This window comes from Streptomyces caelestis, from assembly GCF_001279005.1.
Lineage (GTDB): Bacteria > Actinomycetota > Actinomycetes > Streptomycetales > Streptomycetaceae > Streptomyces > Streptomyces heliomycini.
Genome location: NZ_LGCN01000210.1, coordinates 283,526 through 341,196, shown reverse-complemented (window position 1 = coordinate 341,196; position 57,671 = coordinate 283,526). Strand labels below are relative to the sequence as shown.

The window sequence follows — 57,671 nt, the reverse complement described above, 5'->3', positions numbered from 1 at the left end:
AGCGGCTCTACGACGACGAGCTGATCTACCGCGCCGAGCGCATCATCAACTGGTGCCCGCGCTGTCTGACCGCGATCTCCGACATCGAGGTCGACTACCAGGAGGACGACGGCGAGCTCGTCTCCATGAAGTACGGCGACGGGGACGACGCCATCGTCGTCGCCACGACCCGCGCCGAGACGATGCTCGGTGACACCGCCGTCGCCGTCCATCCCGAGGACGAGCGCTACAAGCACCTGGTCGGCACGCTCGTCAAGCTGCCGCTGACCGACCGCTCCATCCCGGTCGTCGCCGACGAGCACGTCGACCCCGAGTTCGGCACGGGCGCCGTCAAGGTGACCCCGGCGCACGACCCGAACGACTTCGAGATCGGCCGGCGCCACGGCCTGCCGTCCATCGCCGTGATGGACGAGCACGCGGTCATCACCGCCCACGGCCCCTTCCAGGGCCTGGACCGGCTCGAGGCCCGCTCCGCCATCGTCGCCGCGCTGCGCGCCGAGGGCCGGATCGTCGCCGAGAAGCGGCCGTACGTCCACTCGGTCGGCCACTGCTCGCGTTGCAAGACCACCATCGAGCCGCGGCTGTCCATGCAGTGGTGGGTCAAGGTCGGCCCGCTGGCGAAGGCGGCCGGTGACGCCGTCCGCGAGGGCAAGGTCAAGATCCATCCGCAGGAGATGGAGAAGCGGTACTTCGACTGGGTCGACAACCTCCACGACTGGTGCATCTCGCGGCAGTTGTGGTGGGGCCACCGCATCCCGGTCTGGTACGGGCCGAACGGCGAGGTCGTCTGCGTCGGACCGGACGAGGAGGCCCCGAGCGGCGAGGGCTGGCACCAGGACACCGACGTCCTCGACACCTGGTTCTCCTCGGGCCTGTGGCCGTTCTCCACGCTCGGCTGGCCCGAGCGGACCGAGTCGCTCGCGAAGTTCTATCCCAACTCCGTCCTGGTCACCGGCTACGACATCCTCTTCTTCTGGGTCGCCCGGATGATGATGTTCGGCCTGTACGCGATGGACGGCACCCCGCCGTTCCACACCATCGCCCTGCACGGCATGGTCCGCGACCAGTTCGGCAAGAAGATGTCGAAGTCCTTCGGCAACGCGGTCAACCCGCTGGACTGGATGGACACGTACGGGTCCGACGCCCTGCGCTTCACGCTCGCGCGCGGCGCCAACCCGGGCGTCGACGTGCCGATCGGCGAGGACTGGGTCCAGGGCTCGCGCAACTTCGCCAACAAGATCTGGAACGCGACGCGCTTCGCGATGATGAACGGTGCGACGGTCGAGGGTCCGCTGCCGGACGCGTCGAGGATGTCGCCGACCGACCGCTGGATCCTGTCCCGGCTGAACTCGGTCGTCGCCGAGGTCGACGCGTACTACGACGACTTCCAGTTCGCCAAGCTGTCGGACGCGCTGTTCCACTTCGCGTGGGACGAGGTCTTCGACTGGTACGTCGAGCTGTCCAAGACGACGTTCCAGGCGGGCGGGGAGCCGGCCGAGGTCAGCAAGCGGGTCCTCGGCGAGGTCCTCGACGTCACGCTGAAGCTCCTCCACCCGGTCGTCCCGTTCGTCACGGAGACGCTGTGGACGACGCTGACGGGGGGCGAGTCGGTCGTCATCGCCGACTGGCCGTCCGACAGCGGTTTCCGGGACGCGGACGCCGAGCGGGAGATCGGGACGCTCCAGTCGGTGATCACCGAGGTCCGCCGCTTCCGTGCCGACCAGGGGCTCCAGCCGGGCCAGCGGGTCCCGGCCCGCCTGACGCTCGACGGGACGGCGCTCGCCGCGCACGAGCCGGCCATCCGCCAGCTGCTGCGCCTCCAGCCGGAGGGGGAGTCCTTCACGGCCACGGCGACCCTGCCGGTCGCGGGTGTCGAGGTCGCGCTGGACCTGTCCGGTGTGATCGACGTGGCCGCCGAGCGCAAGCGCCTGGCCAAGGACCTCGCCGCCGCCGAGAAGGAGAAGTCCCAGGCGACGGCGAAGCTCGGCAACGAGGCGTTCCTGTCGAAGGCGCCGGACCACGTGGTCGACAAGATCCGCACCCGCCTGGCGAAGGCGGAGGAGGACATCACCCGAATCCAGTCCCAACTCGACCGCCTGCCCCCGGCGTAACCCCACCGCCGCTGCGGTCAGCCGCACCCGCACCGCTGCGGGCAGTCGTGCCTCCCCAGTGCCTCAAGGGCCTGGGAGTTACCCCCAGGGCGATGGGGGTACCTCCCGCTCATGGGGGTGTCCCCCCGCTCATGGGGGTCCCCCCGCTCGAGCGAAGCCGAGAGTGGGGGAGGAGTCGAGGGTGGGGGAGGGTGGGCGCCGGGGGAGGCACTCCGCAGGCGCGGGTGAGTGAAGCGCCGTGACGGCGACCGAAGGCTCCTGGAACCACATGGCTCCGGGAGCCTTCGGCCGTCCGGGGGCGGTTGGCGCCGCTCGGCTTCGACGAGGTGCCGCCCCCGGCGGAGGCACCCCCAGCGGCACGACCGCCCGCGGGCTGTGGCGGCACGAGGGGCGCGGGCCGGGATACGTAGACTGGTCTGCGTGAGTGAGCTCCCCCCGAACGACAGCGGCTCCTTCGACGAGATCGTCGAGGCCGAGACCGACCGCGACCCCGACCTCGCGGTGATCGAGGCCGGCAGCCGCACCCTGCGCACGCAGGGCGGCCCGCCCCAGGCGGACGTGCCCGCCCGCCCCGAGGACCCCGAGGTCGACAAGGCCCTGCGCGAGGTCGAGGCGGAGCTCGCCACCCGCTGGGGCGAGACCAAGCTGGAGCCCTCGGTCGCCCGCATCGCCGCGCTGATGGACGTCCTGGGCGAGCCGCAGCGCTCGTACCCCTCGATCCACATCACCGGCACCAACGGCAAGACCTCCACCGCCCGCATGATCGAGGCCCTGCTCGGCGCCTTCGAGCTGCGCACCGGCCGTTACACCTCCCCGCACGTCCAGTCGATCACCGAGCGGATCAGCCTCGACGGGGCCCCGGTCCCCGCCGAGCGGTTCGTCGAGACGTACCAGGACGTCAAGCCGTACGTCGAGATGGTCGACGCCCGGCAGGAGTACCGGCTGTCCTTCTTCGAGGTGCTCACCGGCATGGCGTACGCCGCCTTCGCCGACGCCCCCGTGGACGTGGCGGTCGTCGAGGTCGGCATGGGCGGCAGCTGGGACGCGACGAACGTGATCGACGCCGGCGTCGCCGTGGTGACGCCGATCGACCTCGACCACACCGACCGGCTCGGCACCACGCCCGCCGAGATCGCCGCCGAGAAGTCCGGCATCGTCAAGCGGGACGCGACGGTGATCATGGCGCAGCAGCCGGTGGACGCCGCTCAGGTGCTGCTGAAGAAGGCCGTCGAGGTGGACGCGACGGTGGCCCGGGAGGGCCTGGAGTTCGGGGTCGTGGCCCGGCAGGTCGCCGTCGGCGGCCAGTTGGTGACGCTGCGCGGACTCGGCGGCGAGTACCCCGAGGTGTACCTCCCGCTGCACGGCGAACACCAGGCCCACAACGCGGCCGTGGCGCTCGCCGCGGTGGAGGCGTTCTTCGGCGTCGGCGCCCAGCACGCCCAGCCGCTCGACATCGACACCGTGCGCAAGGCGTTCGCCGCCGTCGCCTCCCCGGGCCGGCTGGAGGTCGTACGGCGTTCGCCGACCGTCGTCCTGGACGCCGCCCACAACCCGGCGGGCGCGCGGGCGGTGGCCGCGGCGATCGGGGAGGCGTTCCAGTTCAGCCGGCTCATCGGTGTGGTCGGCGCGAGCGGCGACAAGAACGTGCGCGGACTGCTGGAGGCGTTCGAGCCGGTCTTCGCCGAGGTCGTCGTCACCCGGAACACCAGCCACCGCGCGATGGACGCCGACGAGCTGGCGGCGATCGCCGTCGAGGTGTTCGGCGAGGACCGCGTCCAGGTCGAGCCGCGGCTGCCGGACGCCCTGGAGGCGGCGATCACGCTGGCCGAGGAGGAGGGCGAGTTCGCGGGCGGCGGTGTGCTCGTCACCGGTTCCGTCATCACCGTCGGCGAGGCCCGACTGCTCCTGGGGAAGGGCTGAGATCCCGTGCGTACGCTCTGTGCCTCGACCCTGATCGGCGAGTTCTTCATCATCGGTTTCGCCGGGCTGGTCGCGATGAAGGACGCGGACCTGTCCACCGGCACGGTGTGGACGGTCTGCGGCATCGCGATGTTCCTGTGCGTGGCCCTGTGCGGGATGATCACGCGGCCCGGCGGGGTGGTTCTCGGCTGGGCGCTGCAGGTCGCCCTCGTCCTCTCCGGCGTCTTCGTCCCGATGATGTTCTTCATGGGGGCGCTCTTCGCGCTGCTGTGGTGGGCGTCGGTGCACTTCGGGCGAAAGGTGGACGAAGCGAAGGCCCGTTTCGCCGCGCAGCCGGAGCAGCCTGACGCTGCGTGACGGATGTCCCGACACGCCCGGTAATCTCGTGTCCCCGCACCACTTCACGCACAAGGAGCTCCGTCGTGACCCAGCGCACCCTCGTCCTGCTCAAGCCCGACGCCGTACGTCGTGGCCTGACCGGCGAGATCATCAGCCGTATCGAGCGCAAGGCCGGCTGGCAGATCACCGCGCTGGAGCTGCGCGCCCTGGACCAGGACACGCTGGAGCAGCACTACGGCGAGCACAAGGGCAAGCCGTTCTACGAGCCGCTGGTGGAGTTCATGGCCTCAGGCCCGGTCGTGGCGATGATCGTCGAGGGTGAGCGGGTCATCGAGGGGGTACGCCAACTGGCGGGTCCCACGGACCCGATCGCCGCCGCGCCGGGGTCGATCCGCGGCGACTTCGGTGTGATCGTCCGGGAGAACCTGATCCACGCCTCCGACTCCGAGGAGTCCGCCGAGCGCGAGGTGAAGATCTTCTTCCCGGGTCGCGCGTAACGTCACGCATAACGATCACGTCGCGGCCGCGTTCGGCGCGTTTGGCCGTCTGTCGGGCGGTCTGGGGGCTTTGCCCCCGGACCCTTTTCCGGCATATGCGCGGCGTTCGGGGGAACGGATGCCCCCGATGGACCGTCTCCACAAGCAGGGGGGGACGCCATCTGATGACAATGGCGAAGACCCTCGCGCGGTGCTCGCGAAGGCGCGTCTACGATGGAAGCATTCACGTCACCGCACCCACCTCGCCGACCTGAAAAGCCCTCAAAAGCTCGTGGGAAGGCCAGACGAATCCTGATGGGGAACTCAATGTCGTTCATCGGCCGTGACATGGCTGTCGACCTCGGGACCGCCAACACGCTGGTGTACGTCAGGGGTCGCGGGATCGTACTCAACGAGCCGTCCGTCGTCGCGATCAACACCAACACCGGCGGCATCCTCGCGGTCGGTTCCGAGGCGAAGAAGATGATCGGGCGCACGCCCGGCAACATCGTCGCCGTGCGTCCGCTGAAGGACGGTGTCATCGCCGACTTCGAGATCACCGAGCGGATGCTCCGCTACTTCATCCTGAAGATCCACAAGCGGCGGTACCTGGCTCGTCCGCGGGTCGTCGTCTGTGTGCCCTCGGGCATCACCGGCGTCGAGCGCCGCGCCGTCATCGAGGCGTCGTCCCAGGCCGGCGCCCGCCAGGTGCACATCATCGAGGAGCCCATGGCCGCCGCCATCGGCTCCGGACTGCCGGTCCACGAGGCCACCGGCAACATGGTGGTGGACATCGGCGGCGGCACCACGGAGGTCGCGGTCATCTCCCTCGGCGGCATCGTCACCGCCCAGTCCATCCGCGTCGCGGGCGACGAGCTGGACAACGCGATCATCCAGCACATCAAGAAGGAGTACTCCCTCCTGCTGGGTGAGCGGTCGGCCGAACAGATCAAGATCACGATCGGCTCGGCGTACGACCTGGACACCGACGAGCACACCGAGATCCGCGGCCGGGACCTCGTCTCCGGACTGCCGAAGACCGTGGTGATCTCCGCCACCGAAGTGCGCAAGGCGATCGAGGAGCCGGTCAACGCCATCGTGGACGCGGTCAAGACGACCCTCGACAAGTGCCCGCCGGAGCTGTCGGGCGACATCATGGACCGGGGGATCGTGCTGACCGGCGGCGGAGCCCTGCTGCGCGGCCTCGACGAGCGGCTGCGCCGGGAGACGGGCATGCCGATCCACATCGCCGAGGACCCGCTGGACAGCGTGGCGCTCGGCTCCGGCAAGTGCGTCGAGGAGTTCGAGGCGCTTCAGCAGGTGCTCGACGCCCAGCCGCGCAGATGACGCGACGCTTCGGTTCCGCCGTACGGGATGATCGCCCTCCGTACGGCGGATCGTTGATATAGAGGCATAATCTCCCCACGGTGCCTCGAAAAACTGTTCGAAGCACCGTCACCACACCTGAACAGACCCCCACCTCATACCCGTTCTCGACGAGGAAGGCACGGCCGCCGCACGTGAGGGACACACGAGAGAGCCGGCTGCTCCTGGTGCTGCTGATCGCCATCGCGTTCGCACTGATCACGGTGGACATCCGCGGCGGGGAGGATTCACCGGTCGACGGTGCCCGACAGGCCGCGGCGACCGTCTTCGGCCCGATCGAGAACGGTGTGTCCGGCGCGGTCGACCCGATCGGCAACGCCGTCTCCGCCGTCCGCGAGTCCGGCGACCGGCACGACCGGCTCGCCGAGCTGGAGCGGGAGAACACCGCGCTCAAGGCCGAACTCGGCAGCGACGACCGCAACCGCAGCCGCCTCAAGCAGCTCGACGAACTGCTGAAGATCTCCGGCCGGGGCCAGTACGGCATCAAGGGCGCCCAGGTCATCGCCATAGGAGCGGCCCAGGGCTTCTCCTGGACCATCACCATCGACGCCGGAGCCGACGACGGCATCGAGCGCGACATGACCGTCCTCAACCACGACGGACTCGTCGGCCGCGTCACCACCGTCGGCCCCGACACCGCCACCGTGCTGCTCGCCACCGACCCCGACTTCACCGTCGGCACCCGCATGGAGGCCGCCGACGAGCTCGGCTTCGCCTCCGGCCAGGGCGACCGCCCGCTGCGCGTCGAACTCCTCAACGGCAAGGCCGAGATCAAGAAGGGCGACCGTCTGGTCACCTTCGGCTCCCAGGCCGACAAGCCGTTCGTGCCCGGCGTTCCCGTCGGCGTCGTCTCCCGCGTCGACCCCTCCGGCGGCGGCCTCACCCGCACCCTCTCCGTCACGCCGTTCGTCAGCTTCAGCAAACTCGACGTGGTCGGCGTCGTCGTCCAGGCCCCCGAGAAGGACCCGCGCGACACGGTGCTGCCCAAGAAGCCGAAGCCGACCCCCACGCCGACCGTGACGGTGACCGTCACGCCCTCCGCCTCTGCCGACGGCCCGAACCAGCAAGAGCAGTAGGAGCTGTCACCCCATGCGCGTCAACCGGATCCTGCTCTCCAGCTCGCTGATCGTCGTCGCCCTGGTGATCCAGGTGAGTGTCCTCGCCCGGCTCCACCTCCCGGGCGCCGTCCCCGACCTGCTGCTGCTCACCGTCCTGGGCCTCGCCCTGGTCTACGGCCACGTCGGCGGCGCCCTCGTCGGCTTCACCGCCGGACTCCTCGCCGACCTCGCCCCGCCCGCCGACCACGCCGCCGGACGCTACGCCCTCGTGCTGTGCGTCATCGGCTACCTCGCCGGACTCGTCAAACCCGAGAGCGGCCAGGTGAAGTCGGCCACCGGCCCGATGGTCGTGGTCGTCGCCGCCGCCGTCGGCTCCACCCTGCTCTACGCCGGTGTCGGCGCCCTCGTCGGCGACACCGCCGCCCGCCATGTCGGCCTGAGCGGGCTGCTGTTCACCGCCGCCCTGTACGACCTGCTGCTCGCGCCGTTCGTCGTCCCCGGCGTCATGGCCCTGGCCCGGCGCGCCGAGAACGACCCGCTCGCCGAGACCAGCCCCGCCAAGTCCGGCGACGTCGCCTCCGGCTGGCTCTCCGGCGGCACCGGACTGCGCATCGACGGGCAGCGGGGCGGACTGCGGGCCAAGGCGGCCCGTGCCCGGGTGGCCCGCGCCGGACGCATCAAGGGGGTCAAGCGCCTGTGACCTCGCCCAACTTCACCGGAACGAGTGAACGACGACGGAACGCGGGCCCACGGCCCGGCCGTTCACCACTCGTACCCGTACCCGCGTACGCGTTCTGAGAGAGGAGGAAACCGCGTGACCAACATCCCCGAGACCGGCCGCAGCCCGCGGGTCCAGATCCGGCTCGTCGTCATCCAGGTCCTCGTCATCTCCCTCCTCGGCACCCTCGGCGGGCGCCTGTGGTACCTCCAGATCCGCGAGGGCGACCAGTACGCCAAGGAGGCCTCCGGCAACCACGTCCAGCAGGTCGTCCAGCCCGCGGTCCGCGGCTCCATCCTGGACGCCCGCGGAGTACCCCTCGCCGACAACGAGACCCGCCTGGTCGTCTCCGCCTCCCGCACCGACCTGCTGAAGATGAAGGACGACGGCAGGGCGGTCCTCACCAAACTCGCCGGCGTCCTCGGCATGGACGCCGAGGAGGTCCTCCGGAAGGTCCGCCTCTGCGACGCCGAGACCCCCCAGCCCTGCTGGAACGGCTCGCCGTACCAGCCCATCCCCATCACCGACGAGGCCACCGCCAAACAGGCCCTGCAGATCCGCGAGCGCGCCGAGGACTTCCCCGGCATCACCGCCGAGCCGCAGGCCCTGCGCCGCTACCCGAGCCCCGGCAAGGCCAACACCGCCCAGGTCCTCGGTTACCTCTCGCCCGTCACCGACGAGGAGATCACCAAGGCCCAGGACACCAGCTCGCCCTACCTGCGCTCCGACATGGTCGGCCGCTCCGGCCTGGAACGCCAGTACGACAAGCAGCTGCGCGGCAAGGCCGGCGTCACCCGCTACGAGGTCGACAACCTCGGCCGCGTCATCGGCGAGGCCGAGGCCGACCCCGCCGAGCCCGGCGCCAACCTCGTCACCAGCATCGACTCCCGCGTCCAGCGCATCGCCGAGTACGAGCTGAACGAGGCGATGAAGGAAGCCCGCAAGCAGCACGACCACAACACCAACCGCAACTACGAGGCCGACTCCGGCGCCGTCGTGGTCATGGAGGCCAGGACCGGCCGCGTCGTCGCCATGGCCTCCAACCCGACCTACGACCCCAACGCCTGGGTCGGCGGCATCTCCGCCAAGGACTACGCCGCCCTCACCGGCAAGAAGTCCAACTACCCGCTGCTCAACCGCGCCATCCAGGGCCAGTCGGCCCCCGGCTCCATCTTCAAGGTCATCCCCACGGCCGCCGCCATCAAGGCCGGCTACTCCTTCGAAGGCCCCTACAACTGCTCCAGCTCGTACTCCATCGGCGGACAGGTCTTCAAGAACTTCGAGTCCCAGAACCACGGCCCGATCAGCCTCGGCCGCGCCCTGGAGGTGTCCTGCGACACCGTCTTCTACGCCCTCTCCCACGAGGAGTGGAAGCGCGACGGCGGCAACAAGCCGAAGAAGGACGCCGCCGACTGGTTCTACAAGACGGCCCACCAGTTCGGCCTCGGCGCCGAGACCGGCATCGACCTGCCCAACGAGGTCACCGGCCGCGTCCCCGACCGCCAGTGGAAGCTCGACTACTGGACGGCCAACAAGGACGCCTGGTGCAAGTACGGGAAGAAGGACGGCACCTACGCCGAGAAGATCGCCTACGAGAACTGCCTCGAAGGCAACCGGCTGCGCGCGGGTGACTCCGTCAACTACTCCATCGGCCAGGGCGACACGCTCGTCACCCCCATCCAGATGGCCACCATCTACGCGGCCCTCGCCAACGGCGGCACCCTCTACGACCCCACCGTCGGCAAGGCCGTCATCAGCCCCGACGGCAAGACGGTCACGGAGATCGAGCCCCAGCCGCACGGCAAGCTGCCGATGACGAAGAAGACGCTCAGCCAGATAGACGAAGCCCTCGAAGGAGTCGCCACCCGCGGTACGGCCGCGTGGCGATTCGGGGGCTGGCCACAGGACGAGATCCCGATGCACGCCAAGACCGGTACCGCCGAGGTCCACGGCAAGCAGACCACCTCGTGGTTCGCCACGTACACCAAGGACTACTCGATCGTCATGACGATCTCCCAGGGCGGTACGGGCTCCGGCGCCTCGGGCCCCGCCGTGCGCAACATCTACAACGCCCTGTACGGCGTCTCCGAGGACGGCGGGATCGACAAGAAGAAGGCGCTGCTGCCCACGCCGCAGAAGAACCTTCCCAAGGTCCGCACGGACGGCACCATCACCTCCCCGAAGATCTCCAAGGACGCCGCCAAGGACCGGGCGACCCCCTCGCCCGACGCACAGGCCACCACCCCGCAGGGCGACCCGGCCGACCCGCAGCAGACCGGCACGGTCCCCTCACCGGAGAACACCAACCGCGACACCCGCCGCCGCGAGCGACGGCGGGGCGGCGGCGGACCACGACGCGGCGACGGACACCCCCGCCGCCGCGCACGCCACCGGTGCGGCCGCAGCGGAGCACGGAGGACGACGTCATGACCGGCGGCGTCAACAGCTTCCAGGTCTCCGGATACGGACCGGAGCGGGCCGGCTGGACACGGGTCTTCGCCCGCGACTCCCTGGCCCGCCGCCTCGACTGGCCGATACTGTTCTCGGCGCTCGCCCTGTCCCTGCTGGGCTCGCTCCTGGTCTACTCGGCCACCCGCAACCGCACCGAGCTCAACCAGGGCGACCCCTACTACTTCCTGGTCCGGCACTGGCTCAACACCGGCATCGGACTCGCCATGATGATCGGCGTCCTCTGGCTCGGCCACCGCGCCCTGCGCACGGCCGTGCCCCTGCTGTACGGCGCCTCCGTCTTCCTGATCCTGCTGGTGCTCACCCCGCTGGGCTCCACCATCAACGGCGCCCACTCCTGGATCAAGCTCCCCGGCGGCTTCTCCCTCCAGCCCTCCGAGTTCGTGAAGATCACGATCATCCTGGGCATGGCGATGCTGCTCGCCGCCCGCGTCGACGCCGGCGACAAGCCGTACCCCGATCACCGCACGGTCCTCCAGGCCCTCGGGCTGGCCGTCGTCCCCATGCTGATCGTGATGCTCATGCCCGACCTCGGGTCGGTCATGGTCATGGTCATCATCGTGCTCGGCGTGCTGCTCGCCTCCGGCGCCTCCAACCGCTGGACCTTCGGCCTGCTCGGCGCCGGAGCGATCGGCGCGGTCACCGTCTGGCAGCTCGGCATCCTCGACGAGTACCAGATCAACCGCTTCGCCGCCTTCGCCAACCCCGAGCTCGACCCCGCCGGCGTCGGCTACAACACCAACCAGGCCCGCATCGCCATCGGCTCCGGCGGACTCACCGGCTCCGGCCTCTTCCAGGGCTCACAGACCACCGGCCAGTTCGTCCCCGAACAACAGACCGACTTCGTCTTCACCGTCGCCGGCGAGGAACTCGGCTTCGTCGGCGGCGCACTGATCATCGGCCTGCTCGGCATCATCCTCTGGCGCGCCTGCCGCATCGCCCGCGACACCACCGACCTGTACGGCACGACCGTCGCCGCCGGCATCGTCGCCTGGTTCGCCTTCCAGGCCTTCGAGAACATCGGCATGACCCTCGGCATCATGCCCGTCACCGGCCTGCCCCTGCCGTTCGTCTCCTACGGCGGCTCCTCCATGTTCGCCGTCTGGCTCGCCGTGGGCCTGCTGCAGTCCATCCGGATACAACGGCCGATGTCCGCGTGAACCGTCACGGACGCGGAGCGGCGGTCCACCACCGCTCCGCACCCGTGACGACTAGATTCACCCATGACGGATAGATACACCTCATGGCGGACACCAAGCGCGAGATCGAGCGAAAGTACGAGTCCGACGACAGCGGACCGCCCGACCTGACGCGCGTCCCCGGCGTGGCGACCGTCCTCGACAAGGGCGTCACCCACCTGGACGCCACCTACCACGACACCGCCGACCAACGCCTCGCAGCGTCCTCCGTCACCCTGCGCCGCCGCACCGGCGGCTCCGACGCCGGCTGGCACCTGAAGTTCCCCGTCGCCCCCGGAGTGCGCGACGAGATCCGCGCCCCGCTCTCCGACACCCTCCCGGACGAACTCGCCGCCCTCGTCCGCTCCCGCGTCCGCGGCAACGCACTGCTGCCCGTCGTCCGGCTGCGCTCCGACCGCGACGTACGCCACCTCGTGGACGCCGACGGCCGACTGCTCGCCGAAGTCAGCGTCGACACCGTCCACGCCGAACGCCTCACCGGCGACGGCGGCACCGCCCGGTGGACCGAGATCGAGGTCGAGCTCGCCGACGACGGCGACCCCGCCTTCCTCGACAAGGTGGAGAAACGCCTGCGCAAGGCCGGCGTACGCCCCTCGAAGTCCACCTCCAAACTCGCCAGGGCACTGGCCGACACGGCACCGGACACCGCCACGACCGCCGCGACGACGGCCGCACCCGCCACCGCACCGGAAGCCGCCCCGCGGCGGAAACGCCGGTCGAGGGCGGTCGGGAAACCCGTCACCGCCGGCGACCACGTCCTCGCCTACCTCCGCGCCCAGCGCGACGCCCTCGTCGAGCTCGACCCCGCCGTACGCCAGGACGTCCCCGACGCCGTGCACCGCATGCGAGTCGCCACCCGCCGCCTGCGCAGCACCTTCCGCTCCTTCCGCACCGTCCTCGACCGCGAGGCGACCGACCCCATCGGCGACGACCTCAAGTGGCTGGCCGCCGAACTGGGCCTGGACCGCGACCAGGAAGTGCTCGCCGAACGCCTCCGGTCCTCCCTCGACGGCCTGCCCGACGCCCTCGTCGCCGGCCCCGTCGGCCACCGCCTCACCACCTGGGCCGAGGCCCGCCACACCGGAGCCCACGGCCGCCTCACCGGCATCCTCGACTCCCGCCGCCACCTCGACCTCCTCGACGCCCTGGACGCCCTGCTCACCGACCCGCCCCTGCGCGAGAAGGCCCGAGCCGCACCGGAGAAGGTCCTCACCAAGGCCGTCCGCAAGGACCTCGACAAGCTGACCGGCCTCGTCACCCGCGCCCTGGACCTCCCGCCCGGCACCGACCGCGACGTCGCCCTGCACGAGGCCCGCAAGAAGACCAAGCGCACCCGCTACGCCGCCGAGGCCGCCGCCCCCGCGCTCGGCCGGCCGGCGGACGACCTCGTCAAGGCCATGAAGTCGCTCCAGGACCTGTTCGGCGACCACCAGGACAGCGTCATGGCCCGCAAGACCCTCCGCGAACTCGCCGCCGTCGCCCACGCCGCGGGCGAGAGCGCCTTCACCTACGGCGTCCTCCACGCCCGCGAGGAACGCCGCGCGGAACTCGCCGAGGCCGCCCTCCCCGGAGCCTGGAAGTCGGTCACCAAGGACCTCCGGCCCTGGACGACGTAGGGAGTACCCCTCCGGCCGCGTTACGCTGAATGGTCACCCCACTCAGCACACAAAGGTTCGCGAGATGCCTGCCGAAGCCGCCGAGTCTGTCTTCCCGCAGCTCGAAGCTCTGCTCCCGCATGTGCAGAAGCCGATCCAGTACGTCGGCGGAGAGCTCAACTCCACGGTCAAGCCGTGGGACAGCTGCGACGTCCGCTGGGCGCTCATGTACCCCGACGCCTACGAGGTCGGACTGCCCAACCAGGGCGTCATGATCCTCTACGAGGTCCTCAACGAACAGGACGGCGTCCTCGCCGAGCGCACCTACAGCGTCTGGCCGGACCTCGAGGCGCTGATGCGGGAGCACCACGTCCCCCAGTTCACGGTCGACAGCCACCGCCCGGTGAAGGCCTTCGACGTGTTCGGCCTGAGCTTCTCCACCGAGCTCGGCTACACCAACATGCTCACCGCCCTGGACCTGGCCGGCATCCCGCTGGAGGCCAGGGACCGCGGCCTCGACGACCCGATCGTCATGGCCGGCGGCCACGCCGCCTTCAACCCCGAGCCGATCGCCGACTTCATCGACTGCGCGGTCATCGGCGACGGCGAGCAGGCCGTCCTGGAGGTCACGCGGATCGTCCGCGCCTGGAAGGAGGAGGGCCGCCCCGGCGGCCGCGAGGAACTCCTCCTGCGCCTGGCGAAGACCGGCGGCGTGTACGTCCCCGGCTTCTACGACGTCGAGTACCTCCCCGACGGCCGCATCGCCCGCACCGTACCGAACAGGTCGGGCGTCCCGTGGCGCGTCTCCAAGCACACGGTGATGGACCTCGACGAGTGGCCCTACCCCAAGCAGCCCCTCGTCCCGCTCGCGGAGACCGTCCACGAGCGCATGTCCGTGGAGATCTTCCGCGGCTGCACCCGGGGCTGCCGCTTCTGCCAGGCCGGCATGATCACCCGCCCGGTCCGGGAGCGCTCGATCACCGGCATCGGCGAGATGGTCGACAAGGGCCTGAAGGCCACGGGCTTCGAAGAGGTCGGCCTGCTCTCCCTCTCCTCCGCGGACCACTCGGAGATCGGCGACATCGCCAAGGGCCTCGCCGACCGCTACGAAGAGGACAAGATCGGCCTCTCCCTCCCCTCCACCCGCGTCGACGCCTTCAACATCGACCTGGCGAACGAGCTGACCCGCAACGGCCGCCGCTCGGGCCTCACCTTCGCCCCGGAGGGCGGCTCGGAGCGCATCCGCAAGGTCATCAACAAGATGGTCTCGGAGGACGACCTCATCCGGACCGTCGCCACGGCCTACGGCAACGGCTGGCGCCAGGTGAAGCTGTACTTCATGTGCGGCCTGCCCACCGAGACCGACGACGACGTCCTCCAGATCGCCGACATGGCCACCCGCGTGATCGCCAAGGGCCGGGAGGTCTCCGGCTCCAACGACATCCGCTGCACGGTCTCCATCGGCGGCTTCGTCCCCAAGCCGCACACCCCGTTCCAGTGGGCCCCGCAGCTCTCCGCCGAGCAGACGGACGAGCGCCTCGCCAAGCTCCGCGACAAGATCCGCGGCGACAAGAAGTACGGCCGTTCCATCGGCTTCCGCTACCACGACGGCAAGCCCGGCATCGTCGAGGGCCTGCTCTCGCGCGGTGACCGCCGCATCGGCGCGGTCATCCGCGCGGTCTACGAGGACGGCGGCCGCTTCGACGGCTGGCGCGAGCACTTCTCGTACGACCGCTGGATGGACTGCGCCGACAAGGCCCTCGCGCAGTTCGGCGTGGACGTCGACTGGTACACCACCCGCGAGCGCACCTACGAGGAGGTCCTCCCCTGGGACCACCTCGACTCCGGCCTCGACAAGGACTGGCTCTGGGAGGACTGGCAGGACGCCCTCGACGAGACGGAGGTCGAGGACTGCCGCTGGACCCCGTGCTTCGACTGCGGCGTATGTCCGCAGATGGACACGGCCATCCAGATCGGACCGACCGGCAAGAAGCTGCTGCCGCTGACGGTCAAGAACGCGGCGCCGGCGCCGAGCGGTCACGCCCACTGACGTGAGCGGGGCCTCGATCGGGTGATCGAGGCCCCGGAGGCGGGTGAGGGCGAGGCGGCCGCCGTGCCGTGCGCGGCCGAGGGGGCACGACCTCGCCCTGCCCGCCCGGGTGACCACACGGCCCTGTTTCGGGCCGCCTGGTCACGGACCTCCGGCACCTGTCTCAGGCGGTGCCCCTGGTGGTGACGACGTAGCAGCTGGCGTGGCCTCCGCTCTGTTCCCATTTCTCCTGCTGCGGCCACATGTACCAGTAGTCTCCGGCCCGGTCCGCCTCGGAGACCCATCGTCCGGGGGCGGTGCCGTAGGCGGCGCTGCAGGCGGCGGCGGCTTTCTCCCGGGCGGCCGCGCCGCCCGGGTAGGGGCCCGTGCCGAGTTTCCGCTGGGCGAAGATCCTGCCGTCGTGCGCACCCGAGCACGGCACGTCCACGACGGTGTCCACCATCCGCTGGCCCGTGCTGAAGTCGACGCAGCCACCGGGCTTCACCGAGTCGACGGAACGGACCGCCTCGTGGGCCGGTCGGACGGGTCCGTCGGGCTTCGCGGCGGGCTTCGGCACACCGTGTCCGGAGAGCCGGAGGTCGATGGTCAGGGAGGTCATGTCCTTGAACGCGCTGTCCTTCTTCCCCAGGCTCGTCGAGAGGTCCGCTCGCACGTGGGTGACGCGTCCCCGGCTGTCCACGGTGACGGTCGTCGGCAGCGGGGCGCTCTTGCCGGAGAGTCCGATGAAGGGAAGGGACAGCTCGCGAGCGAGGTCCTCGGGAAAGAGTTGCTCGGCGGCGCTGGTGGGCATGTCCGCCTGGTAGGTGCGCCGGGAGCCGTCGGTCCGCCGGGACGTCGCCTCCATGGCACCGAGTCCTTCGAGGAGGGTGCCGCCCACCGGTCCTTCGGTTCCGCGCAGGTGGTCGACGTTGTCGGTGCCGAGGTCCGGACCGGTGTCGCCCATCGTGTACTGGAGCCAGTACGCCGCCGACCCGGCGCGGTAGTGGATGTGTTGGAAGTCGACGAGGACGCGTGCCGAGGGGGTGGCGTTGCCCGTGCCCGGGGTGGCGCCCAGGAGCGTCTCCTTCGTTTCCCGGGGGAGCTTCTTCGACAGTCGCCATTCCGTGGTCGCCTCGCCCGTTCCCTTCGCGAAGTCCATCCGCCCGCTGACGGTCTGCACCGCCCGGCCCTTCTTCGACGCGAAGGTCATGGTCTGGACGAAGTCGGCGCCGCCCGCCTTCTGTGTCTGGCGCAGGGCGTGGAAGACCTGGAGGCCGATCTTCTGGTCGAAGACGGGGTGCTTGGTGACGGGGCGCTCGGCGGGGGTGTCCCGGTCGCCGGAGCAGGCGGTCAGGAGCAGGGATGCGAGGGTGAGCACCGCACCTGTACGGGTAAGGCGTCTGATCATGTCCGTAAGACCCGGCCGGGTCGTGGAGGGTTGTCCTCGCGCGGGTCACGGCTTGGCCGTCCTCGACGGGACGGAGGTCGAGGACGGCCGCCGGACGCCGTGCTTCGGCTGTGGGGCGGGTGGACCGGGCCGCGGGGAGTACGCGTTCCTCCGCGACCGTGTCCTGGAGGGGTTCGGTCGGTGCGACGCGGCCCCCGCCGTCGGCGGAGGCCGTTGGGAGGTCCCCTTCTTGCTGTCGGCGGCGCATCGGGTCGCGGGCGGCGTGGGGGTTCACGGGGTGTGCTGTCCGGGGTGCCGTGGGGATGGCGTGTCACGCGGGCAGGAGTGGGCCGGGGCCCGGAAACGTTCCTGTGCGCCGGGATCGGTGAGCGGTGCGGGGTGGTCCATGGTGGACCGCAGTCGGTGGCGGGGGGCAGCCCGGCGGGGCGGGCGGGTCAGGGTGATCTGGCGGACGAGTTGCTGGAAGCAGGCCAGGGCGGCCGCGCCCGGAAGGGCCGCGGCGGCCGTGTCGGTGACCGTCCGGGGGGCCTGGGCCACGCAGAGCGCGACGGCGACGGACGAGAAGAGGAGGACGACGAACCACGAGTGCAGGGCGCGCCGTTGGTGCAGTGCCGCGCGGAGGACGGACAACGAGCCCGCCAGCCAGGGGCCGTAGACCAGCACGGGCCACCAGGCCGAGGAACTGCCGCTGCTGTGGGCCGTGGTGACGAGGAGCAGGGGGTCGTAGGTGACGACGCCGCTGAGGACGCTGACCATCGACACGGTGACCGCGGTCAGGGCGGCGGTGGCGTAGCTGGCGAGGCGCAGTGCGTCGGGGCGTCGGCGCGGGGGTTTGCGGTGGCCGCGCGGTGCGGCGCGCAGGGGCGGCAGTTCCGCCGTGATCTCCTGGAGGTTGCCCAGGGGACTGCCGGCCGGGGGAGCGGTGACCGGGGTCTCCTCGCGGGGCTGCGGCATGGCGGCGCCGGAGGGTTCCTCGCTGCGGGCCTCCTGGAGCAGATAGGCGAGTTCCTCGGCCGGGTCCCAGTGCGGTACGGGTGATTCCATGGGTTCCGCGTAGACGAGAGGGTCGTAGCGTTCGTCATTCATGTCAGCCGGCCTCGCCGATCCGGTGGCAGGCGAGGTCGGGTTTCCATGAATTCCCCCCGTCGGACCTGATGAGCCCGGGCATGCGTGCCTTCGTCATATAGCGACTAACGGCGGCTGTTTCGCTGGGATGCGTGGCGAATGGGTGAACGCCCGTAGAGAAAATTGTTTTATATAAGTCGCGGAATTCTTATGTCCTATCGGCGTTCGGTGTATGAGATGAGCAATGTCTCGCAGGTGGGATCCGGGCGGGCCGCGCCCGCGTCTCCGTAGGCATGGATCTCGAGAAGCCGGCCCGTCCGCCCGCCGCCGCGCCCGCGGGCGAGGGGTGTCTCGTCGTGGCGGTCCGCCTCCCCGTGCGGGTCGTGGTGCTGGTGCTGGTCGTGCCGGTGCGGCTGGTGTGGGACGCGCTGGCCGTGGCCGGGCGGTTCCTGAACGACACGCTGCTGCGGCCGCTGGGGCGGGCGCTGCGGTGGGCGGGGCGGGCGGTGTTCGTGTGGCCGCTCGTGGGGCTGTGGCGGTATGTCCTCGTGCCGTTCGGCAAGGGACTGGCGTGGCTCGGGAAGGTGCTGGTGGTCCTTCCGGCCGTCGCGTTCCACCGCCATGTGCTGACTCCCCTCGGTCGTGGGGCCGCGTGGGTGTACGCGCGCGTGCTGACGCCGGTCGGTCACGTCCTCGCCGCGATCGGGGCCGGGGCGTGGGCGGGCGCGGTGTGGCTGGCGCGGTGTCTCGTCGTGGTGCCTTCGGCGTGGCTGTACCGGTGGGTCCTGGCCCCGGTGGGGCGGGCGGTCGTCCGGTGCGCGCGGGGCCTGGCGCGGCTGGTGGCGACGGCCGCCGCCGGGATCGGCACGGGGCTGTACTGGGTCGTCCGGATCCTGCTGGTGCTGCCCGCGCTCGCGGTGTGGCGCCGGGTGCTGGCGCCCGTGGGCCGGGTGCTCGCGGTCGTCGCGCGGGAGGCCGGGGAGGCCTTCGGGCATGCCTGGCGCGTCGCCGGGTACGTGTCCCTCACCGTCGGACGGTGGCTGGGGAGGCTCTTCCGGTGGGTGCTCGTGGAGCCGGTGCGATGGGTGTACCGGAGCGTGCTGACCCCGGTGGGGCACGTGGTGCGCGACGCGGTGCTGCGGCCCCTCGGGGACGCCGCCCGGCAGGCCCTCGCCGCCGCCCGCGCTTCGGCGCGGCGGGCACGCGCGGACCTCCGGCGGACGCTGTTCGGCGAACGGGCCGGTGCGGAGGGGGAACCGCAGCTCACGCACCGGCGGGAACCCGACGGCCCGCGGGCACGTACTCTTGGTGGTAGTACGACCGCTCTCACGAAGGACTGAACGACACTGGGCAAGCGACAGCCCGAAGGCCCGCCGCCCGCACCCGCGGTGCAGCGCATCCGACTGCGTTACACCAAGCGCGGCCGCCTCCGGTTCACCAGCCACCGTGACTTCCAGCGCGCCTTCGAGCGTGCGCTGCGCCGCGCCGAGGTGCCGATGGCGTACTCGGCGGGGTTCACACCGCACCCGAAGGTGTCGTACGCCAATGCCGCACCCACCGGCACGGGCAGTGAGGCGGAGTACCTGGAGATCGCGCTCACCGAGCCGCGTGATCCCGAGCGGCTCCGGGCCCTGCTCGACGAGTCGATGCCCGCCGGGCTCGACATCGTCGACGCGGTCGAGGCCCGCGCATCGGGTCTCGCCGACCGGCTGACGGCCTCCGTGTGGGAGCTGCGGCTGGACGGTGTCGGCCCCGAGGACGCCCGCCGTGCGGTGGACGCCTTCAACGCGGCCCCGGCCGTCGAGGTCCAGCGCCGGACCAAGAACGGCGTCCGCACCTTCGACGCCCGCTCGGCGGTCGTGATGCTGGAGAGCGCGGAAACGCACTCGTCGCCGCCCGACGCGGGCGCCGGCTCCACCGGGGCGGCTGACGCCGCGCTCCTTACTGGGCCGACCGACCACCCCTGTGCGATACTGCGGCTGGTTGTTCGGCACGTGACGCCTGCCGTACGACCCGACGACGTCCTGTCCGGTCTCCGCGCCGTGGCCGACCTGGCGCCGCCGGTCCCCGCAGCGGTGACCAGGCTGGCGCAGGGGCTGCTCGATGAAGAGACCGGCACGGTGACCGACCCGCTCGCGCCCGACCGCGAGGCAGCAGTGACCGAGCCGCAATCGGCCGGCGCCACTGCCGCCGCGACGGCGCCGGCGTAAGGAAGGTCCCGCGAAGGGACGGACGTCGTAAGCGCCGCCCACGAACTCGGGAGCCACCTGGGTCGGGCAGCGCACCGACCAGAAGACTTTCGCCAGGCCGTGCGCATTCGGCGTACGGAACCGGCGAGACAGGACACAGAGTGCTCCCGTGCGGCGCCCGCGCCCCGGACGGCGGCGATCGCGCACCGCGCGAGCCGCGGACGTCACCGGCATCGCCGGACCAGGCGCGGCGCCCGGGAGCCTGACGGGAGAAACGCCCGCATGCTCGAACCGACCGAGCCCACCGAGGGCTCCGAACTGAACACTCCCAGCGACACCCTGCCGCCGAGGCGGCGGCGCCGTGCCGCGTCCCGCCCGGCAGGTCCCCCCGCCGGGGCGGCCGACACGACGGCGGAGACCGTCGCGCCGGCCATACCGGCCGCGGAGGACCCCGAGCCCGACGAGGTCGCGGAGCGGGAGGGCGCCGAGGCCGAGAAGGAGGCCGAGCCCGTCGAGGCCCCGGCCCCCGCGCCCCGGCGTCGTCGTGTGGTCCGCCGCGCGGCCGCGCCGGCCGGGGCGCCGGAGTCGGCGGAGGCCGCCGAGACCGTCGTACCGGCGACGCCCGCCGAGCCCGAGGCCGTTCCGGCCCCCGAGCAGCCCGCCGCGGCCACGTCCGAGGACGCGGCCCCGCGCCGCACCCGGCGTCGCGCGACCCGCAGCGTGACCTCGCCGACGGCGACCGCCGAAGCCCCGGCGACCTCCGAAGCCCCGGAGACCGCCCCCGAAACCCCGAAGGCCGCTCCCGCGGTCCCGGAGGCCGCTCCCGAGGCCGTGGAGACCACCGTCGAGGAGACGGCTCCGCGCCGTTCCCGGCGTCGCGCCACGCGCGGTGCGACCTCGCCGGAGGCGTCCACCAAGGCCGCCGAGGCCGCCGCCGAGGCGCCCGAGGCGCCCGAGGTCGCCGGGACGGCGGAGACCGCCGCCGACGCGTCCGAGGAGGCGGCTCCGCGCCGTTCCCGGCGTCGCGCCACGCGGCGTGCCGAAGCACCCGCCGCCGAGGAGGCCCCGGTGACCGAGGCCCCCGAGCCCGCCCAGGCCCCCGAGCCCGCGCAGGCCTCCGAGCCCGCGCAGGCCTCCGAGCCCGCGCAGGCCTCCGAGCCGGTGCGGGCCTCCGAGCCCGCGCAGGCTCCCGAGCCCGTCGCCGACGAGGCCGGCCCGCGGCGTCGGCGCCGGGTGGTCCGCAAGCCCGCCGCCGGCTTCGCCGAGCCCGCCGGATCCGGCGAGACGGAGACTTCGCGGCGGCGCCCCGCGCGTCCGGCCGTCGCCGTGTTCCAGCCGCCGGTGTTCACCGAGCCCCGCTTCCAGACCCCGGAGCGGGCCGCCGCCGAAGCGGCCGCCGAGGTCACCGAACCGGCGGTGGAGCCGGAGCGGACCGAGGAGTCCCCGGAGGAGCAGCCCGCCGCCTCCCGCCGCCGCCGTCGGCGCCGGGGTGCGGGCGACGAGCCCGAGGCCGCTCCCGTGACCCGCGCCGAGGACGAGGCGGAGGAGGCCGAGGAGGCCGAGGACCACGCCGAGGCCGACGACCAGGACGACAGCGAGGCCGCCGGTTCGCGTCGTCGCCGTCGCCGCGGTGGCCGTCGCCGCCGGCGTGGCGACTCCGCCGAGGCCGACTTCGAGGGCGAGGAGTCCGCGGACGCCGGCGCCGAGCAGGCCGTCCAGGACGCCGAGGACACCGCCGAGCAGGTCGAGGAGGACGCGGAGGACGAGGCCGAGTCGGCCGAGGACCGCGAGGACTCCGGATCCAGCAGCAGCCGCCGGCGTCGTCGCCGTCGCCGTCGCGCCGGTGACGGCGGCGGTGAGACCGAGGCGGTCACCGACGACCCCGAGCGCACCGTCGTCAAGGTCCGCGAGCCCCGCCCGAAGGCCGAGCCGTCGGACGAGGTGCAGTCCATCAAGGGCTCCACGCGTCTGGAGGCGAAGAAGCAGCGCCGCCGCGAGGGCCGTGAGCAGGGCCGCCGCCGGGTGCCGATCATCACCGAGGCCGAGTTCCTGGCCCGCCGCGAGGCCGTCGAGCGCGTCATGGTGGTGCGCCAGCACGGCGACCGTACGCAGATCGGCGTCCTGGAGGACGGCGTGCTCGTCGAGCACTACGTCAACAAGGAGCAGGCGACCTCGTACGTCGGCAACGTCTACCTCGGCAAGGTGCAGAACGTGCTGCCGTCGATGGAGGCCGCCTTCATCGACATCGGCAAGGGCCGCAACGCCGTGCTGTACGCCGGCGAGGTCAACTTCGAGGCGCTCGGCATGTCGGGCGGCCCGCGCCGCATCGAGTCCGCGCTGAAGTCGGGGCAGTCGGTCCTGGTGCAGGTCACCAAGGACCCGATCGGGCACAAGGGCGCCCGTCTCACCAGCCAGGTCTCCCTCCCGGGCCGCTACCTCGTGTACGTCCCCGAGGGCTCGATGACCGGCATCAGCCGCAAGCTGCCCGACACCGAGCGGGCCCGGCTGAAGACCATCCTCAAGAAGATCGTCCCCGAGGACGCGGGCGTCATCGTGCGCACCGCCGCCGAGGGCGCGAGCGAGGACGAGCTGCGCCGGGACGTCGAGCGGCTGCAGGGGCAGTGGGAGGAGATCAAGAAGAGGTCCAAGAACGGTGCCGGCACCGCGCCGACGCTGCTGTACGGCGAGCCGGACATGACCGTCCGGGTCGTGCGGGACATCTTCAACGAGGACTTCACCAAGGTCGTCGTCAGCGGTGACGATGCCTGGGAGACCATCCACGGGTACGTGTCGCACGTGGCGCCGGACCTGGCCGGACGGCTGTCCCGGTGGACCAGCGAGGTCGACGTCTTCGCCACGTACCGGATCGACGAGCAGCTCGCCAAGGCGCTGGACCGCAAGGTGTGGCTGCCCAGCGGCGGTTCGCTGGTGATCGACCGGACCGAGGCGATGGTCGTCGTCGACGTCAACACCGGCAAGTTCACCGGCCAGGGCGGCAACCTGGAGGAGACGGTCACCAGGAACAACCTGGAGGCGGCCGAGGAGATCGTGCGTCAGCTGCGGCTGCGCGACCTCGGCGGCATCATCGTCATCGACTTCATCGACATGGTGCTGGAGTCCAACCGGGACCTGGTGCTGCGGCGGCTGCTGGAGTGCCTGGGCCGGGACCGTACGAAGCACCAGGTCGCCGAGGTGACCTCGCTGGGTCTGGTCCAGATGACCCGCAAGCGGGTCGGCCAGGGCCTGCTGGAGTCGTTCTCGGAGACCTGCGTCCACTGCAACGGGCGCGGTGTCATCGTGCACCTGGACCAGCCGGCCGCCGCCGGCGGTGGCGGCAAGCGCCGGAAGCGGGCCCGGGCCGGTGCGGACCAGCCGCACGAGCACGAGGCGGCCGCGAGCGTGGAGACGGCCGAGCAGGAGGCGGAGACGGAGACGGCGGCCGAGGTCGCCGCCGAGGCCGCCGAGCCGGTCGCGCTCCCGGCGCCCGAGTTCGTGCCGGACGAGGAGCTGTACAGCAGCGCCGCCGAGGCGGAGGCCGCGGCGACCCGCGGGCGCACGCGCCGCCGGGCGAGCCGGCGGGCGTCGGCCCCGGCGGGCGCGCCGAGGCGGGAGACCGCTAGGGACAGGGCCGGCCGGCACAAGGCCGAGGAGAGCGAGCGGGCCGAGGCCGAGGCCCCGACGGCGCAGGACGTGACGGCCGCTGAGGAGGCCGCGCGTCCGGTGCAGCCGGAGTCGGCCGCCGAGGCGCTGGCCGAGCCCGCGGCCGTCGAGGACGCGGTGGTCCCCGAGCAGGTCGAGGAGGCCGCCGAGGAGGCCGCGCCCAAGGGCCGTACGCGTCGCCGGGCCACCCGCAAGGCGTCCGCGCCGGCCGGTTCCCCGGCGGGGGCGGAGGCCGCGGTGGTGACGGTCACGGAGCCCGCGGCCCCGGTCGCCGAGGCGCCCGAGCCGAAGCCCGAGGAGGTCCCGTCCGAGGTGTCCGCCGAGGCGCCCGCCGAGACCGGGGCCCCGGCCCGTCCGCGCCGCCGCGCGGTGCGCAAGCCGAGCACGTCGACCGCGTCCGAGGAGACGGCCGTCGTGGTCGTCCCGTCGGTGGCGACGGAGGCGGCGCCCGCCGAGGAGCCCGTCGAGGCGCCCGCGGAGGAAGCCGAGGCCGAGGCCGCCCCGGCCAAGAAGACCGCCCGCAAGGCGGTCAAGAAGGCCACGGCGAAGAAGGCCGCCACCAAGAAGACGGCGGCCAAGAAGACCGCCGCCAAGAAGACGACGGCCAAGAAGGCGGCGGCGAAGACCACCAAGTCGGCCGCCGCCAAGACGACCGCGAAGAAGACGGCGTCGAAGAAGACCGCGGCGGCGGCCCAGCAGCCGTCGTCCTCGGTGACGGCCTCGACGGAGGACTGACCTCCGGATCGTTCGGCGATCGTGATCCGCCCCCGGTTCCACCGGGGGCGGATCTCTTTTCCGCCATGAGGTGGCCGTGAGGGGTTCGAATACGTGAATGGCCGGTGAATCGTTGTTCCTGGCACGTGGTTATGATGTGCCCAAAGATCTACTGCGAAATCAGACAAACGGGGGCTTTCGGTCCCTGTCAAGGTCCACAGTATTGGGGCGCCACACGTGAAGGCTCTCGTGCTTTCCGGGGGAGCGGGAACCCGCCTCCGTCCGATCACCCACACCTCGGCCAAACAGCTCGTGCCGGTCGCCAACAAGCCCGTGCTCTTCTACGGCCTGGAGGCGATCGCCGACGCCGGGATCACCGAGGTCGGGATCATCGTCGGCGACACCGCGGACGAGATCCGCGAGGCGGTGGGGGACGGTTCCCGGTTCGGCATCGAGGTCACCTACATCCCGCAGGACGCGCCCCTGGGCCTCGCGCACGCCGTGCTCATCGCCCAGGACTTCCTCGGCGACGACGACTTCGTCATGTACCTCGGCGACAACTTCATCGTCGGCGGCATCACCGGCCTGGTGGAGGAGTTCCGCACCGAGCGGCCCGACGCGCAGATCCTGCTGACCAAGGTGCCCAACCCCACCTCCTTCGGTGTCGCCGAACTCGGCGCCGACGGCCGCGTGGTGGGCCTGGAGGAGAAGCCGAAGCAGCCGAAGAGCGACCTGGCCCTCGTCGGCGTCTACCTGTTCACCCCGGCCATACACGAGGCGGTCCGCTCCATCGAGCCTTCCTGGCGCGGCGAGTTGGAGATCACGCACGCCATCCAGTGGCTGATCGACCAGAAGCGGGACGTGCGTTCCACCACGATCTCCGGCTACTGGAAGGACACCGGCAACGTCACCGACATGCTGGAGGTCAACCGGTCCGTCCTGGAGACCCTGGAGCCCCACAGCGCGGGCACGGTGGACGAGACCAGCGAGATCATCGGCCGGGTGCGCATCGAGGAAGGCGCCCGGGTCAGCGGCAGCCGGATCGTCGGACCCGCGGTCATCGGCGCCGGTACGGTGGTCAACGACGCGTACGTCGGTCCCTTCACCTCGGTGTCCGAGGGCTGCCGGATCGAGGACAGCGAAATCGAGTACTCCATCGTCCTGCGGGGCGCGTCGGTCACCGGCGTGCGCCGGGTGGAGGCCTCGCTCATCGGGCGCGACGTCGAGGTCACGCCCGCTCCCCGTAACCCCAAGGCCCACCGGCTCGTGCTCGGTGATCACAGCAAGGTGCAGATCTCCTCATGACTACCAGGATCCTGGTGACCGGCGGCGCCGGCTTCATCGGCTCGCACTACGTCCGTACGGTGCTCGGCCCCCAGGGCCCCGGTGACGTCTCGGTCACCGTCCTGGACAAGCTGACGTACGCGGGCAACCCGGCCAACCTCGACGAGGTGCGCGAGCACCCCGGGTTCGCCTTCGTGCAGGGCGACATCTGCGACCCGGAGCTGGTCGGCAAGCTGATGGCCGAGCACGACCAGGTGGTGCACTTCGCCGCCGAGTCCCACGTCGACCGGTCCATCGACGGCGGCGCGGAGTTCGTCCGCACGAACGTGGTCGGCACCCACACGCTCGTCGACGCCGCGCACCGGGCCGGCGTCAGGACCTTCGTGCACATCTCCACCGACGAGGTCTACGGCTCGATCGACGAGGGCTCCTGGCCCGAGACCCACCCGCTGGAGCCCAACTCGCCCTACTCCTCGGCGAAGGCGTCCAGCGACCTGATCGCACTGTCCTACCACCGCACCCACGGCCTGGACGTCCGCGTCACCCGCTGCTCCAACAACTACGGGCACCACCACTTCCCCGAGAAGGTCATCCCCCTCTTCGTCACCAACCTCCTCGACGGCAAGAAGGTCCCGCTGTACGGCGACGGCGGCAACGTCCGCGACTGGCTGCACATCGACGACCACGTCCAGGGCATCGAACTGGTCCGCACCAAGGGCCGCGCGGGCGAGATCTACAACATCGGCGGCGGCACCGAGCTCTCCAACAAGGAGCTCACCGGGCTGCTCCTCGAGGCGTGCGGCGCCGACTGGGAGACCAGCGTCGAGTACGTCGAGGACCGCAAGGGCCACGACCGCCGCTACTCCGTCGACTGCACGAAGATCCGCGAGGAACTGGGCTACGAGCCCCGCAAGGACTTCCGCGAGGGCCTCGCCGAGACCGTCCGGTGGTACCGCGACAACCGTGCCTGGTGGGAGCCGCTGAAGGAGCGCGCGGCACTGAGCTGACGCACCACCCGTCTCGCGCGGGCCCGGGACCGTCCCGGGCCCGTTCAGGCGTTTCCCGCGCGTCCCGGATCCCGCCCGGGGCCCGCGCCACCCGGCACGGAGGACAGGAAGAGGGATGAACCCGACAGAGGAACAGGGGAACACGCCGGCCGGCTGGCTGGTCACCGGGGCGGGCGGGATGCTCGGCCAGGACGTACTGGCCCGGCTGGCCGCGGCGGGGGAGCAGGCCACCGCCCTGGACCGGGCGGCGCTGGACCTCACGGACGCCGACGCCGTACGGCGGGCGCTCGCACACCACCGGCCGGCCGTGGTCGTCAACTGCGCCGCCTGGACCGCCGTGGACGACGCCGAGACCCGCGAGGCCGAGGCGCTCGCGATCAACGGCGACGGCCCGGCCCACCTGGCGGCAGCCTGCGCCCGCACCGGCGCCGTCCTGCTCCACGTCTCCACCGACTACGTCTTCGCGGGCGACGCCGCGACGCCGTACGCCGAGGACGCCCCCACCGCGCCGCGCAGCGCCTACGGCCGCACCAAGCTGGCCGGCGAGCAGGCCGTCCTGAAGACCCTCCCCGACAGCGGCTACGTCGTGCGCACCGCCTGGCTGTACGGAGCGGGCGGCGGCAACTTCGTCCGTACGATGATCAAGCTGGAGGGTCTCAAGGAGACCCTCGACGTCGTCGACGACCAGCGCGGCCAGCCCACCTGGAGCGCCGACCTGGCCGGCCTGCTGCTCGAGCTGGGGCGCGGCGCCCTGGCCGGCACCGCCCCGGCGGGCGTCTACCACGGCACCAGCTCCGGCGAGACCACCTGGTACGGCCTCACCCGCGAGATCTTCCGCCTGCTCGGCACCGACCCGGACCGGGTCCGCCCCACCACCAGCGAGGCGTTCGTCCGTCCCGCCCCCCGCCCGGCGTACAGCGTGCTCGGCCACGAGCGCTTCGCCGCGGCCGGCATCGAGCCGCTGCGCGACTGGCGCGCGGCACTCACCGAGGCGTTCCCGGAGATCCACCGGGTCCGCGAGAAGGAGAACCCCGCGTGACAATCAAGGTCAGCGTCGTCATCGCGGTCTACAACCCGGGCAAGTACGTCGAGGACTGCGTCAACGGTCTGCTCCGGCAGAGCCTCACCCCGGACGAGTTCGAGGTCTTCTTCGTCGACGACGGCTCCACCGACGAGACCCCCGCCCTGCTGGACCGACTGGCGGCCGAGCACCCCCACTTCCACGTCATCCACCAGGAGTCCTCCGGCTGGTCCGGCAAGCCCCGCAACACCGGCATCGACGCCGCCCGGGGCGAGTACGTCATGTTCGTCGACCACGACGACTGGCTCGGCGACGAAGCCCTCGAGCGGATGTACGACTACGGCAAGGCGAACGACGCCGACGTGGTCGTGGGCAAGATGGCGGGCATCGGCCGCCCGGTCCCGCAGGAGCTGTTCCGGGTCAACCGGCCGCGCGCGACGGTGGAGAACGCGCCGTTGATCGACAGCCTCACCCCGCACAAGATGTTCCGGCGGGAGTTCCTCGAACAGCACGGCATGCGCTTCAAGGAGGGCCGCCGCCGGCTGGAGGACCACGTCTTCGTGGTCGAGGCCTACCTGCGGGCCAGGAGCGTCGCCGTCCTCGGCGACTACCTGTGCTACTACCACATCACCCGCGACGACGGCTCCAACGCCGGCTTCCAGCGCTTCGACCCGGTCGGCTACTTCAACAACCTCCGCGAGGCCCTCGACGTGGTCGAGGAGCTCACCGAGCCCGGCCCGCTGCGGGACAAGCTGTTCAGCCGCTGGCTGCGCAACGAGATGGTCGAGCGGCTGCGCGGCAACCGGCTGCTCAAGCTCCCCGAGGACTACGCCGAGGAGCTGTACCGCGAGATCCGCGGTGTCGTCACCGAGCGGTTCGGGCCGGGCGTGTTCGCCCGGGTCGCCCCCACCCAGCGGGTGGTGGCCGGACTGATCGCCGCCGACCTCTACGAGGACGTCCGCGCCCTCGCCCGCTGGGAGGCCGGGATCAGGCCCACCGGCACCTTGGACTCCCTGACCTGGGAGGACGGCGTCCTGAAGGTCGACTTCACCTCCGAGTACCAGGTCGACGGCGAGCCGATGACCTTCCGCCGGGAGGGCGAGCGCGACCTGCTCGGCCTGCCGCTGTCCGACAAGGCGCTCGAGGCGCTGACCGGTCAGGACATCACGCTGGAGGCCCCGGTCGACAAGAGCGACGTGGACCTGGTGGTCCGCCACCGGGAGGACGCCAGGCAGTTCTACCTCCCGGTCGAGTGCGAGCTGCACCGCCTGGACGCGGGGCAGGGCTCCTTCCGCCAGCGGATCACCGCGCGCGCCGTCCTCGACCCGGAGACGGCGGCCGCGGGCGAGCCCTTGGAGAAGGGTCTCTGGGACCTGCACCTGCGCATCAAGTCCTGCGGCTGGAGCAAGGAGACCCGGCTCGGCGCGGTGCGCGGCGAGGACGTGGAGGCCGGACGGCTGGCCGCGCTCACCGGCGGGCCGAGGCGGCTGGTCCTGCCGTACTGGACCGACGGGCCGGGCAACCTCTCCCTCGACGTCGACCAGCACACCAACAAGCTGGAGCGCGAGGCGGTGGCCCGGATGGACCCGGCCGGGGCCGCGGTCGAGGGCTCGGCCGTACGGCTGCCGCTGCCGCTGCACGTCGCGGCGGACGCCGGTGACCCGGTGCGGCTCCGCTTCGAGCGCAAGAACGTGGGCAAGTACCCGGCCGACGCCGTGGTCGACGGCCGTACCGTGAGCGCCGAGCTGCCGCTGGAGAAGCTCACCGGGATGCGCTGGGCGGTCCGCATCGGGGTGCCGTCCGCCGCCCGCGGCGAGGCGAAGTGGACCCGGCTCCCGGTCGACGTGGTGGTCGCCGCCGACGGCACCGCCCGGGTGATCGACCGGCACACCCCGCCGGCCACGTCCGCCGGGTCGAAGCCGGCGACGAAGAAGCCCGCCCCGCCCCGCCCCCTGTGGCGCCGGGCCGCCGGCCGCGTCAAGCGCGCACTGACGAACGAGAAGAAGAGCTGAGGACGGACCCTTCCATGCGACCCCTTTCCCTCCCCGGTGCCTGGGTGTACGAGCCGAAGATCTTCCCCGACGGCCGGGGCAGCTTCCACGAGTGGTTCAAGGCCCCGGTCTTCACCGAGGCGGCGGGCCACCCGCTCACGCTCGCCCAGGCCAACATGTCCGTCTCCAGCCGGGGCACCCTGCGCGGCATCCACTTCGCCGACGTGCCCCCCGGCCAGGCCAAGTACGTCAAGTGCGTGCGCGGCGCGGTCCTCGACGTGATCGTGGACATCCGGACCGGCTCCCCCACCTTCGGCCAGTGGGAGGCGGTCCGCCTGGACGACCGGGACCACCACGCGGTCTACCTCTCCGAGGGCCTCGGCCACGGCTTCATGGCACTCACCGACGACGCCACCGTCGTCTACCTCTGCTCCGAGGGCTACGCCCCCGAGCGCGAGCACGGCATCCACCCCCTGGACCCGGCCCTGGGCATCGAGTGGCCCGCCGACCTCACCCCGCTCCTCTCCGCCAAGGACGAGCAGGCTCCCACCCTGGCCGAGGCCCGGGACCAGGGCCTCCTGCCCTCCTACGAGGCGTGCGTGGCCTACCGGGAGGGCCTCGGCGGCTGAACCGTCCGGGTTGGACCGGCTCTCCCCGCGGGGGCCGGTTTGACCCGTTCGGCCACGGCCCCGTAACCTTGACCGTCGGCGTGTCCATCGGGACCGCCACATCCCCGTAAACCTCTTCCTTCCGGGTGCTCCGGTGGCCGGGAGAGGTCGTCCGTGTTCCTGGCCGGGCGGCTGGCCTGCGGGGGTGCCGTTCTTCGAGTGAGAGTGAGATCCGCGTGTACGCCATCGTGCGCAGCGGTGGTCGCCAGCACAAGGTTGCTGTCGGCGACATCGTTGAGGTTGACAAGATTTCCACCGCCAAGGTGGGCGACACGGTCGAGCTCTCGACCCTGCTCGTCGTCGACGGCGACGCTGTGACCAGCGACCCGTGGGTGCTGGCCGGCATCAAGGTCCAGGCCGAGGTCGTGGACCACCACAAGGGCCAGAAGATCGACATTCTGCGCTACAAGAACAAGACCGGCTACCGCCGTCGTCAGGGCCACCGCCAGCAGTACACGGCGATCAAGGTCACTGAGATCCCCGCGGCTGCGAAGTAAGGGACTGAGGAGACATGGCACACAAGAAGGGCGCATCGTCCACCCGGAACGGTCGCGACTCGAACGCCCAGCGGCTCGGCGTGAAGCGCTTCGGCGGTCAGGCCGTCAACGCGGGTGAGATCCTGGTCCGCCAGCGTGGCACCCACTTCCACCCGGGCGCCGGCGTCGGCCGTGGCGGCGACGACACGCTGTTCGCCCTGCAGGCCGGTGCGGTGCAGTTCGGCACCCACCGTGGCCGCAAGGTCGTGAACATCGTTCCGGTCGCCTGACCGGAAGCTTTCGCGAGGCGGACCTCACTTCCCTCACGGGAAGCGGGTCCGCCTTTCGCGTGTTGGGCAAGAGACAACCCCGTAGTAACTGGAGGCACATCCCATGACCACCTTCGTGGACCGCGTCGAGCTGCACGTCGCCGCGGGTAACGGAGGCCACGGCTGTGCCTCCGTCCACCGTGAGAAGTTCAAGCCGCTCGGCGGGCCCGACGGCGGCAACGGCGGACGCGGCGGCGACGTGATCCTCACCGTCGACCAGTCCGTGACGACGCTCCTCGACTACCACCACTCCCCGCACCGCAAGGCCACCAACGGCAAGCCCGGCGAGGGCGGCAACCGGTCCGGCAAGGACGGGCAGGACCTGGTCCTCCCCGTGCCGGACGGGACCGTCGTCCTGGACGGGGCGGGCAACGTGCTCGCGGACCTGGTCGGGCACGGGACGTCGTACGTCGCCGCCCAGGGCGGACGCGGCGGGCTCGGCAACGCCGCCCTCGCCTCCGCGCGCCGCAAGGCGCCCGGGTTCGCGCTGCTCGGCGAGCCGGGGGACCTGCGGGACATCGTCCTGGAGCTCAAGACCGTCGCCGACGTGGCGCTGGTCGGGTACCCGAGCGCGGGCAAGTCGTCGCTGATCTCCGTGCTCAGCGCCGCCAAGCCGAAGATCGCCGACTACCCCTTCACCACCCTGGTCCCGAACCTCGGCGTGGTCACCGCCGGGTCGACCGTCTACACCATCGCCGACGTGCCCGGCCTCATCCCCGGGGCCAGCCAGGGCAAGGGGCTCGGCCTGGAGTTCCTGCGGCACGTCGAGCGGTGCAGCGTGCTCGTGCACGTGCTGGACACCGCCACGCTGGAGTCCGAGCGCGACCCCGTCTCCGACCTCGACATCATCGAGGAGGAACTGCGGCAGTACGGCGGTCTCGGCGACCGCCCCCGCATCGTCGTCCTCAACAAGATCGACGTCCCCGACGGCAAGGACCTCGCCGAGATGGTGCGCCCCGACCTGGAGGCGCGCGGCTACCGCGTCTTCGAGGTGTCGGCCGTCGCCCACACGGGGCTGAGGGAGCTGTCGTTCGCGCTCGCCGACCTGGTGGCGCAGGCGCGGGCCGCCAAGCCCAAGGAGGAGGCGACGCGGATCGTCATCCGGCCCAAGGCCGTGGACGACGCCGGCTTCACCGTCACCCGCGAGGAGGCCGACGGGGAGCTGCTGTTCCGCGTGCGCGGCGAGAAGCCCGAACGCTGGGTCCGCCAGACCGACTTCAACAACGACGAGGCCGTCGGCTACCTCGCCGACCGGCTCAACCGCCTCGGTGTCGAGGCGGAGTTGATGAAGGCCGGCGCCCGTAACGGCGACGGCGTCGCCATCGGCCCCGAGGACAACGCGGTCGTCTTCGACTGGGAGCCGACCGTCACCGCCGGCGCGGAGATGCTCGGCCGGCGCGGCGAGGACCACCGCTTCGAGGCGCCCCGCCCGGCCGCCCAGCGGCGCCGGGACAAGCAGGCCGAACGGGACGAGTCCGAGCAGGCGTACGACGGTTTCGAGCCGTTCCAGTCGGAGTGACCCCGGGTGAAGTCGTGGTGAACACCCGGGCAACCAACGGGTGTTCCGACCGGTCGTACTGAACGGCAACCCGACCGGTTCGACGACAGGACGCCCGCCATGACCGCGCCTTTCCCACGCCGCAGGAACCTCACCCGCCCCGCACGGATCGCGCTCGCGACCGGCGTGGCACTCGTCGTCGCCGGCGCCCTCGCGGTGCCCGGCGCGTACGCCGCGCCCGCCGAGGGGCCGGCCGCCGGCGCCGCGCAGCCGCGCGACGACTTCGACGGCGACGGCTACGCGGACCTCGCCGTGGCCGCGCCCCAGGCGACCGTCGCCGGCAAGAAGGGCGCCGGGTACGTCGCCGTGCTGTACGGGTCGGCGAACGGGCTGCGCCCCGCGAGCAGGCAGGTGTTCCACCAGAACACCGCCGGCGTCCCCGGCAGTGCCGAGACGGACGACGAGGTCGGCAGCGCGCTCACCACCGCCGACCTCGACCGGGACGGCTACGCCGACCTCGTCGTCGGCGTCGCCCGCGAGGACACCGAGGACGGAGGGGAGAACGCCGGGCTGGTCGAGGTGCTGTGGGGCGGGCCCCAGGGGCTGTCCGGCGGCACCGCGCTCGCCTCGGGACGCGACGCCCACGACGCGCTCGGCGCCGCCGGTCATCTGACCGTCGGGGACGTCAACGGTGACGGCAGCCCGGACGTGGTGACCGTGGAGAACCTGCACGACCTGCGGATCCTCAGGGGCCCCTTCGGCCGGGGCGGCGCCGGGTCGGGCGGTGAGCAGGTGGTGAAGGACGTGTACGACAGCCGCGTCCTCGACCTCGCCGCCGGCGACGTCAACGGCGACGGCCTCACCGACATCGTCGCCACCGAGAACGACGGCGACGAGTTCGACGCCCGCCGGGTCGTGTACTGGCTGGGCGACCGCACCGCCCTCAACCCCTTCACGCTCGTCCACGACATCGACGGCGCCGGCCTCCAGGGCGGCGAGAACCTCGACGTCGGGGACGTGAACGCCGACGGGTACGACGACATCGTGGTCGGCCGGGCCGTGGACGGCTACGACAGCGACCTCGACAACCCGTACGTCAAGGGCGGCCGGGTCACCTGGATCCCCGGCACCGCGAAGGGCCCCGACGGGGTGAAGGCCGTCTTCCTCAACCAGGACCGCCCCGGCGTGCCCGGCACCGCCGAGGACGACGACGCCTTCGGCACCGACGTCCACCTCGGCGACGTCGACGGCGACGGCTACCAGGACGTCGTCACCGGAGTGCCCGGCGAGGACCTCGGCAGCGTGTCCGCGGCCGGCGCCGTCGTCGTGCTGCGCGGCACCGCGAAGGGGCTCACCGGCGCCGGCGCCCTGACGGTCACCCAGAACACCGCGAACGTACCGGGCACCGCCGAGAAGGACGACAGGTTCGGCCGGGCCGTCCACCTCGGCGACACCAACGGCGACGGACGCGCCGACCTCGCCGTCGGCGCGCCGGGGGAGAACTCCGGCGCCGGGTCGGTGTGGTACTTCCGCTCCTCCCCGACGGCCGTCGCGGGCGGCGCCGGGACCTTCGGCGCCGGCACCCTCGGCACGGTGGCCGCCGGGGCGCACCTGGGCATCGCCTTCACCGACTGACGGCCGCGGCCGCGTCGCCCGCCGCTCACCCGACGGACCCGTCGTGTCCACGGGACGTTCCCGTGCCGCGACGGGTTTCCCGTTGTCCCCCTTCTTGTCATGCACGCGAATCACGGTGTTCAGCGGACGGACCGCCCGGACCGCGAGCTTCCCCGTGTCCAAGCGCCATACGAGGCAGGGGAGTCAACCGATGACCGGAGCAGTCCGGCCCGACCGCCGTCGCGTCCTGACCGCAGGCGCCGCCGTGCTCGGCGCCGCCGCCTCCGCCCAGCTGTGGCTGCCGGCCACCGCGCACGCGGCCGAAGCGAAGTTGCCCGACGGCGTGTTCAGCCTGGGCGTGGCCTCCGGCGATCCGCTCCCGGACGGGATCGTCCTGTGGACCCGGCTCGCCCCGGACCCGCTGAACGGCGGCGGCATGCCCGACCGCACCGTGGCCGTGGAGTGGCAGGTCGCCCGGGACGCCCGCTTCAGGAAGGTCGTCCGCCGGGGCGTCGCCCCGGCCCGGCGCGCATACGGGCACAGCGTCCACGTGGACGTACGCGGACTGCGCCCGGACACCGCGTACTGGTTCCGCTTCCGCGCCGGCGGGCAGCTCTCGCGCGTCGGCCGCACCCGTACCGCGCCCGCCCCGCACAGCTTTGGCGGCCGTCTGAAGGTCGCGCTCGCCTCCTGCCAGAACTGGCAGCACGGCTACTTCACCCCGTACGCCGACATGCTGCGGCAGGACCCGGACGTCGTGGTGTTCGTCGGCGACTACATCTACGAGTCCACCCCCTCGGCGACCGGCGTACGGCGCCACGAGGGCACCGGTGAGCCGTACAGCCTCACCCAGTACCGCAACCGGTACGCCCAGTACCGCTCCGACCCGGACCTCGCGGAGATGCACGCCAACGCCCCGTTCGTGGTCACCTTCGACGACCACGAGGTCGACAACGACTTCGCCGGCCAGATCCCGCAGGACCCCGACAAGCAGGCGCACGACCCGTTCGTCGCCCGGCTGACGGCCGCCTACCAGGCGTACTACGAGCACATGCCGGTCCGCGCCACCGCCGTGCCGAACGGCCCGCACATCCGCATGCACCGCCGGCTCGACTTCGGCCGCCTCGCCCGGCTGAACGTGCTGGACACCCGCCAGTACCGCAGCGACCAGGCCACCACCCAGGAAGGCGCCCAGGACCCGACGCTGACCATGCTCGGGGCCGCGCAGAAGCGCTGGCTGGTCGACGGGCTGCGCCACTCGCCCGCCCGCTGGAACCTGATCGCCTCCCAGGTCATGATGGCCGAGACCGACCTCCAGGTCGGCGAGGGCAAGCTCTGGTACTACGACGCCTGGGACGGCTACCAGGCCGAACGCAACGCCCTGCTCCAGGAGTTCCGGCGGGTCAGCAACCCCGTCGTCCTCACCGGCGACCGCCATCTGACGATGATCAGCGACCTGAAGGCGGACTTCGCCGACCCGAGGTCCGCGGTCGTGGGCGCCGAGTTCGTCGGCACGTCCATCTCCAGCAACGGCGACCAGGACCAGGCCGCGTTCCGCGCGCAGTGGGACCCGCGGCGCGCGGACAACCCGCACTGGAAGCTGCTGGACGCCCACCGCGGCTACCACCTGTTCGACATCCGTCGCGACGGTATCGACGCGCGCGTGCGGGTGGTGGACACGGTGCTGCGGCCGCGGGCCACGCCTCGCACGCTGGCCGCGCTGCGGGTGGAGGCGGGACGGCCGGGCGTGCACCTGGCCTGAGCGGGGCGGGGGCGGGTCCGCGGCCCGGCGCTTCGCGGGGCGCCCGGTGCCGGGGCGGGCCGGGGGTGGGGTTGCGCCGCCCGGCGCCTGCGGGGTGCCGCCGCGCCCACCCGTGCCGCCCTGCGGCACGACTGCCCGCGGGAGCGGAGGGCGTGGCGGTGCGGCACTCAGCCGGGTCCCGGGCTCCTCGCACGGCATCCTCAGCGAGCCGTCCTGCCGTGCCTCGGCACGGACACCGACCGTACGGGAGAAGAACCCCCGGCCACCGGCGTGGTCCCCCGCTGCCCGCCGGCACCCGCCTGCTGCACATCGGTCCGCACGAAACCGGCACCACCGCCGTCCGGGGCGCGTTGTTCGCCGCGAAGGAGGAGACGGCGCGGCGTCGACTTCCCGGCGCACAGCCGGCACCCGATCGAGGCCGTCCTCGCCGCCTGCGCCCGGCCCGGGTGCGGGCCACCGGGCGGCGCACCTCCGTGCTCAGCAGCGCGTTCTTCGCGGACGCCGAGGACGGGCGACGATCGGCCGGATCGTCGAGCAGCTCGGCGGCATGGGGGAGAAGCCGAGAGTGGGGGAGGGCGCACGTCCTGGTCACGCCGCGGCCCCTGGCGCGGACCATGCCCTCGCAGTGGCGGCAGTACGGGCGGAACGGGCTGCGGCTGGACCATGAGCCGTGGCTGGAGCACATGCTCCGCCGGCCCCCGTACGACAGGCCCGCCCCCGGCTTCCGGCGCCGGCACGACCGGCTGGTCGGGCGGTGGGCCGGGGCGACCGGTCCCGACCGGGTGACCGTCGTCGTGGTCGACGACCGCGACCGGGACGCGCCGATGCGCACCTTCGAGGCGCTGCCGGTACTGCCCCATGGGCTGCCGCGTCCGGTCCCGGAGACCGCGAACCGTTCCCTCACCCTCGCCGAGACCGAAATGCCGCGGAACCTCGACAAGGAATTCCGCGGCAATGGGCTTCCGGAAGAGCTGTATTCGAAGCCGGTGCGGCACGGCGCGATCGCGCATATGAGGAACGCGTGCGGTCCCACCCCGCGGGACGTGAGGATCCGTACCCCGCGATGGACCCCGGAGGCCGCCGCCGGGATCGGCGCCGAGGCGGCCGCGCGGACCGGCTCCACGGGCGTGCGGATCCTCGGCGACCCGGCGTCGCCGTCCCGCACACCGGCGTCCGGAGGACCGGCGGACGCGCCGCGGCTCGCTCCCGAGGCGGCCGCGCGGGCCCTGTTCGGGACGCTCACCACGGCCGCGGCGACGAGCGGCGCCGGCAAAGGGCGTACCGTTCACCGGACATCGTCGAAGGAACTCGTGAAGGTCCTCGGTCACCGCTGCCCGGAACGGCTGCGCCTGCGCTGAGCCGACCGGGTGGTGTCACGCCTGTCACGCACAGCAATGGCATAACTCCTGTGGAGTTACTCACAAGAATTCACGGTGCGTCCCGGGAACCCTCACCGGGCGCCCGGAGTCCTGGGTGAATGACAGGTGGCGCGCACATATGCGGCAGAGGTCGCTCACCTTGCACTGCGGTAACCACAAGTGGGACCATTTCGCAGTTCCCTGTCGCCCCAAGGTAGGTCACCTGTGTCCCAGCACATAGCCAAGCCCCGTACCACCGCAGTGATCCTGGCCGGCGGTACCGGTCAGCGGGTGGGTCTGTCGATCCCCAAGCAGCTGCTGAAGATCGCCGGCAAGGCAGTCATCGAGCACACCCTGGCCACCTTCGAGAAGGCCGACTCGATCGACGACATCATCGTGCTGATGGCGCCGGGGTACGTGCCCGACATCGAGAAGATCGTCGCCAAGGCCGGGCTCACCAAGGTCACCAAGGTCATCGAGGGCGGCTCGACCCGGAACGAGACCACCGAGCGGGCCATCGCCGCGCTCGGCGAGGGCCTGGCCGAGGGCGAGGACCGCAACGTCCTCTTCCACGACGCCGTGCGCCCCCTGCTGTCGCAGCGCGTCATCGACGACTGCGTGACCGCGCTGGAGCGCTACCAGGCCGTCGACGTGGCCATCCCGTCCGCCGACACCATCATCGTCACGCGCACGCACGGCGAGGACGGCGAGTTCATCACGGAGATCCCGGACCGCTCCCGGCTGCGCCGCGGCCAGACCCCGCAGGCCTTCAAGCTGTCCACCATCCGCCGCGCCTACGAGGTCGCCGCCGGCGACCCCAACTTCCAGGCCACGGACGACTGCTCGGTCGTGCTCAAGTACCTGCCGGACGTGCCGATCCACGTCGTGGCGGGCGACGAGTACAACATGAAGGTCACTCAGCCGGTCGACGTCTTCATCGCCGACAAGCTCTTCCAGCTCGCCTCCACCGCCGCTCCCGAGCAGGTCTCCGAGGAGGCCTACCGGCAGCTGCTCACCGGCAAGACCATGGTGGTCTTCGGCGGTTCGTACGGCATCGGCAAGGACATCGCCGAACTCGCCGAGTCCTACGGCGCCACCGTCTACGCGCTGGGCCGCTCCACCACCGGCACCCACGTGGAGAACCCGGAGGAGGTCGACGACGCGCTGTCCAAGGCGTACGGCGAGACCGGCCGCATCGACTACGTCGTCAACACCGCGGGCGTGCTGCGCATCGGCAAGCTCGCCGAGACCGACAACGCCACCATCGAGGAGGCGCTGAAGGTCAACTACCTGGCCCCGGTGCAGATCGCCCGCTCGGCCTACAAGTACCTCGCGGAGACCGACGGACAGCTGCTGCTGTACACCTCCAGCAGCTACACCCGCGGGCGCGCCGAGTACAGCCTGTACTCCTCGACCAAGGCCGCGATGGTGAACCTCACCCAGGCCCTGTCCGACGAGTGGGCCGGCGACGGCGTCCGGGTGAACTGCATCAACCCGGAGCGCACCGCCACGCCGATGCGCACCAAGGCCTTCGGGCAGGAGCCGGCGGGCAGTCTGCTGTCCTCCGAGGCGGTGGCCCGGACCTCGCTGGACGTGCTGTTGTCCGAGCTCACCGGCCATGTCATCGACGTACGGCAGCAGGACCCGACGGCGGGCGCGGCGCGGGCCACCGGGTTCGAGCAGGCGCTGGCCGCGGTGCTGGACCGTCAGGACGGCGTGTAATAATTGCCGTTAAATAATCTTCCGTAATTCAGGCCTCCGCGGCCTCCTGTTCACGTGGTGAGTCGACGGGAGTTCGCGGGGGCCTGAATCCGTACCTCTCGAATTGCGCACAGGCACAAAACCGGCACTCCCCCCTCCAAGAGCAGGTTATTCGTGATATCCACCGCTATTCGCGTCGCCCGGGTGGGCAGCGCGGCCGAGCTGGCCGCGGCGGCCCTCATGGTGCTGGGCTTCCCCTGCCTCATGCTGGCCGCGCTCGTCCCGAGCATCCCCGCCTTCGCGGCGGCGGCCGCAGTGACGTACCTGGCGGACCACTATCTGCACCGCAAGGGCAGCTACCTGGTCAGCCGCCTCAGCAAGGTGCGGGCCGGCCTGTCGATCCGCTTCCTGATCCGGCAGCTGCTGCTGATCCTGCTGCTGGCCCGCCTGTCCCTCGCGGACAACCTGATCTACTACGGGGCGATCGCCTGCTTCATCGCCTTCTACGGTCTCCAGGCCCCGCACGGCGCGCTCACCACGCTGATCCGCAACCGCCGCCGGATGCCGGTCGCCACCCGCAACGTCGACCTGGCCTCCCGCATCCGCATCCCGGACGCGCCGCCGCGCGCGCTGCTGAACCGGCCCGCGGAGAAGATGCTCCACCTCGACCTCGCGGCGGTCGTCGGCATACTGGCCGGCGCCTCCCTGGAGTCGGCGGCCATCGGCTACACCGGCATCGGCGTCACGGTGGCCGCGGGCACCCTGTACGTCCTCGCCCTGCTGCCCTACGTGCGCGGCCGGAAGACCCCGCCGAGCCCGGAGAAGGTGCTGGACGCGGTCGACGGCTGGCTGCGCGAGTACCGCCCGGAGACCGTGCTGTACTTCTCCGGCTCCAAGGACTCCGCCTACCAGGTCAACATGTGGCTGGAGACCATGGAGCAGCTGGACACCCGTCCGCTGGTCATCCTGCGCGAGCGGGTCATCCTGCAGAACCTGGCGCCCACCACGGTCCCCGTCGTCTGCGTGCCCGGAGGGGTGCACCTGATGAACATGGACCTGTCCACGGTGCGGGTCGCGCTGTACGCGGCGAACGTCGGCAAGAACATCCACATGCTGCGCGTGCCCACCATGAAGCACGTCTTCATCGGCCACGGCGACAGCGACAAGCTCGCCAGCGTCAACCCGTTCAGCAAGGTCTACGACGAGGTGTGGACGGCCGGCCGCGCGGGCCGCGACCGCTACGCCATCGCCGACGTCGGCGTCCGCGACGAGGACATCGTCGAGGTCGGCCGCCCGCAGCTGGCCCCGATCCAGACCTGGCAGGGCGTCCCCGGCGACCGCATGCCGACCGTCCTGTACGCCCCCACCTGGGAGGGCTGGGACGACAACCCCGGCAACACCTCGATCCTGCTGGCCGGCGAGAACATCGTGAAGAAGCTGGTCCAGGCCGACCCGGCGGTGCGCGTCCTGTACAAGCCGCACCCCTTCACCGGCACCCGCAGCCCGCAGGCGAAGGCCGCCCACCAGCGGATCACCGCGCTGATCGAGAAGGCCGCCGCCGCGCGCGCCGCCGACCCGCGCTTCACCGCCGACACCGCCGCCCAGACAGAGGCGCGGGCCGAGCTGGCGCGCATCGAGGCCCGGCTGGCCGAGCTGGCCGGCGGCGCCGACAAGGGCGACGAGGCCGAGGCCTCCCGCGACGGGGTGGTCGACGTGGCCCGGCACGAGGAGACCGCCCGGCTGCGCGCCGAGTGGAACACCGCGTACTGGCGCTCCTTCCCCGACTGGGAGCACCGCGTCATCACGGGCGCCGAGCCGCGCCTGTACGACTGCTTCAACGTCTCCGACGCGATGGTCTCCGACATCTCCAGCGTGGTCTCCGACTTCATCGCCAGCGGCAAGCCGTACGCCGTCACGGACTCCGCCGAGCTGGGCGTGGAGGAGTTCAAGCGGCAGAACACGGCGGTGCGCGCCGCGGTGATCCTGTCCAACGGCGCGAAGGAGCTCGGCGGGCTGCTCGACGCGGTCCGCGCCCCGTCCGCCGACCCGCTGGCCGGGGACCGGGGGGAGCTCAAGCGCTACCTGCTCGGCCCGGACGAGCCGAAGTCCATCGACCGGTTCAACACCGCGGTCGCCCAGCTCGCGCTGAAGGCCGAGACGCGCAACCTCGGCCAGGAGACCCGGATCACCACCGGCGGCCCCGACGTGGAGCTGGCGGACGCGGTGCCCGTGCCGCGGACGTCGGCGGCCGGTGGGGCGGACGGCGTCGACGCCGGCTGACCGGCCCGGCGGGTTCGGCAGGGCTCGGCCCCCGAGGATCGATTCCTCGGGGGCCGAGCCCTTTCACGTGCCCGACAGGCCGTCGGCGGTCCTGTGACGTGGACCACTAAAACAGGTGTCCGACGCAACCTCTCGCTTCGAACTGCCGTCTCACACATAAAGAATGAGGCGATACGGGGGAAACGCCCCGTGACGAGGGGGAAAGTGACCATGGCGCAGCCTGATGTCACCGTGGTCATCGGGGCGTACGAGGCGATGCCGTACCTGACGGAGTGTCTCGCCTCCGTGGAGGCGCAGACCATCGCCCCGGAGCGCGTCGAGGTCATCGCGGTCGACGACGGCTCGACCGACGGCACGGGGGAGTGCCTGGAGGAGTTCGCGGCCCGCGCGCCGATGCCGGTCACCGTGCTGAGGCAGGAGAACTCGGGCGGCCCCAGCGGCCCGCGCAACGTGGGCCTGGCCAAGGCCGCCGGGCGCTACGTCTTCTTCCTGGACGCCGACGACCGGCTGGGCCCCGAGGCCCTCGAGCGGATGGTCGGCATGGCCGACCGGGCCGGCACCGACGTCGTGCTGGGCCGGATCGAAGGCGTCAACCGGGGCGCGCCGAAGTCCATGTGGGGCAGGACGCTGGAGCGCACCGACGTCTACTCCTCCCCCATCAAGTTCACGCTCAGCGCGCAGAAACTGTTCCGCCGCTCGTTACTCGAGCGGCACGGCATGCGGTTCGACGAGTCCCTGTTCACCGGCGAGGACGCGCTGTTCACCATGGAGGCCTATCTGCGGGCCGACGGCGTCTCCGTGATCGCCGACTACACCTGCTACTACCTGGTGGGCCGCGACGACGGCAAGCACGTCACCAGGAGCGGCGGCTACACCCTGCGGTTCGACTCCGCCCGAGCCCTGATGAACCTGATCGCCGGTCTCGTCCCCGAGGGCCCCCGCCGCGACCTGCTCATGGTGCGGCCCTTCACCGTCACCCTGCTGCCCCAGTTCGGCCCCCGGTTCCTCAAGGACACCGACGACGTCCGGCGGCGCAAACTGGAGCTGGCGCGGCCGCTGATGGACGTCCACTGGACCGAGGGCGTCGCCCGGCGGCTGAAGGTCGAGGAGCGGCTGCGGCTGCACCTGGTGGCCGGGCAGCGGCTGGAACCCCTCATGGACGTCCTGCGCTTCGTCCGGGAGAAGGAGCAGCCGCGGGCCCTGCTGGAGCGCCGGGGCCGCCGCGTCTACCTCGCCTACCCGCACTTCCGCGACCGCGCGGCGGGCATCCCCGACTCCGTGTACCTGGCCTCCCCGCGCGAGGCCCGCGCGGTCCCCGGCTACCGCGCGGGCGGCACGGACTCCCTGCCGCGCCGCGCCGCCCGCCGTCTGCTGGCCCCGTTCCGAGCGGTCACGCCGGCCTGAACCCTTCTCGCCCCCGCCGCTCCTCAAACGCCGGAGGGGCTGAATCAGCCCGTCCGGCGTTCGAGGACCAGGCCCGTAGGGCCGAAGGGGGGTCCGGGGGCACAGCCCCCGGGGTCGGGACGGGAAGGGGCGGCGGGGGCGAGGACCCCCTACGGGATGAGCGTGCCGCGGCGCTGGCCGGGAAGCTCCGCGGTGAGGCGACGGGCCGCACGGTCCCTGTGCTCCCGCGCCGCCGTGCACAGAGCCTCCACCGCCGCCGCGAACCGCTGCTGGGCCGTCGGGACGGCCGGACCGAGCAGCCGCCGCTTCAGCTCCGCACGGGCCGTCACGAACTCGTCCTTGTCCGGGTCGCGGACCGCCTCCAGCAGGGCCGGCACCCCGGCCGCGTCCGGCGTCAGCACCGTCGCCGCCGCCACCGTCGGGAACGCCGCGCGGAACGCCTCCTCGGGCAGCCCGCCGGTGTTCGCCACCGCGTACGGCTTCCCGCTCGCCAGGAAGTCGCTGATCACGCTCGACACATCACTGATCAGCAGGTCGGCGACGTTGAAGCAGGCGTACAGGTCGGGCCGGACGTCCGTGACGACCTGGTGCTCCCACTCCGGCAGCGACGCCCAGTACGCCTCCTCCCAGGCCGCCGTCGCCCGTGCCACCGCCTGCGCCCGGCCCGGCTCCGGCGCGGACTGCACCAGCATCCGCTCGACCTGGTCGGCGCCCGCCCGGAAGGCGGCCGTGGTGAGCCGGTCCAGCTCCGCGGCGCGCCGGGCCGGCTCCCCCGACGGCGCGGGGCGCGCCCCGGACCGCTCCCGGTTCGCCGCCCGGATCAGCTCCCGCACGCGCCGGTCGGCGGCGCCCGCCCGCGGGTCCACCGAGCCGGTCAGCGGATGCGGCTTGTACAGCAGCCGCACCCCCGGGTCGGCGAGCAGCGCCCGCACCAGGTTCTCACCGGCCGCGACCACCGAGGTGTTGCCCGGGTTGCCGTCCCAGCCCTCCCAGGTCGGCGCGTACAGCACGGTCACGCAGGCGCCGGCGGGCGGACCCGCGTAGGGGCGCACGGCGTCCAGCTGCGGGCGGCCGATCTCCACCACGTCCTTGTCCTCGACCCCCACCTCGGCCAGCGCGTACCGTTCACGCGCCGCCGGACCGGCCACCCACACCTCGTCGTACGCCTTCGCGTACGGGTTGCAGGACGACAGCTTGTCGCTCTCGCCGTGGTTGACGAAGGCGTGCTTGATCGTGGGGATCCGCAGCACCTGGGAGGTCTTGCCGGAGTTCGACGGGTGGACGAGCACCTGGAGCGTGGACTGCTCCAGACGCATCAGCGTGGACACCTTCGGCAGGCACACGACCGGGATGTCGGTCGCCGCGATCCTCGGCACCATGAACCGCTCCCGCAGCACGATCACCGGCCGTCCGCCGAGCCCGGCCAGCGGCTCCAGCCACATGTTGGCCTGGTAGGCGGAGGACGGACCGCCGGAGAAGTACAGGCCGACCGTCGGCCGGTACTCGGCCAGCCACGCGTCGAACCAGTCGAGCACCTCCCGCTCGCCCGCCGGACGCCGGCCCGGCAGCAGCCGCAGCAGCAGCGCGCACAGGCCCGCGGACGCGAGCAGCAGCGCCAGCGCGACACCGGCCGCCGCACACCGGGCGTCGTCGGTGACCGCCGTCGCCGTCAGCCCGGCCGTGGCGGGCAGGCCGAACACCAGCAGCCGGTGGCCGGGGCGGCGCAGCAGCGCGGCCGGGGCGGGGGACAGGCGCAGCGCCGAGGCGTCGATGTTGCGGGTCAGCACCGGCAGCGTGCGGGTGCGGCGGACCAGCACGGACACCGCCTGGACCGTGCAGTGCAGTGCGTAGAAGGCGAGCAGCCCGGCGACCAGCGGGGCGTACTGCGTCTCCCGGTGCTGCTCGCCGAGCCGCAGCAGGCCCACCACCAGCAGCAGATCGCGCAGTACGTGGCGGACGGTGACGTCCGCGTGCGACTTGGCGAACAGCGCCACCATGTCGGGCTGCCACCGGTACAGCACGCCCTCGACCGCCAGGGACACGGCGGTCGAGACGAGCAGCAGCGGCACGTGGGGGCGCAGCGCGGCGACGGCCTGCGCGGTGAAGGCGGCCGCCAGCACGGCGAGGACGAGCAACGGGGCGGCGGTCCGCCGCCGGGGGGACGAGGGTTCGGGCACTGCGGTCACTCCAGGGTCGACGCAGGACGGGCGCCCGGGTTAACGCGCGCCGGCCTCCGGACGACACGCGGGTGTCCTCGCCGCGGGGAGTGACCGGAGGGCTACGACCCCCCGGAACCCTGGTTCCGGCCCCCCTGCAGTGCCCGGCGCAGGGGAGCGCCCACCACGCGGCGGGCCTTGCGGTACACCGACGTGGGCGCCGGCACGGCCGTGGGCCTGCGCGCCCCGGCCTTCGCCCGGGTCAGCTCCCGCCGCAACCGGGTGTTCTCCTCGGTCAGTTCGCCCACCCGGTTGTTCAGCCAGCCCATGCGGGAGGCGAGGGAGGCGAGGTCGGTGTCGGTCCAGGGGCGCACCCCCGCCGGGAAGTCCAGGGAGCGCAGCTTCTTCTCGAAGGCCGCGCCGCCGTCGCCGTGCGAGAACGTGTTCTCCAGGCCGTTGCGGTCCAGGAACGCCGTGAACCGCTCGAACCGCTCGTGGTGGTTGCCCGTCAGCGCGCTGAGGTCCGTCTCCTCGTACAGCCGCGCCGGGTCGACGTCCTCGGGCAGCTTGTCGATCCGGCGGTGCGGGATCTCGAAGTAGCGGCACAGCTCCAGCGTCCGCGAGTCCGCGCACAGCACGGTCGCGGGCGTGCCGGCCAGCAGCGCGGCGATGTTGCCGTGGATGCGCGAGCCGAAGGAGTAGTCGAAGTCCCGCAGGTCGTCGATCCAGGTGACCGGGTCGACGTAGACGCGGACCTTGCCCTCCCGGTACATCGGGTGGTCCGGGTGCGTCGGCATCGCGGTGACCTTCCCGTTCGGGTCGGACAGGTCCCGCCAGTGCAGCTGCTTGGCGTCGCTGAGGTTCTGGCCTATGAACCGCAGGTTCGGGTAGCGCGCGTGGGTGCGCGAGAGGGTCCGCTCCATGACCGGTTTGCGCACGGCGCTGTGCGAGCCGTTGATCGCTATCCGCGAGTCGGCGGTCAGCTCCTGCGCCCGCTTCTGCACGGGGAGTTCCTTGCCGTACATGAACAGCGACGGGCAGCCGATCACCTCGACGTCGCCGAAGCCCATGTCCTTGAGGTACTTCTCGGTGAACTCGCCCCGCACGCCGATCGAGGCGCTGCGGTCGAGCACCGCGGAGACGAACGCGCGCACGCTCGGTTCCATCGGCTTCAGCCGGTCCGGGTTGTAGCTCAGCCCGGTCTGCGCGCCGACCCCGAGGACGACCACGGGGATCTTCAGCCGGCCGATCAGCCGCGTCAGCCGCTTCAGGCCCGGCTCGAAGGACGGGCGGAAGGCGTTGGCGAGCGGGACGACGAAGGCGTCGTACTCCTCGTTGATCCGCGCCGCCTCGGCCACCTCGGTGCGCATCTCGTTCGAGACCACCTCGGTGCGCGGTGTTTCGAGGATCTTGTGCGCGGCGTCGCTGAAGATCAGGTTGCCGGCGTTGGTGGCGATGACGTCGCGGTGGAGGGCCTCCTCCACGGACATGACCGCGTAGGGGCTCTTGCCGGATCTGAGGAGGATGCGCTTCGTGGGGGGAACGTTGTGTGACACGGAGTTCAAACTACGTTTGCGGAATCTTTGTTTTCTATAGGTGACCGGCACAACCTTCCTCTTGTGAGCGAGCCGTGATCGTACGGTTACCCGCACCGGCCCGTTCCGGGGGCTGGAATGACCGAGCGCCGTCCGATCCGCTTCGCGTAGATTGCCTGGTGGGCGATCGATCGACGTGAGGGACGGGCGGCAGGGTGGCAGGGGCAAGGCAGGCCGTGGGCGAGGCGCGCAGGATCGTCGTGAAGGTCGGCTCCTCGTCGCTGACCACCGCGGCGGGCGGTCTGGACGCGGATCGAGTGGACGCGCTCGTCGACGTGCTGGCGAAGGTGCGCAGAGGAGGGGAACGGGAGATCGTCCTCGTCTCGTCCGGCGCCATCGCCGCCGGTCTCGCCCCGCTGGGCCTGCGCCGCCGCCCCAGGGACCTGGCCCGGCAGCAGGCCGCCGCCAGCGTCGGCCAGGGACTGCTGGTCGCCCGCTACACCGCCTCCTTCGCGCGCTACGGCGTCCGGGTCGGCCAGGTGCTGCTGACCAGCGACGACATGAGCCGCCGCGCCCACCACCGCAACGCCTCCCGCACCCTGGACGAACTGCTGGCGATGGGCGCGTTCCCGATCGTCAACGAGAACGACACCGTCGCCACCGACGAGATCCGCTTCGGCGACAACGACCGGCTCGCCGCCCTCGTGGCCCACCTGGTCCACGCCGACCTGCTGGTCCTGCTCTCCGACGTGGACGGCGTCTACGACGGCGACCCGGCCCGCCCCGGCACCTCGCGGATCGCCGAGGTCAGGGGTCCCGCGGACCTCGCCCACGTCGAGATCGGCAGCGCCGGCCGGGCGGGCGTCGGCACCGGCGGCATGGTCACCAAGGTCGAGGCCGCCTCGATCGCCGCCGCCGCCGGCATCCAGGTGGTGCTGACCAGTGCGGTGCACGCCGCCGACGCCCTCACCGGCGGCGACACCGGCACCTACTTCCACCCCACCGGCCGCCGCTCCGCCGACCGGCTGCTGTGGCTCCAGCACGCCTCCACCCCGCAGGGCGCGATCACCCTGGACGACGGCGCGGTCCGCGCGGTCGTCCAGGGCCGCAAGTCGCTGCTGCCCGCCGGGATCGCCGGCGTCGAGGGCGAGTTCAGCGCGGGCGACCCGGTGGAGCTGCGGGACGGGGAGGGGCGGGCGGTGGCCCGGGGGCTGGTCAACTTCGACGCCAAGGAGATCCCCCTCCTGATCGGCCGCTCGACCCGTGAACTCGCCCGGGATCTCGGACCGGAGTACGAACGCGAGGTCGTACACAGGGACGATCTGGTGGTCCTGCATCCGTAATGTGCCGGAACGTCCGCCCTCGGTGGTGGACGTTCCGCGAAAGTGCCCCGCGATCCCCGGCGGCCTGCTCCACTTTGTTACGAGGACACATCCGCCCGACCACCGGGTGGGTCCGCGCGTGAAGGAGGCCGTCGTGAGACGAGTGCGCCCGGTGACGACACCGTCTCGCGGTGCCGGCTCCCGTGCGGCCGGCGACGAGCGCGCCCTGAGCAGCGTCGCCGCCGGTGACCGGTTCCAGGACGGCGGCGGACCCCGGGACCTGCCCCGCCTGTGGCACGTCACCCTCAGCGTCTCCGGCGCGCCGGCCCCCGTCACGGAGGTCCGGCGGGCGCTGGAACAGCTCGCCCACGACCACCCGTTCCTGCTGACCAGCCGCTACGCCGACGACCACGCGGAGATCCGCTACTGGGAGGAGGCCCGCGACCTGCACGACGCGGCCGCCGTGGCGCTGCGCCTGTGGGGCGAACACCGCCGGACCGCCGGCCTGCCGCCCTGGGAGATCGTCGGTCTGGAGGTCATCGACCGGGCCACCTACCACCAGCGCGTCGCGGCGGGGTACGGGCCGGTGCCGGCGACACCCGTCGGAGTCCACCCGTTCTGAACCCGTGTCTCGGGGTTCGGGACGACCGCCGACCGGACCCGCCGCCCGCACTACCCTTTTTCCATGACCACGCTCTCCCCGTACGACTCGATGTCCCCGGTCAACCAGGCCGCCTACCGGGCCAAGGGCGCCGCCGCCACCCTCGCGCCGCTGCCGCGGGCCGCCAAGGACGACGCGCTGCTCGCCATCGCGGACGCGCTGGAGGTCCGTACGAGTGAAATCGTCGAGGCCAACGCCCAGGACGTGGCCAGGGCCCGGGAGGCCGGCACCGGCGAGGGCATGATCGACCGGCTCACCCTCACCCCCGAGCGGGTGCGCGCGATCGCCGCCGACGTGCGGGACGTGGCCGCGCTGCCCGACCCGGTCGGCGAGGTCGTCCGCGGCTCCACGCTGCCCAACGGCATCGACCTGCGCCAGGTCCGGGTGCCGCTCGGCGTCGTCGGGATCATCTACGAGGGCCGTCCGAACGTGACGGTCGACGCCGCCGCCCTCTGCCTGAAGTCCGGCAACGCGGTCCTGCTGCGCGGCTCGTCCTCCGCCTACCGGTCGAACACCGCCCTGGTGGGCGTCCTGCGCGACGCCGTGCACGGCGCCGGGCTGCCCGCCGACGCCGTCCAGCTGGTGCCCGGAGAGAGCCGGGACAGCGTGCGCGAGCTGATGCGCGCCCGCGGTCTGGTCGACGTGCTCATCCCGCGCGGCGGCGCCTCGCTGATCAACACGGTCGTCCAGGAGTCCGTCGTCCCGGTCATCGAGACCGGCACCGGCAACTGCCACGTGTACGTCGACGCGCAGGCCGACCTCGACATGGCGGTGGAGATCCTGGTCAACTCCAAGGCCCAGCGGGTCGGCGTCTGCAACGCCGCCGAGACCCTCCTGGTGCACCAGGACATCGCCGCCGAGTTCCTGCCGCGCGCCCTGGACGCCCTCGCCGACGCCGGGGTGACCGTGCACGCCGACGAACGCGTGATGGCGTACGCCAAGGACTCCCGCGCCACCGTCGTGGAGGCCACCACGGAGGACTGGGAGACCGAGTACCTCTCCCACGACATCGCCGCCGCCGTCGTCGACTCCCTCGACCGGGCCGTCGAGCACATCCGGCTGTGGACCTCCGGCCACACCGAGGCCATCGTCACCACCTCGCAGCAGGCCGCCCGCCGCTTCACCCAGCTGGTGGACTCCACCACGGTCGCGGTGAACGCCTCCACCCGGTTCACCGACGGCGGCCAGTTCGGCTTCGGCGCGGAGATCGGCATCTCCACGCAGAAGCTGCACGCCCGGGGGCCGATGGGCCTGCCCGAGCTGACCAGCACGAAGTACATCGTCACCGGCGACGGCCACGTACGGCGCTGACCCGCGCACGCGGGAAGGGCGGTGGCGGGACCGCCTCCCCGGACGGATGAATTTCCATACCGTCTGCCCAAAATGACCCCCCAGGTCTACTCTGGATGCGTGCCGGAGGACGTGGGGGGCACGCCGTTCCCTGACGGCTGGGAGCCCGACGACGACCACGACCGCGGGGTGTCGGACGAAGAGTTCGCCTCCGTGGTCTTCGACGAGGCCTTCGTACGGGCGGCCGAAGTGCACGAGCCGACCGCCGTCGAACGCCTCCTGGCCGCCGCACAGGCCAGAGCCGAGGCCTCCGAGGCCGAGGCCCACCGGGCCGGTGCGCGCGGCGACCGGTACGACGAGGGGTACGGCGGCTACCGGGGCGATTCCGGCTACGACGACCCGGACGGCGCCGAGGACCTCCTGGAGGGCGTCCGCGGCTCCCCGGGCCCGTACGGCAGGCAGGTGCGCTGGCACCGTCCCGTCGCCTGGATGCTCGCCCTGGTGATGGGCATCGGCATGGTCGCGCTCGCCTTCTCGGCCGTCTACCGGGGAGCGTCCTCCCACCGCCAGGACCCGGCCCCGCCGCCCACCACCACCGGTGTGGAGCGGGGTGGCGCGGCGACGCCCTCCGCGTCGGCCGACCACTCCCGGCCGACCGTCCCGGTGATCCCGCGCGGCAGCCCCTGAGAGAGGCCGCCGGCCTGGTGAGAACCTGTCAGAACTTGACCCGGGCGGGGCGTTTACCGGAACCTCCCCGGACCTACCCTTGAAGATATGGGAGGGCCTTCGGACCCACCCGAGGGGACGCCCGAGGGAGCCCCCGGAGGTGGAGAGGACGAGTACAGGTCCGTCGTCTTCGACGAGTCCTTCGTCCGCGCTGCCCGGCTCCAGGAGTACTCCGCCGAGCAGCGCATCACCGACCACGCGCCCGCCGTGCGCCGCCGTCCGCCGCGGGGCCGCGGCGGCCTGCCCCGGCAGGCGCTGATCCTGGTCCTGCTGATCGCCGTGGCCTTCGGCACCGCCGTCTACATGGGCGTGCGCCACCCCTACCGGAGCCCCGTCGCCGACGAGCCCGCCGAGCCGCTGCGGACGACCGTCATCCCGCTCGCCCCGCGGGGCGAGGTCCCCGGCACCGCCGACGTCGACCAGCTGTACGCGCGCAGTCCGGCGGCGCAGTTCCGGCCCGGCGCCGAGGGGGTGCCGCTCCCGGCGTCCCGGCGCACCGCGCACTTCTCCGACGGCCAGGTGGTGGCCGCGCTGTTCACCGCCAAGGACTACCTCGTACGGTCCGCCCTCGATCCGGGCGTGCTCACCGGCGGCGAGACCCGGCCCGTGCGGGTGCTGCTCGACCCCGGTCAGCTGGACCAGTTCGACCGGAGCTTCGACCGGCCCACCGCCGACGGACGGCACGCGCCCACCGGATGGCTGGTCCGCTTCGACCCCGCCCGCGTGCGGCTGGCGGACCGCGGGATCCGGGTCCAGGGCACCATGCGGGCCACCGAGACCGACTCCGCCACCCTCGAGGTCACCACGGACCACACGTTCGTCTACGCGCTGCGCCCGGCCGGCGCAGGCCGGGACGCCGCGGCGTCGCTGTTCACCGTCCGGCGCGAGCTGCGCTTCCGCTTCGACCGCGACGACCTGCGCCTGCACCGGACGGAACTCGTCGTCGCCCGCGTCCAGGCCGGTCCGCTGTCCTGCGCCGAGGACTCCACCGTCCGGCTGCGCCCGCTGCTGGCGGGCCACAGGGCCGAGGGGACCGCCCCCGCCGGCACCGATCCGTACGCCACGGGCAGCACCCCGGCCCTGTGCGGCTCCCTCGCCCCGGGCGCCCAGCCGAAGCTGTGAGCCGGGCGGCGCCGCGCCCTTCCGGCGGGCGGCGCCGTGCTCGTCACGCACCGCCCGCGCCCGCGTGCTCCCCGCAGCCCTCCCGGGAAGTCCCGGGGCACGGGCGGGGAACGCAGGCTCCCGGCCGACCGCCGACCGCCGACCGCCGACCGCCGACCGCCGACCCGCGGCCCCCTGCGCCCTACGCGCCGTCGCGTGGCGGCTCGTCGCCCTCCGTGCCCGACGCCGCACCCGGCTCCCCCGGTCCCGGCTTCGGCGGCTTCGGCCCCGGGGACGTGAAACCGCCGAAGCCGCGGCGGACCCGGCCGCCCAGGTCCCCGGCGCCGCCCGCGATGTCGCTGACCAGCTTCATCAGCGGGTCCTTGGAGTTGCGCACCTCGTCCGCGTAGCTGCTCGCCGAATCCCGCCAGGAGTCCCGCACCGAGGCGTCCTTGTCCTCCTCACGGCGCGGGTAGTGGCCGTCCATGATCCGCTGGAAGTCGCGGGAGGCCGCCCACTTCTTCAGCTCGGCCGCCCGCACGGTGGTGAACGGGTGCGAGCGGGGCAGCACGTTGAGGATCTTCAGCACGGAGTCGCGCAGATCGCCCCCCGCCTCGTACTCCTCGGCCTGCTCCAGGAACGCGTCCACGTTCATCTCGTGCAGGTGGTTGCCGCCCGCGATCTTCATCAGGCCGCGCATCGAGGCCTGTACGTCCTGGCCGACCAGCAGACCCGCGCGGTCCGCGGACAGCTCCGACTTGCGGAACCACTCGCGCAGCGCCGTCACGATCGCCATGATCGCGACGTTGCCGAGCGGGATCCACGCGACGCGGACCGCCAGCGACGTCAGGAACAGCAGGATCGTCCGGTACACCGAGTGCCCGGACAGCGCGTGCCCGACCTCGTGTCCGACGACCGCCCGCATCTCCTCCTCGTCGAGCAGCTCCACCAGCCCCGTCGTCACCACGATGATCGGCTCGTCCATGCCGATGCACATCGCGTTCGGATTCGGGTCCTGCTTGACGTACATCGGCGGGACCTTCTCCAGGTCCAGGATGTAGCAGGCGTCCCGCAGCATGTCGTTGAGGTGCGTGAACTGCCGGTCCGAGACCCGCACCGAGTCGGACAGGAACAGCAGCCGCAGACTGCGCTCGGGCAGCAGACCGCTCAGCGCCCTGAACACCGTGTCGAAACCGGTCAGCTTGCGCAGCGCCACCAGCGCGGAACGGTCCGCCGGATGCTCGTACGCCCGCGTGGAGATCCCGGGGAAGCGCCTGCGCTGCCTGCTCGGCACGCTCTCGTGCCCGTTGTGCTGATGGCCGTCGGACATGTATCCCCCATGTGCGTCTGGGTGACCCTTCGCGGCCCCTCGTGCGATCCTTCGCTCCCTCGCGGCGAGGCCCGGCCCAGGCGGAGTCGCCGTGGACGGGCGGTGACGGACGACGGGACGGCCGAGGAGGCGCGGGGAATCCTGCTCCGGGTGCTCCTGATCGTGAGGGCGGTGGGCTGTGCGCCCGCCGCGTGGTTCCTGTTGCGTGGCTACAGCCGGAAGGACGATCGGGCGGCGGGGAAGGTTCCTTCCCCCCGCCCCCGCGCCCGCAACGGCGGAGTCGGCGTGATCGGCGCGGAGGCGCCCGCTTACGATGAGCCGACGTCTTTATCCCGCCCACACGCGATAGGTCCTGCCGAAGATGAGCATCCCCAGCACCGCTGCCCAGTTCGCCACCCTTGCCGCCGAGGGCGGAGAGCACGGAGGCAACCACGAGAGCCTCAGCCCCTACCTCACCGGCGGCGGCGCGCTGTTCGTCCTGCTGCTCCTGCTGTGGATCACCACCCGCTTCAACCGCGACCGCTGAACCTCCCGCCGGCCGCCCTCGCGGACGGGGTTCTCGGGCCGGGCCGGTAGGGTCTGCACGCATGGGAGAGCAGGACATGCCTACCGGCCCCGGCAGCGGCCCGGCGCGGCAGGGCAGACGCCGTCTCGGCGTGATGGGCGGCACCTTCGACCCGATCCACCACGGGCACCTGGTGGCGGCCAGCGAGGTCGCCGCGCAGTTCCACCTCGACGAGGTGGTCTTCGTCCCCACCGGACAGCCGTGGCAGAAGAGCGACCGCGCGGTCTCCGCCGCCGAGGACCGCTACCTGATGACGGTCATCGCCACGGCCGAGAACCCGCAGTTCTCGGTGAGCCGCATCGACATCGACCGCGGCGGCCCCACCTACACCACGGACACCCTGCGCGACCTGCGCGCGCTCAACCCGGACAGCGACCTGTTCTTCATCACCGGCGCCGACGCCCTCGCCCAGATCCTCACCTGGCGCGACAGCGAGGAGCTGTTCTCCCTGGCGCACTTCATCGGCGTGACCCGGCCCGGCCACCACCTGACCGACGCGGGCCTGCCCGAGGGCGGTGTCTCGCTCGTCGAGGTTCCCGCCCTCGCCATCTCCTCGACGGACTGCCGTGCGAGAGTCGCCAAGGGGGCGCCCGTCTGGTATCTGGTGCCGGACGGAGTCGTGCGCTACATCGACAAGCGCGAGCTGTACCGCGGCGAGTGAGCCGAGAGGGGCACCGGTGAACGACCGATACGACGCGGGGTACGGGGCCGACGGGGGCGCCCCGTACGAGCTCGTCGGCTACGACGAGTACGGCCGGCCTGTCTACCGCCAGGCCGCGGACCAGCAAACCCAGCAAACCCAGCAGGCCCAGCAGGCCCAGCAGTACGACGGGTACCAGCAGCAGGGCTACGGCTACGACCCGTACCGGACGGGCGGACCCGAGCAGCCCTCGTACGACCCCTACGGGACCGGGGCCGGGGCCCCGCAGCAGCCGCAGGCCCCGTCCTACGACTCCTACGCCCCCTACGGCACCCAGCAGGGCGGCCCGTACGACTCCTACGGGCAGACCTCGCACACCGGGCAGACCGCGCACACCGGGCAGCAGCCCCGCGTCACCGAGCAGACCGCGCACATCCCGCAGCAGCCCGGCCCGGCCGACGACGAGCAGGGCCCCGACGGGTCCGCGCCGGAGTACCGCACCGAGCAGTTCGCCTTCGTCGAGGAGCCCGACGGCGACTCCGAGGACGTCATCGACTGGATGAAGTTCACCGAGAACCGCACCGAGCGCCGGGAGGAGGCCAAGCGCCGCGCCCGCAGCCGGATCATCGCCCTCGTCGTGGTGTTCGCCCTGGTCGCGGCCGGTGGCGTCGGCTACCTCTGGTACGCCGGGAAGCTGCCCGGCCTGTCCGACTCCGGCTCCGGCACGGGCACCACGACGGCCGCGGGCGCGCAGAAGCGGGACGTCATCGTCGTCCACCTGCACGACACCACCGGCGGCGGCACCGCCACCGCCCTGCTCGTCGACAACACCACCACCGAGCAGGGCACCACCGTCCTGCTGCCCAACTCCCTCGCCCTGACGGCCGACGACGGCGCCACCACCACGCTCGCCAAGTCGGTCGAGGACGACGGCTCCGAGGGCACCAGGACCGCCCTCGACACCGTCCTCGGCACCGACATCGAGGGCACCTGGCGGCTGGACACCCCGTTCCTGCTCACCCTCGTCGACCTCGTGGGGAACATCGAGGTCGACACCGACACCGACGTGCCCGACCCGGACGCCGAGAAGAAGGGCGAGGCGCCCCTGGTCAAGAAGGGGAAGGGACAGACCCTCAGCGGCAAGATGGCCGTCGCCTACGCCACCCACCGCGGCTCCGGCGAGGCCCAGGACGCCCAGCTGGAGCGGTTCGGGCAGGTCCTGCACGGCGTCCTGCGCAAGATGACCTCCGACCCGGACGCCGCCACGGTCACCATCCAGACCCTCGGGCAGATCATCGAGCCGCCGCTCACCGACAAGGACCTCGGCTCCTTCCTCGCCCGGCTCTCCGACCTCGCCAAGGGCGGCGCCCACAAGACCGCCGTGCTGCCCGTGCAGGACGACGGCACGCTCACCGCGGAGGCGAGCGACAGCGTGGTCAAGGACGTCCTCGGCGGCACCGCCAAGAGCCCCGACCCGGACGCCGCCGTCAGCGTCTCCGTGCGCAACGCCACCGGGGTGGACGACCGCACCGAGAAGGCCCGCGTGGTGCTCCTCAACGGCGGCTTCACCTTCCGGGACGCGGGCGTCGCGGGCGCCGCCGAGTCCGCCTCGAAGGTCGTCTACGCGGACGCCGCCGACAAGGGGAACGCCACCGAGGTCGCCAAGACCCTGGGACTGTCCGCCGACTCCGTCACCAAGGGCGAGGTCTCCGCGAACGCCCGCGTCTCGGTCGTGCTCGGCCAGGACTACGACCCCGGCTCGTAGCGCACGCGGGGCGCACCCCTCGTCATCGCGTGGGGTGCGCCCGGCGGTCCGTGAGACCCTTGAGGGCAAGTGTCCACCGACCGAAAGCCTTGTAGTGACCGCAACCGACCGTTCCCTCGAGCTCGTCACCACCGCCGCCCAGGCGGCCGCCGACAAGCTCGCGCACGACATCGTCGCCTACGACGTCAGTGACGTGCTGTCCATCACCGATGCCTTTCTGCTGGCCTCCGCGCCCAACGACCGCCAGGTCAAGTCGATCGTCGACGAGATCGAGGAGCGGCTCAGCAAGGAGCTCGGCGCCAAGCCGGTCCGCCGCGAGGGCGACCGCGAGGCCCGCTGGGTGCTGCTCGACTACGTCGACATCGTCGTCCACGTCCAGCACAGCGAGGAGCGCGTCTTCTACGCCCTGGAGCGGCTGTGGAAGGACTGCCCCGAGCTGGAGCTGCCCGAGGACGCCAAGGCCACCCGTGGCAAGGCCGCCGAGCACGCGAAGCTCCAGGAGGCCGAGGAGGCCGCGCAGCCGGGCGGTGAGTGGTGAGCGCCACCGGTGAGGTGAGCGGGTCCGCGCGCCGGGGCCGCCGCATCATCCTGTGGCGGCACGGCCAGACGTCCTGGAACGTGGAGCGCCGCTTCCAGGGCTCCACGGACGTGGACCTCACCGAGACCGGCGTCGCCCAGGCCCGCCGGTCCGCCCGTCTGCTCGCGGGGCTGAAGCCCGACGCGATCGTCGCCTCCGACCTGAAGCGGGCCGTGGCCACCGCCGCCGAGCTCGCCGGGCTCACCGGCCTGGACGTCACCCACGACGAGGCCCTGCGGGAGACCTACGCGGGCGTCTGGCAGGGCCTGACGCACGACGAGATCATCGCCAGGTACGGCGACGAGTACACCGCGTGGAAGCGCGGCGAGCCGGTCCGCCGGGGCGGTGGCGAACTGGAGACCGAGGTCGCCGACCGCGCCGCCCCCGTGGTGCTGCGGCACGTCGAGAAGCTCCCGGAGGACGGCACGCTCGTCGTGGTCAGCCACGGCGGCACCATCCGCACCACCATCGGCCGGCTGCTCGGACTCGCCCCGCACAACTGGGAGAGCCTGGGCGGTCTCACCAACTGCTGCTGGTCCGTCCTCGGCGAGGGCGCCCGGGGCTGGCGGCTGCTCGAGCACAACGCCGGCACCCTGCCGGAGCCGGTGCTCGGCGACGACGACTGAGAGCGCTCCGATCCGGCCCCGGGGCGCCCCCGGGACCCGGATTTCACTTTCCGGCAGGTCGCAGGCTAAAGTTCTTCTTGTTCGCCCCGCCGAGCGGGACGGAACACCAGGAGGTCACCTCGTGTGGCAACCAGGGGCTATAGCTCAGTTGGTAGAGCGCCTGCATGGCATGCAGGAGGTCAGGAGTTCAATTCTCCTTAGCTCCACATGACGAAGATCCCGCCTCCCCCAGGGAGGCGGGATCTTTCGTTGCCCGCCGGTGAGCAGCACGGTCCCGGCGCGCGTATACCCCCGCGAGGCGTCGAGCCGTGTCCCGACCGGTACCACGACGTCGCTGACCATGTCGGCCCGGCCGTGGCAGAATCAAACGGCCGGAAGGGAGCGCGGCCCGACGGGAGGGAGTTGTGATGCCTGCGAGCATCCTCGAGGAGGTCGACCACCTCCTCGGAGCGGTGTCGACGCGACGGACCTCGACCCGCCTCGGCCGCTCTTCCCGCGGTTTTGCGCACGTCGCCCAGGTGCTCGGTGACAACGGCGGGATCTCCTACGTGTGCACGGCCCGCGGCCACAGCTGGAGCTGACCGATGGGTGCACACAGGCGGAAGTGCGACTGGTGCGGCAGCGGGACGCCGATCGTCCGGGACATGG

General features: G+C 72.1%; 45 protein-coding genes and 1 tRNA gene (2 of these 46 running past the window's edge). 41 read left to right on the top strand and 5 right to left on the bottom strand.

Annotated elements, in window-relative coordinates:
* From ADK41_RS24780 to ADK41_RS24730, 11 genes are all read left to right on the top strand, one after another.
* Positions 1-2,111, top strand: partial view of a valine--tRNA ligase gene (locus tag ADK41_RS24780; protein WP_030818440.1) — the 3' portion only. Its footprint begins 514 nt before the window's first position; 2,111 of the gene's 2,625 nt are visible here — the last part of the coding sequence; its start codon lies beyond the left edge, outside the window; it ends in the stop codon at positions 2,109-2,111.
* Positions 2,112-2,531: 420 nt separating this feature from the next.
* Complete coding sequence (folC, locus tag ADK41_RS24775) at positions 2,532-4,031, top strand: bifunctional tetrahydrofolate synthase/dihydrofolate synthase (protein WP_030818438.1); 1,500 nt, start codon at positions 2,532-2,534, stop codon at positions 4,029-4,031.
* Positions 4,032-4,037: 6 nt separating this feature from the next.
* The gene (locus ADK41_RS24770; protein WP_030818436.1) at positions 4,038-4,388 is read left to right on the top strand and encodes a DUF4233 domain-containing protein; all 351 of its coding nucleotides are present in this window, start codon (positions 4,038-4,040) and stop codon (positions 4,386-4,388) included.
* A gap of 65 nt (positions 4,389-4,453) precedes the next feature.
* Entirely contained in the window at positions 4,454-4,867 is a 414-nt protein-coding gene (gene ndk, locus ADK41_RS24765) for a nucleoside-diphosphate kinase (protein WP_030818434.1), read from the top strand.
* 306 nt (positions 4,868-5,173) lie between these two features.
* A complete protein-coding gene (locus tag ADK41_RS24760; RefSeq protein ID WP_030818432.1) occupies positions 5,174-6,193 on the top strand; it encodes a rod shape-determining protein in 1,020 nt (339 codons plus the stop codon).
* Between the two features lie 173 nt (positions 6,194-6,366).
* Positions 6,367-7,308 carry a rod shape-determining protein MreC gene (mreC, locus tag ADK41_RS24755; protein WP_030818430.1) on the top strand — a complete coding sequence of 314 codons (942 nt, stop codon included), beginning with the start codon at positions 6,367-6,369 and terminating at the stop codon, positions 7,306-7,308.
* Between the two features lie 13 nt (positions 7,309-7,321).
* Positions 7,322-7,990 carry a rod shape-determining protein MreD gene (gene mreD / locus ADK41_RS24750; RefSeq protein ID WP_030818428.1) on the top strand — a complete coding sequence of 223 codons (669 nt, stop codon included), beginning with the start codon at positions 7,322-7,324 and terminating at the stop codon, positions 7,988-7,990.
* A 114-nt stretch (positions 7,991-8,104) separates the two neighbouring features.
* On the top strand, positions 8,105-10,438 hold the full coding sequence (mrdA, locus tag ADK41_RS24745) for a penicillin-binding protein 2 (RefSeq protein ID WP_030818426.1): 2,334 nt from the start codon (positions 8,105-8,107) through the stop codon (positions 10,436-10,438).
* Entirely contained in the window at positions 10,435-11,637 is a 1,203-nt protein-coding gene (gene rodA / locus ADK41_RS24740) for a rod shape-determining protein RodA (RefSeq protein WP_030818424.1), read from the top strand. Before mrdA ends, rodA begins: the two co-directional genes overlap by 4 nt.
* 83 nt (positions 11,638-11,720) lie before the next feature.
* The gene (locus tag ADK41_RS24735; RefSeq protein ID WP_030818422.1) at positions 11,721-13,292 is read left to right on the top strand and encodes a CYTH and CHAD domain-containing protein; all 1,572 of its coding nucleotides are present in this window, start codon (positions 11,721-11,723) and stop codon (positions 13,290-13,292) included.
* Between the two features lie 64 nt (positions 13,293-13,356).
* Entirely contained in the window at positions 13,357-15,321 is a 1,965-nt protein-coding gene (locus tag ADK41_RS24730) for a TIGR03960 family B12-binding radical SAM protein (protein ID WP_030818420.1), read from the top strand.
* 163 nt (positions 15,322-15,484) lie between these two features.
* Here the strand turns inward: ADK41_RS24730 and ADK41_RS24725 are convergent, their stop codons facing one another.
* Together ADK41_RS24725 and ADK41_RS24720 are read right to left on the bottom strand one after the other, a co-directional pair.
* On the bottom strand, positions 15,485-16,678 hold the full coding sequence (locus tag ADK41_RS24725; RefSeq protein WP_051842740.1) for a hypothetical protein: 1,194 nt from the start codon (positions 16,676-16,678) through the stop codon (positions 15,485-15,487).
* A 300-nt stretch (positions 16,679-16,978) separates the two neighbouring features.
* Positions 16,979-17,794, bottom strand: a complete 816-nt coding sequence (locus ADK41_RS24720; protein WP_051842738.1) for a hypothetical protein — start codon at positions 17,792-17,794, stop codon at positions 16,979-16,981.
* 272 nt (positions 17,795-18,066) lie between these two features.
* Here ADK41_RS24720 and ADK41_RS24715 point away from each other — a divergent pair, with 272 nt between their 5' ends.
* From ADK41_RS24715 to ADK41_RS24635, 17 genes are all read left to right on the top strand, one after another.
* On the top strand, positions 18,067-19,113 hold the full coding sequence (locus ADK41_RS24715) for a hypothetical protein (protein ID WP_030818414.1): 1,047 nt from the start codon (positions 18,067-18,069) through the stop codon (positions 19,111-19,113).
* 48 nt (positions 19,114-19,161) lie between these two features.
* A complete protein-coding gene (locus ADK41_RS24710) occupies positions 19,162-19,983 on the top strand; it encodes a TIGR03936 family radical SAM-associated protein (RefSeq protein WP_030818412.1) in 822 nt (273 codons plus the stop codon).
* A 261-nt stretch (positions 19,984-20,244) separates the two neighbouring features.
* A complete protein-coding gene (locus tag ADK41_RS24705; RefSeq protein WP_030818410.1) occupies positions 20,245-24,357 on the top strand; it encodes a ribonuclease E/G in 4,113 nt (1,370 codons plus the stop codon).
* A gap of 216 nt (positions 24,358-24,573) precedes the next feature.
* Positions 24,574-25,641 (top strand): glucose-1-phosphate thymidylyltransferase, encoded by a 1,068-nt coding sequence (locus tag ADK41_RS24700; RefSeq protein WP_030818408.1) that lies wholly within the window; start codon positions 24,574-24,576, stop codon positions 25,639-25,641.
* A complete protein-coding gene (gene rfbB, locus ADK41_RS24695) occupies positions 25,638-26,627 on the top strand; it encodes a dTDP-glucose 4,6-dehydratase (RefSeq protein WP_030818407.1) in 990 nt (329 codons plus the stop codon). Before ADK41_RS24700 ends, rfbB begins: the two co-directional genes overlap by 4 nt.
* A 115-nt stretch (positions 26,628-26,742) precedes the next feature.
* Complete coding sequence (gene rfbD / locus ADK41_RS24690) at positions 26,743-27,666, top strand: dTDP-4-dehydrorhamnose reductase (protein ID WP_030818405.1); 924 nt, start codon at positions 26,743-26,745, stop codon at positions 27,664-27,666.
* Positions 27,663-29,660 (top strand): glycosyltransferase family 2 protein, encoded by a 1,998-nt coding sequence (locus tag ADK41_RS24685; RefSeq protein WP_030818403.1) that lies wholly within the window; start codon positions 27,663-27,665, stop codon positions 29,658-29,660. Before rfbD ends, ADK41_RS24685 begins: the two co-directional genes overlap by 4 nt.
* Positions 29,661-29,674: 14 nt before the next feature.
* A complete protein-coding gene (rfbC, locus tag ADK41_RS24680) occupies positions 29,675-30,268 on the top strand; it encodes a dTDP-4-dehydrorhamnose 3,5-epimerase (protein WP_030818401.1) in 594 nt (197 codons plus the stop codon).
* 215 nt (positions 30,269-30,483) lie between these two features.
* The gene (gene rplU, locus ADK41_RS24675) at positions 30,484-30,804 is read left to right on the top strand and encodes a 50S ribosomal protein L21 (protein WP_004931419.1); all 321 of its coding nucleotides are present in this window, start codon (positions 30,484-30,486) and stop codon (positions 30,802-30,804) included.
* Positions 30,805-30,818: 14 nt separating this feature from the next.
* Positions 30,819-31,073: a 50S ribosomal protein L27 gene (gene rpmA / locus ADK41_RS24670; protein WP_003976205.1), complete on the top strand. Its 255-nt coding sequence runs from the start codon at positions 30,819-30,821 to the stop codon at positions 31,071-31,073.
* A 103-nt stretch (positions 31,074-31,176) separates the two neighbouring features.
* Positions 31,177-32,631: a GTPase ObgE gene (gene obgE, locus ADK41_RS24665; protein ID WP_030818398.1), complete on the top strand. Its 1,455-nt coding sequence runs from the start codon at positions 31,177-31,179 to the stop codon at positions 32,629-32,631.
* Positions 32,632-32,730: 99 nt separating this feature from the next.
* The gene (locus ADK41_RS24660; RefSeq protein WP_051842735.1) at positions 32,731-34,245 is read left to right on the top strand and encodes an FG-GAP-like repeat-containing protein; all 1,515 of its coding nucleotides are present in this window, start codon (positions 32,731-32,733) and stop codon (positions 34,243-34,245) included.
* A gap of 190 nt (positions 34,246-34,435) precedes the next feature.
* Positions 34,436-35,986, top strand: coding sequence for an alkaline phosphatase D family protein (locus ADK41_RS24655; RefSeq protein WP_030818394.1), 1,551 nt, complete (start codon positions 34,436-34,438; stop codon positions 35,984-35,986).
* A 614-nt stretch (positions 35,987-36,600) separates the two neighbouring features.
* Complete coding sequence (locus ADK41_RS24650; RefSeq protein WP_234318495.1) at positions 36,601-37,344, top strand: hypothetical protein; 744 nt, start codon at positions 36,601-36,603, stop codon at positions 37,342-37,344.
* 225 nt (positions 37,345-37,569) lie between these two features.
* Complete coding sequence (locus ADK41_RS24645; RefSeq protein WP_030818391.1) at positions 37,570-39,066, top strand: bifunctional cytidylyltransferase/SDR family oxidoreductase; 1,497 nt, start codon at positions 37,570-37,572, stop codon at positions 39,064-39,066.
* Positions 39,067-39,249: 183 nt separating this feature from the next.
* Positions 39,250-41,325 (top strand): hypothetical protein, encoded by a 2,076-nt coding sequence (locus ADK41_RS24640; protein ID WP_030818389.1) that lies wholly within the window; start codon positions 39,250-39,252, stop codon positions 41,323-41,325.
* Between the two features lie 204 nt (positions 41,326-41,529).
* Entirely contained in the window at positions 41,530-42,729 is a 1,200-nt protein-coding gene (locus tag ADK41_RS24635; protein WP_030818386.1) for a glycosyltransferase family 2 protein, read from the top strand.
* 149 nt (positions 42,730-42,878) lie between these two features.
* On the opposite strand, the gene ADK41_RS24630 is transcribed toward ADK41_RS24635, so the two are convergent.
* Positions 42,879-44,906, bottom strand: a complete 2,028-nt coding sequence (locus ADK41_RS24630) for a membrane protein (RefSeq protein ID WP_037803098.1) — start codon at positions 44,904-44,906, stop codon at positions 42,879-42,881.
* Between the two features lie 101 nt (positions 44,907-45,007).
* Positions 45,008-46,441: a polysaccharide pyruvyl transferase family protein gene (locus tag ADK41_RS24625; protein ID WP_037803096.1), complete on the bottom strand. Its 1,434-nt coding sequence runs from the start codon at positions 46,439-46,441 to the stop codon at positions 45,008-45,010.
* A 194-nt stretch (positions 46,442-46,635) separates the two neighbouring features.
* Between ADK41_RS24625 and proB the strand changes: the two genes are divergently transcribed.
* The 5 genes from proB to ADK41_RS24600 all read left to right on the top strand — a co-directional run bounded on the left by proB (position 46,636) and on the right by ADK41_RS24600 (position 51,541).
* Positions 46,636-47,763, top strand: coding sequence for a glutamate 5-kinase (gene proB / locus ADK41_RS24620; protein WP_078661728.1), 1,128 nt, complete (start codon positions 46,636-46,638; stop codon positions 47,761-47,763).
* 133 nt (positions 47,764-47,896) lie between these two features.
* A complete protein-coding gene (locus tag ADK41_RS24615) occupies positions 47,897-48,364 on the top strand; it encodes a hypothetical protein (RefSeq protein ID WP_078661738.1) in 468 nt (155 codons plus the stop codon).
* Between the two features lie 63 nt (positions 48,365-48,427).
* The gene (locus tag ADK41_RS24610) at positions 48,428-49,714 is read left to right on the top strand and encodes a glutamate-5-semialdehyde dehydrogenase (protein ID WP_030818372.1); all 1,287 of its coding nucleotides are present in this window, start codon (positions 48,428-48,430) and stop codon (positions 49,712-49,714) included.
* 72 nt (positions 49,715-49,786) lie between these two features.
* Entirely contained in the window at positions 49,787-50,380 is a 594-nt protein-coding gene (locus ADK41_RS24605; RefSeq protein ID WP_030818370.1) for a hypothetical protein, read from the top strand.
* An 87-nt stretch (positions 50,381-50,467) separates the two neighbouring features.
* A complete protein-coding gene (locus ADK41_RS24600; protein WP_030818368.1) occupies positions 50,468-51,541 on the top strand; it encodes a hypothetical protein in 1,074 nt (357 codons plus the stop codon).
* A 181-nt stretch (positions 51,542-51,722) separates the two neighbouring features.
* Here the strand turns inward: ADK41_RS24600 and ADK41_RS24595 are convergent, their stop codons facing one another.
* Complete coding sequence (locus tag ADK41_RS24595) at positions 51,723-52,850, bottom strand: M48 family metallopeptidase (protein WP_030818366.1); 1,128 nt, start codon at positions 52,848-52,850, stop codon at positions 51,723-51,725.
* Positions 52,851-53,211: 361 nt separating this feature from the next.
* Between ADK41_RS24595 and ADK41_RS41050 the strand changes: the two genes are divergently transcribed.
* The 8 genes from ADK41_RS41050 to ADK41_RS24565 form a co-directional block, all read left to right on the top strand.
* Positions 53,212-53,376: a hypothetical protein gene (locus ADK41_RS41050; protein ID WP_030818365.1), complete on the top strand. Its 165-nt coding sequence runs from the start codon at positions 53,212-53,214 to the stop codon at positions 53,374-53,376.
* A 61-nt stretch (positions 53,377-53,437) separates the two neighbouring features.
* The gene (gene nadD, locus ADK41_RS24590) at positions 53,438-54,076 is read left to right on the top strand and encodes a nicotinate-nucleotide adenylyltransferase (protein WP_030818363.1); all 639 of its coding nucleotides are present in this window, start codon (positions 53,438-53,440) and stop codon (positions 54,074-54,076) included.
* A gap of 16 nt (positions 54,077-54,092) precedes the next feature.
* Positions 54,093-55,820, top strand: coding sequence for a LytR C-terminal domain-containing protein (locus tag ADK41_RS24585; RefSeq protein ID WP_030818360.1), 1,728 nt, complete (start codon positions 54,093-54,095; stop codon positions 55,818-55,820).
* Positions 55,821-55,914: 94 nt separating this feature from the next.
* A complete protein-coding gene (gene rsfS / locus ADK41_RS24580) occupies positions 55,915-56,358 on the top strand; it encodes a ribosome silencing factor (protein WP_030818358.1) in 444 nt (147 codons plus the stop codon).
* Positions 56,355-57,023, top strand: a complete 669-nt coding sequence (locus ADK41_RS24575; protein ID WP_030818350.1) for a histidine phosphatase family protein — start codon at positions 56,355-56,357, stop codon at positions 57,021-57,023. Before rsfS ends, ADK41_RS24575 begins: the two co-directional genes overlap by 4 nt.
* A 133-nt stretch (positions 57,024-57,156) precedes the next feature.
* Positions 57,157-57,229: transfer RNA gene (locus ADK41_RS24570), tRNA-Ala, on the top strand.
* A 201-nt stretch (positions 57,230-57,430) separates the two neighbouring features.
* Positions 57,431-57,604, top strand: coding sequence for a hypothetical protein (locus ADK41_RS41045; RefSeq protein WP_106979341.1), 174 nt, complete (start codon positions 57,431-57,433; stop codon positions 57,602-57,604).
* 3 nt (positions 57,605-57,607) lie between these two features.
* Positions 57,608-57,671, top strand: partial view of a hypothetical protein gene (locus ADK41_RS24565; protein ID WP_019523121.1) — the 5' end (the start) only. Its footprint extends 170 nt past the window's final position; the window shows 64 of its 234 coding nt (coding positions 1-64); it begins with the start codon at positions 57,608-57,610; the stop codon falls past the right edge of the window.

Bases quoted from the DNA above. Each gene is read 5' to 3' on its own strand.
- ADK41_RS24605 (WP_030818370.1), top strand. From the start codon at position 49,787: ATGACCCCCCAGGTCTACTCTGGATGCGTGCCGGAGGACGTGGGGGGC.
- ADK41_RS41050 (WP_030818365.1), top strand. From the start codon at position 53,212: ATGAGCATCCCCAGCACCGCTGCCCAGTTCGCCACCCTTGCCGCCGAG.
- ADK41_RS41045 (WP_106979341.1), top strand. From the start codon at position 57,431: ATGCCTGCGAGCATCCTCGAGGAGGTCGACCACCTCCTCGGAGCGGTG.
- mreD (WP_030818428.1), top strand. From the start codon at position 7,322: ATGCGCGTCAACCGGATCCTGCTCTCCAGCTCGCTGATCGTCGTCGCC.
- nadD (WP_030818363.1), top strand. From the start codon at position 53,438: ATGGGAGAGCAGGACATGCCTACCGGCCCCGGCAGCGGCCCGGCGCGG.
- ADK41_RS24610 (WP_030818372.1), top strand. From the start codon at position 48,428: ATGACCACGCTCTCCCCGTACGACTCGATGTCCCCGGTCAACCAGGCC.
- ADK41_RS24735 (WP_030818422.1), top strand. From the start codon at position 11,721: ATGGCGGACACCAAGCGCGAGATCGAGCGAAAGTACGAGTCCGACGAC.
- ADK41_RS24595 (WP_030818366.1), bottom strand. From the start codon at position 52,850: ATGTCCGACGGCCATCAGCACAACGGGCACGAGAGCGTGCCGAGCAGG.
- obgE (WP_030818398.1), top strand. From the start codon at position 31,177: ATGACCACCTTCGTGGACCGCGTCGAGCTGCACGTCGCCGCGGGTAAC.
- ADK41_RS24650 (WP_234318495.1), top strand. From the start codon at position 36,601: ATGCCCTCGCAGTGGCGGCAGTACGGGCGGAACGGGCTGCGGCTGGAC.
- rfbC (WP_030818401.1), top strand. From the start codon at position 29,675: ATGCGACCCCTTTCCCTCCCCGGTGCCTGGGTGTACGAGCCGAAGATC.
- rfbB (WP_030818407.1), top strand. From the start codon at position 25,638: ATGACTACCAGGATCCTGGTGACCGGCGGCGCCGGCTTCATCGGCTCG.
- rfbD (WP_030818405.1), top strand. From the start codon at position 26,743: ATGAACCCGACAGAGGAACAGGGGAACACGCCGGCCGGCTGGCTGGTC.
- ADK41_RS24660 (WP_051842735.1), top strand. From the start codon at position 32,731: ATGACCGCGCCTTTCCCACGCCGCAGGAACCTCACCCGCCCCGCACGG.
- rodA (WP_030818424.1), top strand. From the start codon at position 10,435: ATGACCGGCGGCGTCAACAGCTTCCAGGTCTCCGGATACGGACCGGAG.
- ADK41_RS24760 (WP_030818432.1), top strand. From the start codon at position 5,174: ATGTCGTTCATCGGCCGTGACATGGCTGTCGACCTCGGGACCGCCAAC.
- ADK41_RS24715 (WP_030818414.1), top strand. From the start codon at position 18,067: ATGGATCTCGAGAAGCCGGCCCGTCCGCCCGCCGCCGCGCCCGCGGGC.
- rpmA (WP_003976205.1), top strand. From the start codon at position 30,819: ATGGCACACAAGAAGGGCGCATCGTCCACCCGGAACGGTCGCGACTCG.
- ADK41_RS24655 (WP_030818394.1), top strand. From the start codon at position 34,436: ATGACCGGAGCAGTCCGGCCCGACCGCCGTCGCGTCCTGACCGCAGGC.
- ADK41_RS24720 (WP_051842738.1), bottom strand. From the start codon at position 17,794: ATGAATGACGAACGCTACGACCCTCTCGTCTACGCGGAACCCATGGAA.
- ADK41_RS24730 (WP_030818420.1), top strand. From the start codon at position 13,357: ATGCCTGCCGAAGCCGCCGAGTCTGTCTTCCCGCAGCTCGAAGCTCTG.
- ADK41_RS24600 (WP_030818368.1), top strand. From the start codon at position 50,468: ATGGGAGGGCCTTCGGACCCACCCGAGGGGACGCCCGAGGGAGCCCCC.
- ADK41_RS24705 (WP_030818410.1), top strand. From the start codon at position 20,245: ATGCTCGAACCGACCGAGCCCACCGAGGGCTCCGAACTGAACACTCCC.